The organism is Paraburkholderia sp. SG-MS1 (genome assembly GCF_012275575.1).
Lineage (GTDB): Bacteria > Pseudomonadota > Gammaproteobacteria > Burkholderiales > Burkholderiaceae > Paraburkholderia.
The window spans coordinates 1-56,477 of record NZ_NPIH01000203.1 but is presented as its reverse complement, the minus strand read 5'-3'; the positions used below and the strand labels follow the sequence as shown (position 1 = coordinate 56,477).

49 protein-coding genes, 1 tRNA gene and 4 pseudogenes are annotated in these 56,477 nt (G+C 64.1%); 28 read left to right on the top strand and 26 right to left on the bottom strand.

The genetic code is table 11. From position 1 onward, the window contains the following. Positions 1-27: 27 nt before the first annotated feature. The 4 genes from CIC12_RS16055 to CIC12_RS16040 form a co-directional block, all read right to left on the bottom strand. A complete protein-coding gene (locus CIC12_RS16055) occupies positions 28-807 on the bottom strand; it encodes an ABC transporter ATP-binding protein (RefSeq protein ID WP_168665076.1) in 780 nt (259 codons plus the stop codon). A gap of 48 nt (positions 808-855) precedes the next feature. After that, positions 856-1,569, bottom strand: a complete 714-nt coding sequence (locus tag CIC12_RS16050) for an ABC transporter permease (RefSeq protein WP_121316851.1) — start codon at positions 1,567-1,569, stop codon at positions 856-858. Beyond that, positions 1,566-2,255 (bottom strand): ABC transporter permease, encoded by a 690-nt coding sequence (locus tag CIC12_RS16045; RefSeq protein WP_168665075.1) that lies wholly within the window; start codon positions 2,253-2,255, stop codon positions 1,566-1,568. Before CIC12_RS16045 ends, CIC12_RS16050 begins: the two co-directional genes overlap by 4 nt. A gap of 347 nt (positions 2,256-2,602) precedes the next feature. Continuing rightward, on the bottom strand, positions 2,603-3,379 hold the full coding sequence (locus tag CIC12_RS16040) for an ABC transporter substrate-binding protein (RefSeq protein ID WP_168665073.1): 777 nt from the start codon (positions 3,377-3,379) through the stop codon (positions 2,603-2,605). 698 nt (positions 3,380-4,077) lie between these two features. On the opposite strand from CIC12_RS16040, the gene CIC12_RS16035 reads away from it, so the two are divergent. Continuing rightward, entirely contained in the window at positions 4,078-4,785 is a 708-nt protein-coding gene (locus CIC12_RS16035; RefSeq protein ID WP_168665072.1) for a pirin family protein, read from the top strand. Between the two features lie 195 nt (positions 4,786-4,980). On the opposite strand, the gene CIC12_RS16030 is transcribed toward CIC12_RS16035, so the two are convergent. Next, complete coding sequence (locus CIC12_RS16030; protein WP_168665070.1) at positions 4,981-5,517, bottom strand: periplasmic heavy metal sensor; 537 nt, start codon at positions 5,515-5,517, stop codon at positions 4,981-4,983. Positions 5,518-5,736: 219 nt separating this feature from the next. Between CIC12_RS16030 and CIC12_RS16025 the strand changes: the two genes are divergently transcribed. Together CIC12_RS16025 and CIC12_RS16020 are read left to right on the top strand one after the other, a co-directional pair. Further along, complete coding sequence (locus tag CIC12_RS16025; protein WP_012432166.1) at positions 5,737-6,462, top strand: response regulator; 726 nt, start codon at positions 5,737-5,739, stop codon at positions 6,460-6,462. Next, positions 6,446-7,762: an ATP-binding protein gene (locus CIC12_RS16020; protein ID WP_168665068.1), complete on the top strand. Its 1,317-nt coding sequence runs from the start codon at positions 6,446-6,448 to the stop codon at positions 7,760-7,762. The genes CIC12_RS16025 and CIC12_RS16020 overlap by 17 nt, the downstream gene beginning before the upstream one ends. A 109-nt stretch (positions 7,763-7,871) precedes the next feature. On the opposite strand, the gene CIC12_RS16015 is transcribed toward CIC12_RS16020, so the two are convergent. Both CIC12_RS16015 and CIC12_RS16010 read right to left on the bottom strand, forming a co-directional pair. Beyond that, positions 7,872-8,138 carry a hypothetical protein gene (locus CIC12_RS16015; protein WP_168665067.1) on the bottom strand — a complete coding sequence of 89 codons (267 nt, stop codon included), beginning with the start codon at positions 8,136-8,138 and terminating at the stop codon, positions 7,872-7,874. Positions 8,139-8,317: 179 nt separating this feature from the next. Then, positions 8,318-10,009 (bottom strand): sensor domain-containing diguanylate cyclase, encoded by a 1,692-nt coding sequence (locus CIC12_RS16010; RefSeq protein ID WP_168665065.1) that lies wholly within the window; start codon positions 10,007-10,009, stop codon positions 8,318-8,320. A 711-nt stretch (positions 10,010-10,720) separates the two neighbouring features. On the opposite strand from CIC12_RS16010, the gene CIC12_RS16005 reads away from it, so the two are divergent. Both CIC12_RS16005 and CIC12_RS16000 read left to right on the top strand, forming a co-directional pair. Next, on the top strand, positions 10,721-12,472 hold the full coding sequence (locus CIC12_RS16005; RefSeq protein ID WP_168665063.1) for an ABC transporter permease: 1,752 nt from the start codon (positions 10,721-10,723) through the stop codon (positions 12,470-12,472). Positions 12,473-12,491: 19 nt separating this feature from the next. After that, the gene (locus tag CIC12_RS16000) at positions 12,492-13,838 is read left to right on the top strand and encodes an ABC transporter ATP-binding protein (protein WP_168665061.1); all 1,347 of its coding nucleotides are present in this window, start codon (positions 12,492-12,494) and stop codon (positions 13,836-13,838) included. A 79-nt stretch (positions 13,839-13,917) separates the two neighbouring features. Here the strand turns inward: CIC12_RS16000 and CIC12_RS15995 are convergent, their stop codons facing one another. The 3 genes from CIC12_RS15995 to CIC12_RS15985 all read right to left on the bottom strand — a co-directional run bounded on the left by CIC12_RS15995 (position 13,918) and on the right by CIC12_RS15985 (position 16,472). Beyond that, positions 13,918-14,487, bottom strand: a complete 570-nt coding sequence (locus CIC12_RS15995; RefSeq protein WP_238812653.1) for a hypothetical protein — start codon at positions 14,485-14,487, stop codon at positions 13,918-13,920. Next, positions 14,484-15,062: a hypothetical protein gene (locus tag CIC12_RS15990; protein WP_168665059.1), complete on the bottom strand. Its 579-nt coding sequence runs from the start codon at positions 15,060-15,062 to the stop codon at positions 14,484-14,486. The genes CIC12_RS15995 and CIC12_RS15990 overlap by 4 nt, the downstream gene beginning before the upstream one ends. 351 nt (positions 15,063-15,413) lie before the next feature. Continuing rightward, on the bottom strand, positions 15,414-16,472 hold the full coding sequence (locus tag CIC12_RS15985; protein ID WP_168665057.1) for a sigma-54 interaction domain-containing protein: 1,059 nt from the start codon (positions 16,470-16,472) through the stop codon (positions 15,414-15,416). Between the two features lie 339 nt (positions 16,473-16,811). Here CIC12_RS15985 and CIC12_RS15980 point away from each other — a divergent pair, with 339 nt between their 5' ends. From CIC12_RS15980 to otsA, 6 genes are all read left to right on the top strand, one after another. Continuing rightward, positions 16,812-17,129 (top strand): DUF883 family protein, encoded by a 318-nt coding sequence (locus CIC12_RS15980; RefSeq protein ID WP_168665055.1) that lies wholly within the window; start codon positions 16,812-16,814, stop codon positions 17,127-17,129. Between the two features lie 52 nt (positions 17,130-17,181). Next, on the top strand, positions 17,182-17,445 hold the full coding sequence (locus CIC12_RS15975; RefSeq protein ID WP_168665054.1) for a hypothetical protein: 264 nt from the start codon (positions 17,182-17,184) through the stop codon (positions 17,443-17,445). Positions 17,446-17,746: 301 nt separating this feature from the next. Then, entirely contained in the window at positions 17,747-19,147 is a 1,401-nt protein-coding gene (locus tag CIC12_RS15970; protein WP_168665052.1) for a sigma-54-dependent transcriptional regulator, read from the top strand. A gap of 112 nt (positions 19,148-19,259) precedes the next feature. Continuing rightward, positions 19,260-19,496 carry a hypothetical protein gene (locus tag CIC12_RS33165; protein ID WP_168665050.1) on the top strand — a complete coding sequence of 79 codons (237 nt, stop codon included), beginning with the start codon at positions 19,260-19,262 and terminating at the stop codon, positions 19,494-19,496. 150 nt (positions 19,497-19,646) lie between these two features. Further along, a complete protein-coding gene (locus CIC12_RS15960; RefSeq protein ID WP_168665048.1) occupies positions 19,647-19,859 on the top strand; it encodes a hypothetical protein in 213 nt (70 codons plus the stop codon). A 231-nt stretch (positions 19,860-20,090) separates the two neighbouring features. Then, positions 20,091-21,521, top strand: coding sequence for an alpha,alpha-trehalose-phosphate synthase (UDP-forming) (gene otsA / locus CIC12_RS15955; RefSeq protein WP_168665046.1), 1,431 nt, complete (start codon positions 20,091-20,093; stop codon positions 21,519-21,521). A gap of 175 nt (positions 21,522-21,696) precedes the next feature. Here otsA and CIC12_RS15950 read toward each other — a convergent pair whose 3' ends face one another. The 5 genes from CIC12_RS15950 to CIC12_RS15930 form a co-directional block, all read right to left on the bottom strand. Next, on the bottom strand, positions 21,697-23,139 hold the full coding sequence (locus tag CIC12_RS15950; RefSeq protein ID WP_168665044.1) for an MFS transporter: 1,443 nt from the start codon (positions 23,137-23,139) through the stop codon (positions 21,697-21,699). Between the two features lie 122 nt (positions 23,140-23,261). Beyond that, a complete protein-coding gene (locus tag CIC12_RS15945) occupies positions 23,262-23,765 on the bottom strand; it encodes a YbhB/YbcL family Raf kinase inhibitor-like protein (protein ID WP_168665043.1) in 504 nt (167 codons plus the stop codon). A 182-nt stretch (positions 23,766-23,947) separates the two neighbouring features. Further along, a complete protein-coding gene (locus CIC12_RS15940; RefSeq protein ID WP_168665042.1) occupies positions 23,948-24,394 on the bottom strand; it encodes a very short patch repair endonuclease in 447 nt (148 codons plus the stop codon). Between the two features lie 74 nt (positions 24,395-24,468). After that, the gene (gene dcm, locus CIC12_RS15935; RefSeq protein WP_168665041.1) at positions 24,469-25,749 is read right to left on the bottom strand and encodes a DNA (cytosine-5-)-methyltransferase; all 1,281 of its coding nucleotides are present in this window, start codon (positions 25,747-25,749) and stop codon (positions 24,469-24,471) included. A 279-nt stretch (positions 25,750-26,028) separates the two neighbouring features. Further along, complete coding sequence (locus tag CIC12_RS15930) at positions 26,029-26,349, bottom strand: hypothetical protein (RefSeq protein ID WP_168665039.1); 321 nt, start codon at positions 26,347-26,349, stop codon at positions 26,029-26,031. 175 nt (positions 26,350-26,524) lie between these two features. Between CIC12_RS15930 and CIC12_RS15925 the strand changes: the two genes are divergently transcribed. From CIC12_RS15925 to CIC12_RS15910, 4 genes are all read left to right on the top strand, one after another. After that, the gene (locus tag CIC12_RS15925) at positions 26,525-26,716 is read left to right on the top strand and encodes a CsbD family protein (RefSeq protein WP_168665038.1); all 192 of its coding nucleotides are present in this window, start codon (positions 26,525-26,527) and stop codon (positions 26,714-26,716) included. Positions 26,717-26,963: 247 nt separating this feature from the next. After that, positions 26,964-27,185, top strand: coding sequence for a hypothetical protein (locus CIC12_RS15920; RefSeq protein ID WP_168665037.1), 222 nt, complete (start codon positions 26,964-26,966; stop codon positions 27,183-27,185). 298 nt (positions 27,186-27,483) lie between these two features. Next, positions 27,484-28,191, top strand: coding sequence for a glutathione binding-like protein (locus CIC12_RS15915; RefSeq protein ID WP_168665036.1), 708 nt, complete (start codon positions 27,484-27,486; stop codon positions 28,189-28,191). Positions 28,192-28,372: 181 nt separating this feature from the next. After that, entirely contained in the window at positions 28,373-29,452 is a 1,080-nt protein-coding gene (locus CIC12_RS15910) for an acyltransferase family protein (RefSeq protein ID WP_168665035.1), read from the top strand. A 223-nt stretch (positions 29,453-29,675) separates the two neighbouring features. Here CIC12_RS15910 and CIC12_RS15905 read toward each other — a convergent pair. Continuing rightward, positions 29,676-30,296 (bottom strand): annotated as a pseudogene (locus tag CIC12_RS15905) (MFS transporter); the annotation flags it as partial. Between the two features lie 424 nt (positions 30,297-30,720). On the opposite strand from CIC12_RS15905, the pseudogene CIC12_RS15900 reads away from it, so the two are divergent. The 3 pseudogenes from CIC12_RS15900 to CIC12_RS15890 all read left to right on the top strand — a co-directional run. Continuing rightward, positions 30,721-31,299, top strand: a pseudogene (locus CIC12_RS15900) (porin); the annotation flags it as partial. Further along, positions 31,293-31,566, top strand: a pseudogene (locus CIC12_RS15895) (glycerol-3-phosphate dehydrogenase); the annotation flags it as partial. The pseudogenes CIC12_RS15900 and CIC12_RS15895, both read left to right, overlap by 7 nt. Further along, positions 31,566-32,591 (top strand): annotated as a pseudogene (locus tag CIC12_RS15890) (3-hydroxybutyryl-CoA dehydrogenase). The pseudogenes CIC12_RS15895 and CIC12_RS15890, both read left to right, overlap by 1 nt. A 254-nt stretch (positions 32,592-32,845) precedes the next feature. On the opposite strand, the gene CIC12_RS15885 reads toward CIC12_RS15890, so the two are convergent. Beyond that, positions 32,846-32,920, bottom strand: a tRNA-Arg gene (locus tag CIC12_RS15885). Positions 32,921-33,161: 241 nt separating this feature from the next. After that, a complete protein-coding gene (locus CIC12_RS15880; protein WP_042327611.1) occupies positions 33,162-33,353 on the bottom strand; it encodes a rubredoxin in 192 nt (63 codons plus the stop codon). Between the two features lie 325 nt (positions 33,354-33,678). On the opposite strand from CIC12_RS15880, the gene CIC12_RS15875 reads away from it, so the two are divergent. The 5 genes from CIC12_RS15875 (at position 33,679) to CIC12_RS15855 (ending at position 41,901) form a co-directional block, all read left to right on the top strand. Then, positions 33,679-34,080 carry a DUF4399 domain-containing protein gene (locus tag CIC12_RS15875; RefSeq protein WP_168665033.1) on the top strand — a complete coding sequence of 134 codons (402 nt, stop codon included), beginning with the start codon at positions 33,679-33,681 and terminating at the stop codon, positions 34,078-34,080. Positions 34,081-34,336: 256 nt separating this feature from the next. Further along, positions 34,337-36,274: an ATP-binding cassette domain-containing protein gene (locus CIC12_RS15870; protein WP_168665032.1), complete on the top strand. Its 1,938-nt coding sequence runs from the start codon at positions 34,337-34,339 to the stop codon at positions 36,272-36,274. Positions 36,275-36,792: 518 nt separating this feature from the next. Then, positions 36,793-38,778: a DNA topoisomerase IV subunit B gene (locus CIC12_RS15865; RefSeq protein ID WP_121316887.1), complete on the top strand. Its 1,986-nt coding sequence runs from the start codon at positions 36,793-36,795 to the stop codon at positions 38,776-38,778. Between the two features lie 75 nt (positions 38,779-38,853). Continuing rightward, a complete protein-coding gene (gene parC, locus CIC12_RS15860; protein ID WP_168665031.1) occupies positions 38,854-41,175 on the top strand; it encodes a DNA topoisomerase IV subunit A in 2,322 nt (773 codons plus the stop codon). Between the two features lie 267 nt (positions 41,176-41,442). Then, complete coding sequence (locus CIC12_RS15855; protein ID WP_121316889.1) at positions 41,443-41,901, top strand: CopD family protein; 459 nt, start codon at positions 41,443-41,445, stop codon at positions 41,899-41,901. Positions 41,902-42,046: 145 nt separating this feature from the next. Here the strand turns inward: CIC12_RS15855 and CIC12_RS15850 are convergent, their stop codons facing one another. The 6 genes from CIC12_RS15850 to CIC12_RS15825 form a co-directional block, all read right to left on the bottom strand. Further along, positions 42,047-43,255: a chromate transporter gene (locus tag CIC12_RS15850; RefSeq protein ID WP_168665030.1), complete on the bottom strand. Its 1,209-nt coding sequence runs from the start codon at positions 43,253-43,255 to the stop codon at positions 42,047-42,049. Between the two features lie 141 nt (positions 43,256-43,396). Beyond that, on the bottom strand, positions 43,397-45,751 hold the full coding sequence (locus CIC12_RS15845; protein WP_168665029.1) for a bifunctional diguanylate cyclase/phosphodiesterase: 2,355 nt from the start codon (positions 45,749-45,751) through the stop codon (positions 43,397-43,399). Between the two features lie 450 nt (positions 45,752-46,201). Beyond that, entirely contained in the window at positions 46,202-47,104 is a 903-nt protein-coding gene (locus tag CIC12_RS15840) for a PhzF family phenazine biosynthesis protein (RefSeq protein WP_168665028.1), read from the bottom strand. 209 nt (positions 47,105-47,313) lie between these two features. Then, positions 47,314-47,778: a RidA family protein gene (locus CIC12_RS15835; protein WP_121316893.1), complete on the bottom strand. Its 465-nt coding sequence runs from the start codon at positions 47,776-47,778 to the stop codon at positions 47,314-47,316. 52 nt (positions 47,779-47,830) lie between these two features. Continuing rightward, a complete protein-coding gene (locus tag CIC12_RS15830) occupies positions 47,831-49,027 on the bottom strand; it encodes an aminotransferase-like domain-containing protein (RefSeq protein ID WP_168665027.1) in 1,197 nt (398 codons plus the stop codon). A 76-nt stretch (positions 49,028-49,103) separates the two neighbouring features. After that, positions 49,104-49,841: a VOC family protein gene (locus tag CIC12_RS15825; RefSeq protein ID WP_168665026.1), complete on the bottom strand. Its 738-nt coding sequence runs from the start codon at positions 49,839-49,841 to the stop codon at positions 49,104-49,106. Positions 49,842-50,116: 275 nt separating this feature from the next. On the opposite strand from CIC12_RS15825, the gene CIC12_RS15820 reads away from it, so the two are divergent. Next, positions 50,117-51,571: an aminotransferase-like domain-containing protein gene (locus CIC12_RS15820; protein ID WP_168665025.1), complete on the top strand. Its 1,455-nt coding sequence runs from the start codon at positions 50,117-50,119 to the stop codon at positions 51,569-51,571. 126 nt (positions 51,572-51,697) lie between these two features. Beyond that, on the top strand, positions 51,698-53,596 hold the full coding sequence (gene htpG / locus CIC12_RS15815; RefSeq protein ID WP_168665024.1) for a molecular chaperone HtpG: 1,899 nt from the start codon (positions 51,698-51,700) through the stop codon (positions 53,594-53,596). 129 nt (positions 53,597-53,725) lie between these two features. Here the strand turns inward: htpG and CIC12_RS15810 are convergent, their stop codons facing one another. Beyond that, positions 53,726-53,998 carry a hypothetical protein gene (locus tag CIC12_RS15810; RefSeq protein WP_168665023.1) on the bottom strand — a complete coding sequence of 91 codons (273 nt, stop codon included), beginning with the start codon at positions 53,996-53,998 and terminating at the stop codon, positions 53,726-53,728. Positions 53,999-54,203: 205 nt separating this feature from the next. Continuing rightward, positions 54,204-54,707, bottom strand: a complete 504-nt coding sequence (locus CIC12_RS15805; protein WP_168665022.1) for an OmpA family protein — start codon at positions 54,705-54,707, stop codon at positions 54,204-54,206. Between the two features lie 169 nt (positions 54,708-54,876). Between CIC12_RS15805 and CIC12_RS15800 the strand changes: the two genes are divergently transcribed. The 3 genes from CIC12_RS15800 to CIC12_RS15790 all read left to right on the top strand — a co-directional run. After that, on the top strand, positions 54,877-55,584 hold the full coding sequence (locus tag CIC12_RS15800) for a chorismate--pyruvate lyase family protein (RefSeq protein WP_168665021.1): 708 nt from the start codon (positions 54,877-54,879) through the stop codon (positions 55,582-55,584). After that, entirely contained in the window at positions 55,581-56,105 is a 525-nt protein-coding gene (locus tag CIC12_RS15795) for a DNA-deoxyinosine glycosylase (RefSeq protein ID WP_168665020.1), read from the top strand. Before CIC12_RS15800 ends, CIC12_RS15795 begins: the two co-directional genes overlap by 4 nt. Before the next feature lie 141 nt (positions 56,106-56,246). Next, positions 56,247-56,477, top strand: a 231-nt coding sequence (locus tag CIC12_RS15790; RefSeq protein ID WP_168665019.1) for a hypothetical protein, incomplete at its 3' end; no start/stop codon positions are given.

Here is a 56,477-nt window from a genome sequence, read left to right as displayed (position 1 = left end):
GCCCAACTATCGGGCTTTGAGCGGTCACTATTTGAGACTTCCCGAGAGGAACTGTTTGAGGCGTTCGCTTTTCGTGTTTTTGAATACCTCGTCCGGATGGCCTTCTTCTTCGACGCGGCCCTGATGCAGAAACACCACGTGATTCGACACGTTGCGCGCGAATGCCATTTCATGGGTCACGACGATCATCGTACGGCCTTCCTCGGCGAGCGTCTGCATGACCTTCAGTACTTCGCCGACCAGTTCCGGGTCGAGCGCCGAGGTCGGTTCGTCGAACAGCATCACGTCGGGATGCATCGCCAGTGCGCGCGCGATCGCGACACGCTGCTGCTGGCCGCCCGACAGATGCGACGGATACTGTTTTTCCAGACGCGGTGCGAGGCCGACCTTCTCCAGATACTCGCGGGCGCGCTCTTCGGCGTCCTTGCGCTTTAACCCGAGCACATTGACCGGCGCCTCGATGATGTTCTCGAGCACGTTCATGTGCGACCACAGGTTGAAGTGCTGGAACACCATAGACAGCTTGGTGCGCACGCGCTGCAGCTGCTTCGGGTCCGACACGCGCAGTGCGCCGGCCTTGCCGATCTGCGTGCGCACTTCCTCGCCGTCGACGAAGATGCGCCCCGAGTTCGGCTGTTCGAGAAAGTTGATGCAGCGGAGCATCGTGCTCTTGCCCGAGCCGGACGAGCCGATGACGCTGATCACGTCGCCGGCGTTGGCCTTGAGCGACACGCCTTTGAGAACTTCGTTATCGCCGTACTGCTTGTGAAGCTCGTCGACGAAGAGCTTTTGCTTCTTGGTGTTCATCAGGATCCTTGACGAGCTTACTTGCCAGGGGCACGGTGGTGCCCGGTTTTACTTGCCTTGCGGCCGCAGGTAAGCGAGCCAGCGGCGCTCGGCGCGGCGGAACAGCCACACGAGCGCGAAAGAAATACACAGATAGAGCAGTGCGGCGATGCCGAACGCGTTGAACGACTGATAAGTCGCGGAGTTCACGTCGCGGGCGATCTTGAGGATGTCCGGCACCGTCGCGGTGAAGGCGACCGTGGTGGCGTGCAGCATCAGAATCACTTCGTTGCTGTAGTAGGGCAGCGCGCGGCGCAGCGCCGACGGCAGAATCACGCGCCGGTACAGCGTGAACGACGACATCCCGTACGCGCGCGCCGCTTCGATCTCGCCATACGGCGTCGCCTTGATCGCGCCGGCGAAAATCTCGGTGGTGTACGCGCAGGTATTCAGCGTGAAGGCGAGCAGCGTGCAATGCATGCCATCGCGGAAGAACGCGTTGGTCAGCTCGTTATTGCGGATGATTTCGAGGCTGTACAGGCCGGTGTAGCAGAGCAGCAGCTGCACGTAGAGCGGCGTGCCGCGAAAGATATACGTGTACAGCCACACGAGGCCGGCGAGCCACTTCTTCTTCGACACCCGCGCGACCGCGAGCGGAATGGACAGACAGAAGCCCAAACCAATCGACACTACCAGCAGCCACAACGTGATCGCGAGGCCGGTGAAGCGGTAGCCGTCGGTGAAGAGATAGTTGCGCCAGTATTCCTGAATGATCGCGATCATAGATCCGCCTTTCGCACGCCGGTCGAGTAACGCTTTTCGAGGTACATCAGCACGAAGTTGGACACGGTGGTGATGGCGAGGTAGATCGCCCCTGCGAGCAAAGTGAAGAAGAAGAACCGCAGCGTGCCCTTGCCGGCATCCTGCGAAGCTTTGACGACGTCCGCGAGACCGATGATCGACACGAGCGCGGTGGCCTTGACCATTACCTGCCAGTTATTGCCGATGCCGGGCAGCGCGAAGCGCATCATCTGCGGGAACATCACGCGCCGGAAGACCTGCCAGCTCGTCATGCCGTAGGCCGAGCCCGCTTCCAGCTGGCCGCGCGGCACCGCCAGAAACGCGCCGCGGAAGGTCTCCGTGAAGTACGCGCCGTAGATGAAGCCGAGCACCGCGACGCCCGCCACGAACGGATCGATGTCGATCTGGTCCCAGCCGAGCACGTCGGTCAGGTCGTTCAGCCAGATCTGGATGCTATAGAACAGCAGCAGCATCAGCACGAGGTCGGGCACGCCGCGCACGAGCGTCGTGTACACCGTGCCGACGCCGTACGAGAGGCGGTTCTTCGACAGTTTCGCCGCCGCGCCGAGCAGGCCCAGCACGAAGGCGAACACGAGCGACAACACCGCCAGTTTGACGGTTTGCCATGTGCCGTTGAGAAGCAGCGGGCCGTAGCCTTGAAGGAACATATGGGGTCCTTGACAATGCGTTTGCGACGCACCGCGAAAGACGCGGCCAACTCTGCGCCGCGTTTGCCGCGAGCCGGATGCTCGCTGTGACCTGCGGCGCACAGCGCACCGCTGTGCAAATCATGACTGCATGGACGTTGCCGGCCTTGCAGCGCGCTTTTTGGGAAACTTGTCTCGAAACTGTTTGAATCTACTGCGGACCGACTGACTTTCCGACTCTAGTACGAAGCCCCAGGAAAGCCCATGCGGGCGCGCCCCGAGTCTCGCGGATGCCGCCTGCTGCTTCTATTGTGCTGCCTGCTACCCGCGGCGGGCCGCTTGCGCGGCAACCGGCCCGGCGACCCGGCTTAATGCCCCGGGTAGATGTCGAATTCGAAGTACTGCTTTTCGAGCTTCTTGAAGGTGCCGTCCTGGTGGATCTGCGCCAGCGCTTTGTTGAACATCGCCTTCAGATCGGCGTCGGTCTTGCGCAGCCCGATGGCCGTGCCGTCGCCGATCGTCTTCGGATCCTGCACCGCCGGACCGGCCCAGCCGAAGCCTTTGCCGCGCGGCGTCTTCAGGAAGCCGGCGTCGGCCTGGATTTCGTCCTGCAGCGCGGCGTCGAGACGGCCCGAGCCGAGATCGGCGTACACCTGATCCTGATTCTGGTAAGGCACCACGATCACGCCCTTGGGCTCCCACCAGACCTTGGCATAGGCTTCCTGGGTCGAACCCTGCTCGACGCCGACGCGTTTGCCCTTCAGCGACTCGACCGTGGGCAGGAGCGGCGAGCCAGCCTTGGCGATCATGCGGGCCGGGGCGTCGAACAGCTTGTCGGAGAAGTCGATCTGTTCGCGGCGCTTGTCCGTGACGGTCAACGACGACACGATCGCGTCGAACTTGCGGGCCTTCAGTGCGGGAATGATGCCGTCGAGATCCTGTTCGACCCAAACGCACTTCACGTTCATCTTCGCGCACAGCGCGCGGGTCAGATCGACGTCGAAGCCGACCACCTCACCGCTCGGCGCCTTCGATTCGAACGGCGGGTAGCTGGCGTCCGCGCCGATGCGCACGGTCTTCCACTCTTTCGCCATTGCGCCGGTGGCCATGAGCGCAAGCGCCACGCACAGTGCGAACTTCTTCATGTTTCTCCTGGATCAAACTGATCGTCGTGGGGTGACCCGGCGACCGCCGGCGCTGGGCCGGCCGTCGCTATTCTAGGCGGTCAAAATTGTTGCGCCGCGCGGGATGCTGCTGCGCTCTGGCGGGCGGCATTTTCGATGCGTCGAGGAAACCCGGCGCGAACCTGAAGCCTGCCGCGAGCGCCTCATGGCCAACCGTGCCGGGTCCGCTGGCGCACTGGGGCGCCCACGCATCTTGAAAAGCGCGGTATTTTACCCGAACCGAGGCGAGGCGTCAGGCCGGGACGCCGATGACGGCTAACTGGCCTTTGTTGCGTTGTGCACGCGCGACGTGGCGAGGCGGTTCGTCCAGTCGGAGCGAGCGTGGTGGTGGCGCGGTCCTTTTCGCGCAGGCAGGTTTTGTGCAGGTTTGGCCCCGCGTGGATGGAGTTCCTGTGCGGATGGCGTTTGCGCCGGTCGGGTGTCGGCTCGCGTATGGGATTTGCGCGAGGTTTGCCGGTCTGGCGTGGCTTCGCGGCTTCGTGGTTTCGCGGCGAGGGCGGTTCGCCAGCATCGCAGTCGTGGCCGGAACGTCCACCCACCAAGCCTGCGCCCGATTGCACGAATTTATGGAACGATCCGGTGCACTCGCGCCGGATTGTCCGGCGGCCGCGCTGCCCCTACATTCTCGTCATCGCTATTGACTAACCGGGAGTATTTCCATGATCGAGATTCGCCGTTCTGAAGAGCGCGGCCACGCCAACCACGGCTGGCTCGACTCGTATCACAGCTTCTCGTTTGCCGACTATCGCGACCCGCAGCACGTGCATTTCGGCCCGCTGCGCGTGATCAACGAAGACCGCATCGCTGGCGGCGAGGGTTTCGGCACGCACGGCCATCGCGACATGGAGATCGTCACGTATGTGCTCGAAGGCGCGCTCGCCCATCGCGACAGCATGGGCAATGGCTCGACCATTCGTCCCGGCGACGTGCAGCGCATGAGCGCGGGCACCGGCGTGCAGCACAGCGAGTTCAACGCATCGCAGGACGAGCCCGCGCATCTGTTGCAGATATGGGTGATTCCGAAGCGCGCGGGCGACCAGCCGGGCTATGAGGAAAAGCATTTCGACGCCGCCGACAAGCGCGGCCGTCTGCGTGTGGTCGCGTCGCCCGATGGCCGTGACGGCTCGGTGACGATTCACGCGGATGCATCGATCTATGCGGGTTTGATCGACGGTGCGGAAGCGGCCACGTTCGCGTTGCCGGAGGGACGTCTTGCGTACGTGCACGTGGCGCGCGGTGCGCTGACGGTGAACGGCCAGGCGCTTAAGGCAGGCGATGCCGCAAAGCTCAGCGAAACCGCTACGGTGACGCTCGACAACGGCGAGAACGCCGAAGTGCTGCTGTTTGATCTCGGTCAACTTAACTGAGTTGAGCGGCTGATCAACGGATCGTTCGGCGGGTCTTCGTGGCGCTAGTGAATGAAAGTGCAACGAGCTTGCCTTCGCAAAACAGGAGTCAGCAGCACCACGCAAAAACGCCACGGATATTTTCGTGGCGTCTCTATTTGCATCGACCGGAGCAAGACGGGCGCACAAGCCCGCCTTGCTGCTCCGTCGCGCCGCTTACTGATTCGCGGCCGGCGCAGACGCCGCGCCCTTGTGATGTTCCCAGCGATCGCGCATCTTCTCGTGACGCGATTCCATCTTCGCGAAGCGCTGCTTCAGCGCCGTGCTGACGGTGGTCTTCTGCTGATCGTTCAAGCCGTTATAGAACTTGAGCCATGCGTCGGTGGTTTGCTGACGCAGTTGCGCGTCCTTCTGCTCGACGTGCTGATGCGCGGCGGCCATCGCGTTCAGATCCAGGATCGGCTGTTGCTGCGCAGCCTTGAACTGGCTCTTGATCTGCTCGTGATTGGCGCGCATCGCTTCGTGGCCCTGCTTCATCGTGTCGAGCGCGGTTTGCCATTGTTTTTCCTGATCCGCGTTCAGTTTCAACTGGTCGTGCAGTTGCGTCAGCTGCTTCATGAAGTGGCCATGCCAGCCGCCGGGACCACCGCGGCCGTCCGGCGTGGCGGGTTGCGCGGCAAAGGCGGCACCCGTGCCGATAGCGAGGGCGGTGGCGGCAACGGCGAGAACGCGCGACATCTTTTTGATGGACATATAAGGCTCCTTGTAATGGAATAGCCGACGATGCAACCGGTCATGGGGACTGCCTGCATTCGGTAAGGCACAGCGTAGAGAAGCTCGCCGATCGCTGTGTTACGTGGCTTGATGCGCCTATTACCGACCATTACGTGCGCCTTTCACGGTAACACCCGGTAACCCTTGAGGGTCATCGGTTAACGAAAACCCTTCCTGCTGCGCGTTAAACTTCATTCCATGGCTACTCAAATACTTGTTGTCGACGACGACGTCGAATTGCGCGACCTGCTGCGCGACTATCTGGCCCGCCAGGGCATTGAAGTGTCGGTGCTGCACGACGCGGGCTCCCTCGAGCGCAGGCTCGAACGCGAACGTCCCGATCTCATCGTGCTGGACCTGATGATGCCCGGTGTCGACGGGCTCACGGCGCTGCGCAAGCTGCGCGCGTCGGGCGACGACATTCCCGTGATCATGCTCACGGCGCGCGCGGACGACGTGGACCGGATCGTCGGCCTCGAACTCGGCGCGGACGACTACCTCGGCAAGCCGTTCAATCCGCGCGAGTTGCTCGCGCGCGTGCAGGCGGTGCTGCGGCGGCGCCGTACGTTGCCGTCGGCGGCGGCGCCGGAACAGCGCGAGCCGTTCAACTTCGGGCGTTTCACGCTCGATTTCCAGTCGCGCACGCTGCATCTGGAAGACAAGCCGCTCACGCTGTCCGGCAGCGAGTTTGCGTTGCTCAAGATCTTCGTCAATCACCCAATGCGCACGCTCACGCGTGAGCGCCTGCTCGAGCTGCTGCATGGTCCCGAATACGACGGCACCGACCGCGGCATCGACGTGCAGGTGTGGCGCCTGCGCCGTATCCTCGAAACTGATCCGTCCACGCCGCGCTTCATTCAGACTGTGCGCGGGCGTGGTTACGTGTTCGTGCCCGACGGCGAGCAACATGCGCCGGCCCATTGATTCGCTGTTCGGACGACTCGCGCTGCTAGTCGTCGCGGTGCTGTTGCTGTCGCACTTCGCGTGGTACGCGCTGATGCGGCTCGAACGCTCGCAACTGCAAACGCGTTACGCGGTCGAGGAAGCGACCTTCCTCGTCGACGCGGTGCGCCAGCACGTCGCCCGTACGCCGGATCAGCCGTTGCCGTCGCGCGTTAAACTCGTTGACCCGGCGAGCCCGGACGTGCCGCCCGAGAGTACGGAGATGCCGCCGCCGCTCGAACGTTTCGTCGAGGACGTGCGTGAGCGCATGCCTTCCGATACCCAGGTGCGGGTCGGCATGCCGGGCCGTCCGCCCACGCTATGGGTGCGCGCGGCCAACGATCACAGCTGGATCGTCGTGCCCATGCAGCCGTTGCGCATGCCGCGCTCGCTCGACCGTACGGTCCTGTGGCTCGTCATCATCTTCTCGTTCGCAGTGATGGCGGCGCTGTTCGCCGCCTGGGCGTTGCAGCAGCCGCTGCGCTCGCTGGCCCAGGCGGTGGCGCGCTTCGGCCGCGGCCTGCCGGTGCCGCCGGTGCCGGAGCGCGGTCCGCGCGAATTGCGGCAGCTCACGCACGGCTTCAATCAGATGGTTCAGGAAGTGGCGCGCACAGAGAACGACCGCGCGGTGATGCTGGCGGGGGTCGCGCACGATCTGAAAACGCCGCTGGCGCGTTTGCGGTTGCGCGCCGAAATGATGGACGAGGTGAAGATGCGCGACGGCGTGGTGCGCGACGTCGATTCGATGACGCATATCGTGGAACAGTTTCTGGTGTTCGCGCATGACGGCGCCGATCGCAGCGAAGCCGTCGAAGTGGACGCGCAGTGCGAGCGGGTCGTGCGCAGCTATCGCGCGGTGGCCGCCGGTGCGCCCAGCGTGCTGACCGAACTGAACGCGGGGCCGGCGTTCCTGCTGCCCGCCGCCACACTCGATCGGATTCTGTCGAACCTGCTCGACAACGCGCACGCGTATGGCGCGCCGCCAGTCACCGTCGCCACCGCGCGCACGGCGCAAGGCTTCACGCTGTCGGTGAGCGACAACGGCAGCGGCATCGCCGCTCAGGATCTGATCAACGCGAGCCGGCCGTTCGTGCGGCTCGACCCGGCGCGCGGCGGCAACGGCCATAGCGGACTCGGGCTCGCGATCGTCGAGCGGCTGGTGCGGCGTGCGGGCGGGGAGTGGGAGATCGGCAACCACGGTGGCCGTGGCTTGCGGGTTTTAATGAGCTTTCCGTTCGAGGTGTTGCCGCGTGTGGCCGCGGCTTCGGAAAGCGCGTGGTAGTTGTCTGGTCAATGCCAGGCGGTGCGGACGCGATGCGTCTGCACCGTATTGATAGTCGGATTGATGAACTCCGGACGCAACGTTCGCAGGCGGGGCGGGTAAGCGGGTACTAGTCCGAGAACAGCGTGTTCAATGCATTCGCCGCGTCGCTGTCCACCGTGTTCCATGTCACCGTTTCGGCTTCGAAAATGTAGTGCGTCGTGTATTTGCCAAGACGCGCGAGGATCTCTTCCTGAATGAGCTCCGGCGCGACGGCCAGCTTCAGGTACCACGCGGTAGACGACAGACGCGTCTGGAACGCACCGTATTCAGCCAGCAGATGATCGAACGCGTCAGCATCCTGATCGCGACAGACGATGATCAAATTTCCCTTCATGCGAATCTCCCGTTAAAGCGGTAGCGTCAACCTCGATGTCAGGGTCGATCATACCTGCTTCGTTGCGGAAAGCCTCGCGCTGTGCGCGTGCGCTATGTCACCTGAAGCATCTATCGGCGCGCGGGAGCGGCAGGCGAGAAGGGCGCGGGGAGGGCACGAGAACGGCGCCAGCGGGCGCCTTACCAGACGTTCGCTACCGTGCGTGCGGGTGGTGCGGTGTCGTCGGGCGGCAGCGCTTCGGTGCGGTCGCGGCCGCCGGTTTTCGCGGCATAGAGCGCGGTGTCGGCACGGCTCATGAGGCGCTCGGGCAGATCGTCCGGCGAGAGTTCGGTGATGCCGATGCTCACGCTCAACCCCACCGAGGGCGGCAGCTTCGGCGAGGGCGCCGCTTTCAGACGCAGGCGCAAGCGTTCCACGACGTCGCGGCCGCTGGCGAGGCCGGTGGCCGGTAGCAGCAAGCCGAACTCTTCGCCGCCGAGCCGGCCGACCGCGTCGGCGCCGCGCAGTTCGGCACGGCAGGTGTCAACGAAATGTTCGAGCGCGCGGTCGCCGGCGGCATGGCCGAAGCGGTCGTTGATCTGCTTGAAGTGATCGAGGTCGGCGATCGCCATGCACAGCGGCTCGTTGTTCGCATGCGCGCGTTCGATCTCGTGGCGCAGCAGGTCGAGGAAGTAGCGCCGCGACAGCGCGCCGGTCAACACGTCGTGGCGCGCTTCGGCCGACAGCAGCGTATTGGCCGCCTGCAACTGCTCGGCGAGGTCGCGCGTGGCGCGATGGTGACGCCGCTCGCGCACATACGACACGGTGATTACCCACGCCAGCGCGACCGTGCCGGCCAGCGTCAGAAACACCAGCAGATGGTCGCGCTTGTGATTGCGCAGCAGTTCCGGCCACGCTGCGAGCGGGTCGACCAGATGCGCGGAGAGCCCCGAATTCAGACCGACACGATCCTGATACAGCGCCGGGATCCGCTGTTCGCTCATGCCGAACAACTGACCGGCGACCGCCGCGGGCACCCACGGCGCCTGTTCGCGCACCTGGGTGTCGACGCGAATCTGCATGCCGGGGAAAGTTTCACGGTGGTAGACGAGCCTGCGCTCGGCAGGGCTCATTTGCGTGACGCGCGAGTTCGGCAGCGTATGGCCTTCGAGTTCGCTGTTGTGCGCCATGATGATGACGCCGTTGTCGTCGGCGACGAAGGTGCCCGCGTGCGCAACCCAGTGGCGCAGCCGCGCGATCCCCACTTTGGCGACGACCACCCCGACCAGCAACCCCTCCGCATAAACCGGCGCGGCGATGAAGATGCCCGGCTCGCCGCTCGTGCGGCCGACGCCATAGGCTTCCGAGAACGCGCCGAGCAGCGCGCTCGTCAGATAGCCGCGCATGCGCATGTCGACGCCGACGAACGAGTGCTCCGCCGCGAGCGGGTTGTCAATCGAGTTGCTCGACGCCACGCAGATGCCGTTGGCGTTCACGAGCCAGATCTGGTCGAGCCCGGAGAAACCTTGTGCGTCGTGCAGGAAGCGGCTGACCGTGGTCATTTGCGCATCTTTTAGCAGCGCGGCGCGCAGGGCGGGTTCCGCCGCCTCGCTGTTCGCGGCATAATTCTGGGATTGCACCAGGGCGCGCTGGACCACGTCCATTTCGGCCATGGTTGCGGGGATGGCGCGGGACATGGCGAGGTCGCTGGCAATCACCTCGGCCATGTTGTCGACGATCGACGCGGACATTTGCCGCTGCGCGCGCAGCGCCGCGTCCAGCTCTTGCTGTACCATCCGGTCCGCGACCATGCCGGCCACAAACCAGCAAACCAGTACGATCAGCACGAAGCTGACCGGCCCGGTTACCTGGCGCAAGGTTGTCCTGTTCATCGACCCTCTGATCCGTCTGGCTGTGACATGCAACTAGCTCATTCGTGGCAGCGCGCAGGCGCTGTGTCGACCCTTAGGAAGCGGCTGCCGCGCCGCCGCTGCGGCCCGGGATAAACCGCGCGCAGACAAACATGCGCGTCGTTTCCTGATTTTAACCGGCATGGGGCCAGACGCCACCGTTATTGCGGGAATGCGAAGTGCATGAGCGAAGGCCGTCCGGCTCTTAACGGCACGCGAGCCGGATTCTTGATGGCTGCGTGGATCTTCTGGGCGATTCGCCGCGTAGCCGGCGTTGCCGCGATGAGCGGCGATGTGGCTCACGCACCACGATCGACGGTTCGCGCCAACGTGCCGCGGCGCCGGCGAAGGCCGGCGTGGCGGGGTCCGGTGGCGATTCATCGCGATTTGCCGTGAAAGGTTGTGCCTGAAACAAAGGATGGTGTAGTGTCGTGCCGTCCAAAACAAGGAAAGCTCGCCAGCCTTCGGGCGGCGCCTGCGGCGACAGGAGTCCGGCGTGATGGGGTGGTCCTGGACGGCTTGTCCATGACACGTCCGTTACCGGCCCACGTGTCTCCAACGCTAACGATTTACCGCGCACACGCGTTTTGCCATGCATGATTTCCGCTTTCCGGACCGATCTTCAGACCACCGCGCCGAAGCCGCGGCCTCCTTCGAGCGAACCAGTGCCTGCATCGAAGGGGAGGGCATCTGATGGATTTCAGTTTTAACCTGAAGCGCACCGCCAATGCGTCGGCATGGCGGGTGCTGCCCAATCGCTGGGACTTCGTCGCCTTCCCGCTGATCATCTGCATGATCGCGATGGCGGCGATCGGCTTTCACGAAACCCTTGCGCCGATGTCGACGCTCAAGACCCAGGCGATCACGCTCGATCCGGCGAACCTGCCCGAGTACGCGATGCGCACCACGCTGCGCATGCTCGCGGCGATGGTCGCCTCGCTGATCTTCACGCTGGTCTACGGCACGCTCGCGGCCAAGAGCCGCCGCGCCGGCCTCGTGCTGGTGCCGATTCTGGACATCCTGCAGTCCGTGCCGGTGCTCGGCTACATTTCGTTTACGGTCACGTTCTTCCTCGCGCTGTTTCCGGGCCGCGTGCTCGGCGCCGAACTCGCGGCGATCTTCGCGATCTTCACGAGCCAGGCGTGGAACATGACATTCAGCTTCTATCAGTCGCTGCGCACGGTGCCGCGCGATCTGGACGAAGTGTCGCGCGGTTTTCATCTGACTTCGTGGCAGCGCTTCTGGAAGCTCGAAGTGCCGTTCTCGATGCCGGGCCTCATCTGGAACATGATGATGTCGATGTCGGGCGGCTGGTTTTTCGTGGTCGCCTCCGAAGCGATCACGGTCGGCAACAACACGATCACGCTGCCGGGCATCGGCGCGTTTCTGGCGCAGGCGATCTCGGAGAAGAACCTGCATGCGATCGGCTGGGTGATCCTCGCAATGACGGTCGTGATCCTCGCGTACGACCAGTTCCTGTTCCGTCCGCTCGTCGCGTGGGCCGACAAGTTCCGCATGGAAACCACCAGCTCGGGCGACGCGCCGGAATCCTGGCTGCTCGACCTGATTCGCCGTACGCGCCTGATTCACCGCCTGCTGGTGCCGCTCGGCTGGATGTTCGCAAAGGCCGCGCGGGTGCGGTTCCAGTTGCCGGCGTTCAGCGCGCCGCGCTTCCAGATTCCGCAGCGCGAGAAGAGTTCGAAGCTCGGCGACACGCTGTGGGCGGCGTTCGTGCTGATCGCTACCGTCTACGTGGTGTACCGTGTGTTCCTCTACGTGCGCACCGGCGTGACGCTCGAAGAGGTCGGCCACGTGCTCGTGCTCGGGCTCATCACGCTGCTGCGCGTGGTGGTGCTGATCGCGATCGCCTCGGTGATCTGGGTGCCGGTCGGCGTGCTGATCGGCCTGCGCCCGGCGCTGGCGGAAAAGATCCAGCCGCTCGCGCAGTTCCTCGCGGCGTTCCCGGCGAACCTGCTGTTCCCGGTGTTCGTGATCGTGATCGTGCGCTTCCATCTGAACCCGGACATCTGGCTGTCGCCGTTGATCGTGCTCGGCACGCAGTGGTATATCCTTTTCAACGTGATCGCTGGCGCGAGTTCCTATCCGAACGACTACCGCGAGGCGGCCAAGAATTTCCACATCCGCGGCTGGCAGTGGTGGCGTCAGGCGATGCTGCCGGGCATCTTCCCTTATTACGTGACCGGTGCGATCACTGCGTCGGGCGGCGCGTGGAACGCGAGCATCGTGGCCGAATTCGTCCAGTGGGGCGATACGAAGGTGGCCGCTCACGGGCTGGGTGCGTACATCGCGCAGACCACCGCGGCGGGCGACTATCCGAAGATCATCGTGGGCATCGCCGTGATGTCCCTGTTCGTGACGCTGTTCAACCGCCTGCTGTGGCGTCCGATGTACGCCTACGCCGAAGCCAAGCTCCGGCTCGATTGAGATATGAAGGCATAACGCGATGCAAAATCCCAAAGCTGCTATGACCGCCGCGCCGATCCAGACGCCGCCGAAGCCGCCGCGCCTCGGCGAAGAGATCCTGCGTGTCAAGGACGTGTGCCGCGGTTTCAACAAGACGCAGGGCGAGCTGCTCGTGCTCGACGACGCGAACCTGTCGTTGCGCGAAGGCGAGATCGTCGGATTGCTGGGCCGTTCGGGCTCGGGCAAGTCGACGCTGCTGCGTATCATCGCCGGTCTGATCGAACCGACCGACGGCGAAGTCACGTATATGGGCAAGCCGCTCGACGGCCCGGCGAAGGGCGTCGCGATGGTGTTTCAGACCTTCGCGCTATTCCCGTGGCTGACCGTGCTGCAGAACGTGGAAGCGGGTCTCGAAGCGCAAGGCGTCGGCGCCGCCGAGCGGCGCACGCGCGCATTGGCCGCGATCGACCTGATCGGTCTGGACGGTTTCGAAAACGCGTATCCGCGCGAGTTGTCGGGCGGCATGCGGCAGCGCGTCGGCTTTGCGCGCGCGCTGGTGGTCGACCCCACGCTGCTGCTGATGGACGAGCCGTTCTCCGCGCTCGACGTGCTGACCGCCGAAACGTTGCGTACTGACCTGCTCGATCTGTGGACGCAAGGCCGCATGCCGATCAAGGCGGTGCTGATCGTCACGCACAACATCGAGGAAGCGGTGTTCATGTGCGACCGGATTCTGGTGCTGTCGTCGAATCCGGGGCGCGTGATCGCCGAGATCAAGGTGCCGTTCAAGCATCCGCGCAACCGGCTGGACCCGGCGTTCCGCCGGCTGGTCGACGAGATCTACGCGAAGATGACCGCGCGTCAGACCGACGAAAAGACCAAGAAGGGGCTGGAGCTGCACAGCTGGTTGCCGCATGTGTCGACCAACCTGATGGCCGGTCTGATCGAGACGCTGGCCGCAGCTCCCTATCACGGCCGCGCGGACATGCCGGAAATCGCGCGCTCGCTGCATCTGGAGGTGGACGATCTGTTCCCGGTGGCCGAAGTGCTGCAGCACCTCGGTTTTGCCGACGTGCGCGAGGGCGATATTTTCCTGACGCCGCCCGCGCGCGTATTCTCCGAATTCGGCACCCAGGAACGCAAGATGATGTTCGCCGAGCATTTGCTGCGGCACGTGCCGCTTGCCGCCCGGATCAAGAAGGTGTTGAACGAGCGCCCGGGGCATCGCGCGCCGCGCGTGCGCTTCGAGCAGGAGCTGGAAGATTTTCTGTCGGACAGCGCGGCGGAAGAGACGCTCGACGCGGTGATCAACTGGGGCCGTTATGGCGAGATCTTCTCGTACAACGACCAGACCGAAATCTTCAGTCTGGAAGATGTGGAGTCTTGAGGCGTAGCAGGTCTGGCTGATTCAGACAGACAGGGAAGGCGGTTCATGCGAAAGCGGCAGGGGAGACCCCGCCGCTTTTTTATTGCAGATTGCCCCAGCGTTCGACCGCCGGCTCCGCCGAAGCCCACTTCCAGCCTTTGTCCTGCTGGCAAGCGCTCGCCGTGAACCAGGCTTCCGGCGCGTTCGGCGCGTCGCCGTCCTTCACCGAGAACACGAACTCCTTGCACAGCGCGAGCGCCGAACCGAACGCACGCGTCACGCGCACCTCGCCGTGCCCGTTCTCGATGGGCAGCATGTGCTTGACCGACCAGGGCCGCGTCTCGCCGACCGGCATCGCGCCCGCCAACGCGGCGATCAGGTCCTGCTGGTCCTTGTGCATGCTGCGCATGTAGCGGCCGACGACTTCGTCCGTCGCGGCCTGCACGGCGATACCGACGCCGATCGCGACGGCCGGGTTCGAGGTCACGAGACCCGACGCGACGCCGGCCGCCGCACCGCTCGCGGCGCCGACGGACGAACAGCCGCTCGTCAGCAGGCTTGCGCCGACGCAGAGCGCGCCGGCCGCGATCAGCCGCAGACGGTTGCCGGACAATCGCGCGACACGTGCGCGAGCCGCCGCGCGCGAGACGCGAAGCGAGAGCGTCTTCATTGCAGCGCGCCCCAGCGTTCGGTGGCGGGTTCGGCCGACGCCCACTTCCAGTTCTCGCCGTCACGGCAGACCGACGCGACAAAAAACGCGCTGCTCGCGGGGACGTTTTTGGTGGCGGTCTCGTCGACGGAGAAGACGATTTCCTTGCAATCGAGCGCGCCCGTGCTGATCGCGCGGCTGACGGTGACGCGCCCGTGCTGATCGTCTTCGATCGGGAACGAGTGGGTCACGCTCCATGGCGCGACGGCGCCGACCTCGAGCGGGCCGGCCACTCTGGCGATGCTGTCCTGCGTATTCCGATGGACCACGCGCTCCGAGTACTGCACGCCGGCGCGGGCCGCGGCGACTGCGCCGAGGCCGATGCCGGTGGCGACCGCCGCGTTGCTGGTGACTTTGGTCGCGACCGCCGCGCCCGCGATACCGGCGCCTGCCACCGCACCTTCGGAGTAAAGCGAGCTACAGCCGCTCAATGCCGACGACGCAACGAGCGCGAATGCGACGAGCGCCGTTGCACGCTGACGTGCGCATCTGGCCGTCGTTTTTGCCCTGCCGGCCCACACCCTGTTTTTTTGCATTTCCCTGTCCCTGCTCGTGCAAGTGCCTTTCATTCGCGCAAGAAGCGAGCGCGCGAATGAAAGGCACGTCGTTCCAATACGCTGCCGCATTTTGCAGGATGCGTTTTGTAATTGGCAGTGGCAAAGTGCAAGAAATTGCAAAACATGGTGCAGACCAAACCGGTTTCTGGTGAAGGAAACCAACATTTGCCTGGTAATGCGAAGCAATGCAAGAAGCAATGCGAAGCGGCGGTTTCGCCAGGTGAATCCACCTCATCGGGATAGCGGAGAGATGCTCACGCGAGGGGTCGCGTGAACACCAGGGCAAGGCAGTTGGTTCAGTTTTGCGCGGGGGCTCGTCTTGCAAAACGCTTACTGTTCGGCTTCTTCTTCCGCGCCTTCGTCGCCGTATGCGCTCAGGCGGTTGTACAGCGTTTTCAGACTCACGCCGAGCGCTTTGGCCGCGCGCCGCTTGTCGCCGCCGCAATACTTGAGCGTACCGAGGATGATCTGCTTTTGCGCATCGGCGAGCGGCGTGCCGATCCACACGTTCATCGCGTCGCCCTGCGTGACGGCTTTTTTAACCCGTGACGCGAGATGCGGATGCGGCAACTCGACCGTCTTCTCTGCCAGAATGAACGCGCGGTACACCGCGTTCTTCAATTCGCGCACGTTGCCCGGCCACGACCAGGTACGCAGCGTTTCGATCGACCGTTTGCTGAAGCTCTTGCTCGTACCTTCCTGCTGATTCAATTGCACGAGAAAGTGTTGCGCGAGCAGTTCGCGGTCGCCGTCGCGCTCGCGCAGTGGGGGCGCGCGCAAAGGGAACACCGCGAGCCGGTACATGAGGTCTTCGCGCAAGCCGTTTTCCTTCACAGCCACCGCGGGGTCGCGATTGGTGGCGGCGATCACGCGTACGTTGCCGCTGATCAGGTCGGTGCCGCCGACCCGGTAGAAGGTGCCCGTTTCGAGCGCGCGCAGCAGTTTGACCTGGCGCACCGGCGCCATTTCGGTAATTTCGTCGAGGAACAGCGTGCCGCCGTTCGCGTGTTCGAAGTAGCCGACGCGGCCCTGGACCGCGCCGGTGAAGCTGCCTTTTTCGTGGCCGAACAGCTCGGCTTCGATGAGTTCGTCGGGAATTGCGCCGCAGTTCACGGCGACGAACGCGGCGTCCTTGCGGCTGCTTTGATCGTGAATCGTGCGGGCGATCAGTTCCTTGCCGGTACCGGATTCACCGATGATCAGCGCGGTCGCGTCGGTGCTGGCGACGCGCTCGATCTGCTCGTACAGATCCAGCATGATCGGTGACGAGCCGTACAGCAGCCCGTACGATTTCAGTCCCGCGACGCCGTCCGCGACGCGCTGCTTCGCCTGTGCCGAAGCATTGCCGCCGGCGGAGACGGTGGGCGAGTCCAGATCGATTGACGCCATAGACGGTCCTGTGCAAATGAGTGTGTTGTTACGGCGCGCAGGCCTTGGACGCGAGACAGACCGGTCCAGCCGATAGCTCGCAGAAGTCGATTTAACCACTTCGACGCGGTTTCCGGCAATCTAACTGACGCTGTGTGATGGACATTCGCGCGCGATCGGTCGAATGTGCGTGATGCGACTAGCAGGGCGCCATGGAAAGCCGGATTTACCGGGCACACCATTTGCGTCGTTCGCCCGACACGCGTGTGCTTTTCCGCGACGAAGCTCGACTGAGGCTGCGACGCCCCTCGATGCCCCCGGAAGCTCACGTGAACGCCGAATCTAGACGAGGAGTGAATGATGACTGACACCACGCAACAACTTGCACTCGGTGGCCAGAAGATTGTCGAGGATCTGCGGGTGCTGCTGAAGGACTCGGAGGAAATGTTGCGGCTCGCCGCGAACGTCCCTGGCGAGGGCGTGGGCGCGCTGCGCGACAGGCTGGGCACGCATGTGGAGACGTTGCAATCCGCGCTGGGCGATGCGCAGCAGAACGCGCAGCGGCGTTACCGGGTGGCCACCGTCAGCACGGAGCGCTACGTGCGGCACAACCCGTGGCGCGCGATCGGTATTGCGGCGGGCGTAGGTTTTCTGCTGGGCGTCCTGACCGCGCGCTGAGTGGCGAGCGCGGTCCGGCCCTTATCCGCTTCACGACCACAAGGAGTTCACGATGGCACGACCAATTGGCATCTTCGGTGCATTGATGGCGCTGGGCGGCTTTCTGGCGGTCCGTTACGTGCAGAGCAAGCGCGCGGCCAACGTTCCGTCCGCGCGGGAATTGAGCCGCTGGGAAGGCGAGGGCGGCGCCGTCGCGACGCCGGCAACCCCGGCAGGCAGCCCGACGACGACAGGCGCGAGCCCGGATACGCATGCAGCGAACGGCTCGGCGCATACGAATGGCGATGGCCGGGCGTGGCCGTTTCCGCGCAGTTGAGGGGGTGGCCGCCGCGTGCCGCCGCCATCTCACGGTGACCAGCGGCGCGCGCCGGCAACTTGTTAATTTGTTTGAATAAAGCCGTATAATAGGCAAATACACAACAATACTCGGAAACTAATCGGGAATTTCCCGGTTATTGTTGCAGTATTGTATGAAGTAGCCGGCGGGTGCGCGTGCGGAAGGTCAGTGCGTTCGTCATGTCCGGGGCGCGCTGCGTACGGTGCGCCGCCGCCGGCCCGCTTTTCAGCATGAGCATTGCCATGCTCCCCTACCCACGCTTCCAGGTTTTCGAAACGCGATGCCACATGTACTGATTGTCGATGACGATGCCGGTACCCGCGAGGCGCTTTCCGCCATCATCGGGGAAGACGGTCTGACCACCGCCACCGCGGGCGATTTGCGCGAAGCGCGCATTCAACTGGTCCGGCAGATGCCGGACGTCGTCTTTACGGACCTGAAGCTGCCCGATGGCAGCGGGGTCGATCTGTTCGAAGATCTGGATCCACGCTCCGGCGTGGAGGTGATCGTCATTACCGGGCACGCCACGGTGGAGTCGGCGGTCAACGCGCTGAAAATGGGTGCCACCGACTACCTGGTGAAGCCGATCAACATGCAGCGCGTGAAGGCGATCCTGTCGCGTTTGCCGCGGGCCGGCGACCTGAAGGCGGAAATCGGCACGTTGCGTGGCGAGTTGCGTCGCATGGGACGCTTCGGGCTGATGCTGGGCAACTCGCCGGCGATGCAGGAGGTCTACGACCAGATCGGCCGCGTCGCCCCGACCGCGGCCTCTGTGATGCTGGTGGGCGAGTCGGGCACGGGTAAGGAAGTCGCCGCGCAGACGCTGCATGAACTGAGCTTGCGCCGCAAGCACGCGTTTCTCGCCGTGAACTGCGGGGCGATCTCGCCGAATCTGATCGAATCGGAAATGTTCGGTCACGAGCGCGGTTCGTTCACCGGCGCGGACCGGCAGCACAAGGGCTATTTCGAGCGCGCGAACGGCGGCACGCTGTTTCTTGACGAGATCACCGAGATGCCGATCGAGCTGCAGGTGAAACTGCTGCGCGTGCTGGAAACCGGCATGTTCATGCGGGTCGGCACGACCAAAGAAATCGAAACCGATGTGCGCCTGATCGCGGCCACCAACCGCGATCCGGAGCAGGCGGTGCTGGAAGGCAAGCTGCGGCTCGACCTGTATCACCGGTTGAACGTGTTTCCGATCAGCCTGCCGCCGCTGCGCGACCGCGGCAAGGACGTCGAACTGCTCGCGCAGGCTTTCCTCGACGAACTCAACGAGCGCCACGGCACGAAGAAGCACTTCCCTGCCGCCGTCAAGGAAATGCTGATGTCGTATCCGTGGCCGGGCAACGTGCGCGAGCTGAAGAACTACGTGCAGCGCGCGCACATCATGTCGGGCACGGATTCGGACAGCACGGCGACGGTGCCGTTGCAGATCACGCTGTCGAAGCCCGCCGCCGGCACGGCCATCACGATTCCGTTTGGCACGTCGCTCGCCGAGGCGGACCGTCAGCTGATTCTGGCCACGCTCGAGCAATGCGGCGGGGTGAAGACGCGCGCCGCGGAGATTCTCGGCATCAGTCTGAAGACGCTGTACAACCGGCTGGTCGAGTACGGCAACGACGCCCGTGAAGAAGGCGATGCCGCCGACGAATCGCGCGCCCTAGGCGGCGCGGACGCCTGACGGGCGCGACCCCGCGCCCGCTCGCACCCGCATCGCCCAGCCCGCCGGGAGGGCGTCGTAACGGCACAGGCCTTGCTGCGATCCGAAGGAACGCAAAACGAGGATAACCGACATGCCCGACCACGCCGCCGCTTCCGCGCTTCCCTCTTCGAAGCACGCTCACCGTCCCGAGCCGATCGAACCGCCGTCGCCACCGCCCAACCCGGCCGAGCCTGACACTATCCCCAGTCCGGCTCCGCAGCCGATTGAACCGGTCGAGCCCGTCGCTCCGCCGATCGGTGATCCGCCGCCGCAGCCCACGCAGACGCCGCAAGCCGTCGGCCCCTTCGCGCAGCGAATGCAACTCTGACTCGTCCGCTACACCGCGTACCCGTCCGACGTATCAATTTTGTGTATTTGTTACAAACCGGGCGCATCTTTTACCGGCAATTTACTTTCGCGCCCTCTAGACTGTATGGATGCCGTTAGATAGCGGCGCGCTTCTCCGGAGGCAACGATCATGAGACATCCCGCATTGCGACGCTCGGCGCGCCATTCGAAGCGCGACGCCCGGCCAGGCGGTAGCCAGACCGAGCCGGCGGCGTCCCCGGACCCGGCCGCGCAGAACCGTGTGGCGCCCGACGCGCCGCCCGACGGCGAGCACAACCAGGGCGGCGCGCGCAAAGAAGGGCTGGATTACCAACGCGATCTGGGCTCGGAACAGGATGCGTGAGCTCGTTCGGACCCCTTTCGAACGATTTTGACGGCTGGAAAGTTGTTCCAGTTTTGTCGGGCAAGGCAGAAAAAACTCCTTCATAGTGCGAATTTGTCGCGGGTTTGGTCTTGCCTGTCACATTTGCATACATCTTTATTTCCCGTATATCAAAAAACGGCACGCGACTTGCATGCACCTTTTCGGCACATGTCCGCATGCAACGAAACAACTGAACTGGGTGGAGAACCAATGAGCAGACTGATCGTGGTATCGAATCGTGTCGCACCGATCCAGGAAGGACGTCCCGCAGCAGGCGGGCTGGCGATCGGCGTGCTGGACGCGCTGAAGGAAACCGGCGGGGTCTGGTTCGGCTGGAGCGGCGAAACGGTGAGCGAATCGGCCGCCCCGGTCATCGAGAAGCAGGGCAACGTGACCTATGCGACCGTGGGCCTCACCAAGCGTGACTATGACCAGTATTACCGCGGTTTTTCCAACGCGACGCTGTGGCCGACCTTCCACTATCGCAACGATCTCTCGCGCTATGACCGCCAGGAATACGCGGGCTATCAGCGCGTCAATGCGACGCTCGCGAAGCAGCTCAAGGAGTTGCTCAAGCCCGACGACATCATCTGGGTTCACGACTATCACATGCTGCCGTTCGCGCGCTGCCTGCGCGAACTCGGTGTGAAGAATCCGATCGGCTTTTTCCTGCATATCCCGTTTCCGGTGCCGGAAGTGCTGCGCACGATTCCGCCGCACGAAGAACTGGTCAAGGCGATGTGCAGCTACGACGTGATCGGTTTTCAGACCGAGGCGGATCGCCAGTCGTTCGTCGACTATATCGAGCGCGGGCAGCACGGCACCTCCAGCGAAGACGGCATGGTGCACGCGTATAACCGCTTCCTCAAAGTCGGCGCGTATCCGATCGGCATTTATCCGGACGCCATTGCGAAAGCCGCGGAGCAGTTCACGGACCGCAAACCGGTACGCAGCCTGCGCGACGGCATGCGCGGGCGCAAGCTGATCATGAGCGTCGACCGCCTCGATTATTCGAAGGGGCTGGTGGAGCGCTTCCAGGCGTTCGAACGATTGCTGCTGAATGCGCCGGGCTGGCACGGACGTGTCTCGCTCGTGCAGATCGCTCCGCCGACGCGCGCGGACGTGCAGACCTATCAGCGCATCCGTCAGACGCTGGAGGGCGAAGCGGGCCGCATCAACGGACGTTTCGCGCAGCTCGACTGGACGCCGATCCAGTACCTGAATCGCAAGTACGAGCGCAATCTGCTGATGGCGCTGTTCCGTCAGTCGCAGGTGGGCTATGTGACTCCGTTGCGCGACGGCATGAATCTCGTGGCGAAAGAGTATGTCGCCTCACAGGACCCGGCCGATCCGGGCGTGCTGGTGCTATCGCAATTCGCCGGCGCCGCCGAGCAGTTGCCCGGCGCGCTGGTCGTCAATCCGTTCGATCTGTCGCAGATGGCCGAAGCGCTGGAGCGCGCACTGTCGATGCCGCTCGCCGAGCGCCAGGCGCGTCACGCCGACATGATGGCGCCGATGCGCGAGAACAATCTGTCGGTATGGCGCGACACCTTCCTCGCGGATCTGCGCAACGTCGCGACCGCCTCTTCGGTGACGGCCAAAGCGGTAAAGCTCGCTGACGTGACGGCGTCTTCATCGTAGCCGGATCGGCGCCTCTTTCGGTCTTGAGGGAGGCCCAGGCTGTCACGTCCACAAGGGATTAAAATCAGGATCGGAGAACGAACGAAATAGAAGAGCGCGGATCATCTGATCCGCGCTCTTTCTGTTTGTGCGTGCGATGTGTGCGATGTGCGCGATGCGTGAGGGAAAAGCTGCGTCAAACGGCTGGCGTGCTGCCCGGCTGCATGACGCGCAGCGTGCTGACCACCGAAGCGACCGCCGCGAAGCCCGCCGCCACGTACAGCGCCACGATCGGCCCGGTTTGCGGCGAAATGCCGAAGATCAGCGCGACTAGTGCCGCACCGAGCGTCTGCCCGGTCAGACGCGCGGTGCCGAGCATGCCGCTCGCGCCGCCGCTGCGCTCACGCGGCGCGGCCGAGAGGATGGTGCGGTTATTTGGCGACTGGAAGATGCCGAAGCCAGCGCCGCACAATGCCATGCGCCAGGAGATCTGCCATGCGTCTGGATGCGGGCCGAGCGTGGCGAGCAGCAGCAGTCCAAGCGCCAGCGCGGCGAGACCGATGCCGCCCAGCCAGCCCGCCGACACCTTCTCCGACAGCACGCCGGAAAGCGGCGCCGCGAGAATGATGATCGCGGGCCACGGCGTCATCAGCAGACCGGTTTCGACTTGCGATAACCCCAAGGTGTCCTGCAGCAGAAACGGCAGTGACACGAAGGCCAGCATCTGCGCGCAGAACGAGCAGACCGAGGTGCCGATCGACAGCGCGAACACCGGAATCTTCAGCAGATCGATCGGCAGCAGCGGCGCCGACTGAGTCAACTGACGGCGCACGAAGAAATAACCAATCACGAGCGCGCCGATTGCTTCGACCGTGACATAGCCGTACCGCTCGCCGTGGCCGAGTCCGTCGACCGCGAAAATCAGCAGGCCGAACACGAACGCGTTCATCACGGCGCTCAGGTAGTCGTACGGCGAGTCGTGGCCAGGGTTCATCGGCAGCGCCTTGAGGCCGCCCACGATCGCCGCGATCCCGATCGGCACATTGATCGCGAACAGCCACGGCCACGACGCGACCGCGAGCACGCCGGAGGCCACCGTCGGCCCGACCGCCGACGACACCGCGACCACCATCGCGTTGATCGCGACGCCGCGGCCGAGCTGCGCGGGCGGATAGATCATGCGCACCAGCGCGGTGTTCACGCTCATGATGCCCGCCGCGCCGAAGCCCTGGATTACGCGGGCGAACGCGAGGGTCGGCAGCGAGGTGGACAGCGCGCAGCCGAACGAGGACACCGTGAACAGAACGAGGCCGCTCAGATAGACGCGCCGGTAGCCGATGCGGTCGCCGAGCGAGGCGAGTGGCAGCAGCGAAATGGTGATCGCCAGCTGATAGGCGTTGACGACCCAGATCGAGCCGGCCGCGCTTGCGTGCAGGTTGCGCGCGATCGTCGGCAGCGCGACGTTGGCGATCGCGCTGTCGAGCACCGCGAGCGTGAGCCCGAGCGCGATGACTAGCATCGCCCAGTAGCGTTGTGGAAGCGGCAGGCCGAGTTCGGCGCCGGTCTCGGGCGCCGCGGCGGGGGCGTCGGCTGCAGCGCTCGGCGAGGAGGTGCCGTTGCGCGAGGATTGTGCGTGCATCGATTGTTCGATTTGTAGTGGGATGGCCCGGCGCTCCGCCGGCGAACCGCGCGCGGCTCGCCGTGCCCGGTAAAACGCACCGGCCGGCGCCGCGAACGCTAGCCGGCTGCGCGTGCCGTGTGCTACTTGAGTTCGTACAGGCCCGTGTGGGTGGTGGAGTCGAGTTCGTTCAGATGGGTCATGAAGCGCGCCACGGCGTTGGTGGTGTCGGCGTTGATCGGCAGATGCGGCACCTTCAGCGCATGCAGACGGAAGATATAGCGATGCGCCCGGTCGCCGCGCGGCGGCGCGGCGCCGCCGAAACCGACCGTGCCGTAGTCGTTGCGCATCTGCAGCGCGCCTTGCGGCAGCAGCGAGCCGTCCGCTTTGCCGGCGTTGCGCGGCAGCGAGCGGGCGTCGCCCGGAATGTTCACCACGACCCAGTGCCAGAAGCCGCTGCCGGTCGGGGTGTCGGGGTCGTGCACGGTGAGCGCGAAGCTTTGTGTGTCCGGCGGCGGCGCGTCCCACTGCAACGCGGGCGAGATGTTCTCGCCGTCCACGCCGAACGCCTTATCGTGATATTCGTGCGACTTCGGCATGAAGCCGTTGGTGGGAAAGTCGTCGGACCAGAGACGGAAATCAGCCATGATGTGTCTCCCTTGTTGATTGGTTCTGGGATAGTCGGAGCGTGCAGGTGCGTGCCGGACGAAGTGCGGCGCACGGTCCGCAACGGCGCATGAAAGGCTCCGAGGTAGCCTGTCGAGTGTATCACCAGCGGCTGCGGGATTAGCCCTGGCCAGGCAGGCGACAGGCCGACGACAGGCGGCTTTCAGCCGCGTTCCTCGAAGCTCGGCGCGTCGCTCTTCAACCAGTCGACGAGCCGTTGCAACACACCCGCGATGTCGCGATCCGCGCCACGCAACGCGCATTCCCACACCACCGCCACGCGCCAGCCGTCGTTGAGCAACGCATGGCGTACCTTGTCGTCATTGCTGCGATTGCGGCCGATCTTCTCGCGCCAGAACTCCGCCCGCGTTTGCGGCCATTTGAACAGACGGCAGTCGTGGCCGTGCCAGAAACAGCCGTGCACCAGCACGACTGCGCGACAGCGCGGCAACACGATATCGGGGCGGCCCGGCAGATCACGCGCATCCAGACGAAAGCGAAAGCCCTGACGATGCAGCAGGCTGCGGATCAGGATTTCCGGTTTGGTATTGCGGCCGCGAATGCCGGACATCATCCGGCTGCGTGTCGCGCTGTCGACGATATCGACCATCGCGTCAGTGCCCGGACGTGGACGCGCCGTGGCCGCGGCGCCAGCGGGCCGTTGCCGTCACGGCGACGCGCGGTTCACGCGTACAGCGAAAGGGCTTGCTTCGCGCCATGCGGGTCGTCCTCGGCGAGCAGGGTTTGCACATGCGGCAGCATGATCCGCGCCACTTCGCGCATCACCGGCATGACGACGCTGTTGCCGAATTGCCGGTACGCCTGAGTGTCGCTGACTGGAATCCTGAAGGTGTCGGGAAAGCCCATCAGGCGCGCGCATTCGCGTGGTGTCAGGCGGCGCGGGCGTAGCGATTCGCCCTGGTACACGAGGATCTCGGAGCCGTCCTTGTGGTAGCGCGCCGACAGCGTGCGCGTCACGCTGTCCGGATACGCCATGCCGAAGCCGAAGCCGTTGCCCGCCGCGCGGTGTTTGGCCGCGTAGTTCTGCAGGTAGGTCCAGAGGTTCGGTGTGAGCGTGTACTTCGGCTGCGCGCGTTGCGCGGTGTGGTCGAAGAAGCGGTCGTGGTCCCACGGCAGCACCGGTTCGCTGCCATCCGTGCGATGCAGGATCGAGCCGAGCCGCGGGCCCTCTTCCGGCAGATGCAGGTCGTCCCACGAAAAGCCGGTCTTGCCGCGAAAGCCGACGATGATGATCCGCTCCCGATGCTGCGGCGTGAAATGTTGGCCGTCGATCACACGGTAGTGCACCTCGTAGCCAAGTTCGTCGCGCAGGGTTTGCAGGATCACGTCGAAGGTGCGGCCCTTGTCGTGCGACAGCAGGTTCTTCACGTTTTCCAGCAGGAACGCGGCGGGGCGCTTCGCCGCGATGATCCGGGCGACGTCGAAAAAGAGCGTGCCTTGCGTCGTGCATTCGAAACCGTGCGGCCGGCCGAGCGCGTTCTTCTTGCTGACGCCGGCGATCGAAAACGGCTGGCAGGGGAAGCCGCCCAGCAGCACGTCGTGACCCGGCACCTCTTCGGCGGGGAAGGCGACGATGTCGCCGATCAGCGCGTGCTCGCCGCTGCCGGGATAATTCTCGCGGTACGTTCGCGTCGAAAAGTCGTTCCACTCGCTCGTGAACACGCAATCGCCGCCGTGCGCCTCGAAGCCCATGCGAATTCCGCCGATACCGGCGAACAGATCGATGAAACGGAATTGCGCGTCGCCGGCCGTGCCGCCGCTGGTTCGCGCGCTTTGCTGCAAGAGATCACGCAGGGCCGGCTCGAGCATCGCCGGGCACGGTGTTTCGCCTTTTTCCCAGCGGCGCACTGTCTTGATGTCCTTGCCGACGTGCGCGGCGATTTCTCGTTGAGTGAAGCGGGCGCGCGCCTGCCGGAGCAGGTTGAGCGGTGCGGCGAGGGTCACAGGCGTCCTTGCTGGGAATTTTTGCGGACATTATGACCTAAGGTCGTCCCATTTTCGCTAATTTCCGGATCCACGGGCTGAATTTTCGCGGAGGCGGGGAGCCTCGGGCTAAAGCGGTCGCCGCGTCGCCCGGGCAGACTGGGTGGCGGATGCGGAGCCCAGCATTGCGGCGTGTGTCGACGCTGCGACCCGGTTCGCGCTTGCTCGCGCGTTTGGATCGCGCGGGGGCAGTTGGCCGGGGCCGCGTGTCATGAGCAGGCGTGCTGGTTGAACGGGAGGTCAGTGATGACCGCTGGCGCTGTCGGGATAGGGCGGCGCGTATAGCGCGGCGGTGGCGGGAGCCAGCGTATCCCATGCCGGTTGAGCTTCGAACTGGTCGAGTTGCAGCAGGAGGCTGTCGACCGTGCACAGTTGCGCGTGGGACAAATGGCCGGTGTCCAGCAATTCGTGCAGACGCTTGCGCCAATAGGTGGGCGGCAGGATCGGACCGGCCAGGTCGCCGTGTAAAGACGTCCGCATCACGCGTGCAATGTGCGCGATGTCTCCATCGATCAGCGTGGACTGGGATGATCCTGAAAGCGTATTGGGTGTGCGATCCATAGCTCCTCCATGGCCCCTTTACGGCACGCCACGGCGAAACTTTAGGCGTTTTTTTAAATATTTTTTCGACCGTGCTGGCGGGCCCATCGGGCCGGCGCCCAGCGTGGGCACACCCGTTGCTCCATCTCGGTACTGGCGTAACGTCGCGCCGGCATTCCAGACAGCGGAGCCAAACATGAACAAGGACCAGGTGAAGGGCGTTGGAGAACAGGTCAAGGGCAAGGTCAACGAAGCCGTCGGCAAGGTCACGAACGATCCGGGCAAGGAACTGAAGGGCGACCTGCAACAAGGGGCGGGCAAGGTGCAGAAAGCCTATGGCGATGCGAAGGAAGACGCCAAGGACGATGCGAAGCGCAACATGCCGTAATGCGGCTTGCGGGTGATTCCGAATGACCGCCGGCATCACGCCGGCGGGGAAGAGGCGCTTCGGCGCCTCTTCCCGTTTGCTTTCGCGTGGCTGCGTTCGCGCACCTCGTGGACGGACTGTCTGTCCATTCCGCTTTCCCAGATGTTCGAACGCACTGCCTGGGAGTAACCCGCAATCGGTGGCGCGGAGCATTCCGTACGCGGGGTCGCGCCTTTAGACTTGGCGCATCCCACACGGAGGCAGCGCCATGACACCCGAAAAAGTACTTTCGATGTTCGAACGGCAGTACCTGGAAGGCAAGGCGCCCGTTGACCTCGAACCCACCTGCGCGAGTTTCGCCACGTGGTTGTCGACGGCGTGGGCGTTGCTCGATGGCGAGCAGAAGACGCTGCTTCTGACGGTTGGCGCAGCGTTGTGGCGTGAAGGGTTCAACCTTCGCGCGGGCACGGCGACGAAGGATTTGTGGTGAAGGGACGGCGGCCTGCGAACTGGCTTGCTGCGCTCGGGCTTATTCGTGAGCCACGGCGGCGATGGCGGGTTGCGCGTCCGCGTCGTGAGTTTGGGAAAGGCGTAGCGCGTTCAGATTCACGCTTTCGGCGACGCGGCGCTCTCGCACGCGTGGCGTCGAGTCAGTTTATATTTGGCGGTCCCGCGATCGCGGCTTGCGCGTGAGCGTCATCGAAGCAGGCCATTTATCGATGCCGCTTGCCGCGCGCCCAATCCGGCCTCCCAATTGCACGACTTTCGTACGAGGTTGACACCGTCCCATGACCGATTTATCCGCTTTCCCGATCACGAAGAAATGGCCCGCCGGGCACCCGGACCGGATTCAGCTCTATTCGCTGCCCACGCCGAACGGTGTGAAAATTTCGATCATGCTCGAAGAGACTGGCTTGCCGTATGAACCGCATCTGGTGCGTTTCGACACGGACGATCAAATGACGCCGGAGTTTTTGTCGCTCAATCCGAACAACAAGATTCCGGCGATCCTCGATCCCAACGGACCCGACGGCAAGCCGCTGCCGCTGTTCGAGTCCGGCGCAATTCTGCTTTATCTCGCGGACAAGAGCGGCCAGCTGATTCCGCAAGACGCCCCCGGCCGTTATGAAGCGATGCAGTGGGTGATGTTCCAGATGGGCGGCATCGGACCGATGTTCGGGCAGGTCGGCTTCTTCCACAAGTTCGCTGGCAAGGAGTACGAGGACAAGCGTCCGCGCGACCGGTACGTCGGCGAATCGAGGCGCTTGCTCGGCGTGCTGAACCAGCGGCTCGAAGGACGCGACTGGATTCTGGGCGACCAGTACTCGATCGCGGATATCGCCACTTTTCCGTGGGTGCGCAACCTGGCCGGTTTTTACGAAGCGGGCGAACTCGTCGGCATTCAGGACTTTCCGAATGTGACGCGTGTGTTGGCGGCGTTCGTTGCGCGGCCGGCCGTGGAGAGGGGATTGAACATTCCGAAGCGGCCGTCGTAGTGAGGTGAGGCCGCAGGCGGCGCTCGAGCGGGCCGCCATCGGCTCGCTTTCGATCGGCCGGGTGGCCTTCTTGCGCGAATGTGGAACGCGCCAGGCTGAACCATCTGAGCCGCTCGTCGACACACGCTGAGATTGGCCAGGCTACGATGACGCCCTTACTCAATATGTCGAGCGCAAGGGAATGGCAAGTTTCAGGAAGTATCGATCGATCCAGGCTTTGCGCGCGCTCGCCGCGCTCGGCGTCGTCGCTTTTCATACCAACGGCATCGTGGTCTCGCACGGCTGGCCGGCGCATGTGTTCCCACATGTGTCGCGCTACGGCGAAATCGGCGTCGACGTCTTTTTCGTGATCTCCGGATTCGTGATGGCGCTCGTGACGCACGGCGTGCCGTGCGGCCTCGCGTCGGCCAGGTCATTCATGTTTGCCCGCATTGCGCGGGTCGTTCCGCTTTATTGGATTCTCACGGCGTTTTTCATTGCGCTTGTCGCCATTGTGCCAGGCGCTTCCGATGCATTCGATCACGCGCATGTCACGGCGTGGCACGCGCTCTCCTCGTTTTTGTTTTTGCCGTCGATGAGCTGGACGGGCATCGCCGCGCCTGTGCTCGGCGTCGGCTGGACCCTGAACTACGAGATGTGGTTTTACGTCGTGTTCGCCGTGGCGATGTGCGCGACGCGTCACCGCCTGCTCGCTGTCGGCGCGTTGCTGATGCTCACGTCGGCTTTGCATCTGCTGCCCGGCGAAGGTGTCGCGTTTGCGTTCTACACGAACCCGCTGGTGCTGGAATTTGTGTTCGGCTGTTGCGTCGGCACGCTGTACGCGTCGGGGCGCACAGTGCCGGTCGCCGCAGCCGCTGTCCTGCTGCTCGCGACCGCTGCCGCTGGCGCCGCCTTCGCGCCGACCCTCACGGACGCGAACCGCTTTCTGGTTTTCGGTTTGCCGGCGCTGGCCGTGGTGGTGGCCGGGCTTGCCTTCGAGAACAAGCTGCGCTGGAACACGTGGCTTGAACGGATCGGCGATTCGTCTTATTCGCTGTACCTGACGCATCTTTTCTCGATGCCGGTCGTCGTGAGGGTTTTGCAGGCGGTGGATGCGCAGCATCGCGTGCCGGGGGATCTGATGTGTGGGATTGTTGTAATGCTGTCGGTCGTGATCGGTCTCGCTTCGTATCGATGGATCGAGCGGCCTGCGAGTCGCGCCGTCGCGAGATGGATGGCCATGCCGGGGGCCCGGCGTGGCGTGGTGGGGGTGAAGCGGTGAGGTGGGAGGGCCCCGCTGAGCGCGAAGCAGGTGAGGCGTCGGCCCTCTGACGGAATACACATCATCGGCCACGATCGCAGGCCAGAGCGAACGGGTCCTCACATGGCAAGAGGTTGGGAACCGCCCCTTGAGTCTCGGGACATGCGCGAGAAAGCGCGCGCATGTCCACTTCTGTGCGTCCTACAGTCAGGTCGTTTCGAATGCTGCGCTCGCACCGGTCCGATATAAATCGCAGCGAATCGATCACCGACACGCGCTTCGCCTGGCCCGAGCTGTCTTGCACGAGGCCTTTGCGTTGCGGATCCCGTACCGTCAGAATGAAAAGCAGCGCCGCGAGAAAGCCGGGCAGGCCGACGATCAGCAACGCCATTCCCCCGCCGATAAAAGAGCCGAGCGAATAGATGCCCACCGCGCGTCCGAGTTTCTCCCTGGGAAAGTAGTCGCTCAGCATCGAATAGGTGCCGGGAGACAACGCCGCTTCGCCGACCTCGACGCTCAACCGCGCCAGAAACATCTGCACGAAGTTCTGGCTGATGCCGCACGCGGCCGTCGCGAGACTCCATAGTGCAATCCCCGTCGCAATGATGCGCGGCCGTGCGAAGCGGTCCGCGAGATACGCGAGCGGCATGCCCATCACCGCATAGAAGAGTGAAAACGCGAAGCCTTGCAGAAGACTGAACTGCGTGTCGCTCAGATGCAGGTCCTTCTTGATCGGCTCGATCATCAGCGCGAGCACCTGGCGGTCGACAAAGGAAAATACATACGCAAGCATGCAAATCAACACCACGTACCATTCATACGTGTAGCGCCTGCTCGCGGGCGTGCTGCTCGTTGATGCAGCCATTCGGTTTCTCCAGTAATCGGGGTTCAGCGCGCGGGACGGCGACGTGCGCTGTCACGCATCGTGCAGGGCCACCATCGGGCGGTCCGAAAATGCGGCGTACGTAAACAAATTTCCGGAACATATGCGCAATGCCTTCAGCAAAATTGCCGCTTTTTTTCCTAACCGGCTAAAGCTTTTCCCAGGAGACCGCGCTTCGGCCCGCGCCCCACAAGGCTCGAACGCACAGAGCGCGGTGCGCGCGACGAGTTATGCGCGCTATCTATAAGTGTTATATCGGCGAATTGATCGACGGTCGAAATTGGTCTTTCTAGACTTGCCTCCGTTTTTCTGATTCATCGAAACACACGATGAATCACGCGGAGCAGTCGCGCGTGTCCACAGGATCCACGGCACAAGAAAGCAATTTCTCGCCGGGATCACAGGAATGACCAACTGGAAGTGGAGCGCGTCGCTGCTTTGCGTTGCGGCGGCACCCGTGCTAGCGCAATCGAGCGTGACCTTGTACGGACGGGTCGATACGTCGATCGAATTGATGAACTTCGGTCCTTCGCATGCGGTGCGGATGGGTAGCGGCGATATCTTCGCCATGCAGTTCGGCCTGAAGGGTGCGGAAGATCTCGGGGGCGGCTATCGCGCGATCTTCAAGCTCGAAAACGGCTTTAATTCGGCCACCGGCGCACTCGGCAACAACGGCGCCCTGTTCGGCCGGGAAGCGTGGGTCGGTTTGACGGGGCCGTTTGGCATAATGCAGGCCGGCGTGAATTACACGGTGCTGCCGGCGTTTATCTACGTGCGGCATCGCGGCGGCCCGGATGTCGCGACGGCGGTCACCACGGCGTATTCGAATCCGCACAATGGCCTGTTCGAACTCGACGCGACGGTGCCGGTCGGACGCGCGCTCGTGTTGCCGAGCTACGGCCATTATCGCAAGGTCGCGCACAGCGAAGGCAATGCCGATTCGTTCGGTGTGCGAGTCGATTACCCGCTGTCCCAACGCGCGGTGCGCACGGCAAGCTGACCGACAGCGGCGACTGGCGCGAGGATATCGATCTGAAGACGCATCGGTACATGCGCGAAGATACGCGGCTCGGCTTGTCGTTACTCGTGTCGGCCGGCCGTGGCGACGCCGGTTGCCGAGGGCCTGCTGAATATCGCGTCCGCGGTCTCGGAGCGCGATCTTTATGGCGAGGGACGCACGTTCGAGCAATTGGGCATCGCGTCCCTGTCGCGCAATGCGCTGACCACGCTCCTGAAGCGAGGCATCGCGTGATGAGCGGCGCCGATCCGATTCGGGAAGTGCAGATTCTCGGGGCCGGGCGCATGGGACAAGGCATGGCGCTGGCTTTCGCCTATGCGGGCCTGGGCATCACGCTGATCGACTTCAAGACGCGCGATGCCGACGCGCGTGCGGCATTTGCCGCCGCGGCATGCGGCGAGATCGCGCGGCAAATGCGCACGTTGGTGAGCCTCGCGCGTATCACCGATGCGCAAGCAGAAGAAGCGCTGGCGCGCATCGTCGTGGTGGATCGCGAGGGCGCGCGGGCGGCGCTTGGCGGTAGCGCGATCGTATTCGAAGCGGTGCCGGAAGTCATCGAAGCGAAACAGGCAGCCTTCGACTGGCTTTGCGAACATGTCGACGCCATGACTTTGATCGCATCGACTACCTCGACGTTTCTGGTGACGGAGTTGCAACGTATCGTTGCGCATCCGGAGCGCGTACTCAATGCACACTAGTTGAATCCTGCACATCTGACGCCGCTGGTGGAGATCAGCCGTAGCGCGCAGACCGCGGAAAGCGCCGTGCACAGTGTGGTCGCACGGCTCAAGCGGGTTGGCAAGGTGCCGGTGGTGTGTGGGCCGTCACGAGGGTACATCCTGCCGCGTATTCAGGCGCTGGCGATGAACGAGGCCGCGCGGATGGTCGAAGAAGGTGTGGCGAGCGCGGAAGATATCGACACTGCGATTCGCACCGGCTTCGGCCTGCGATTCTCGGTTCTGGGCCTGCTCGAATTCATCGACTGGGGTGGTTGCGACATTCTGTATTACGCATCGCATTATCTGGCCCGGCAAATCGACCCGCGCTTTTTGCCAGCGCAGCGGGTGGTCGATAACATGCGCGACGGCCGCGATGGATTGCGCGACTCACGTGGATTTTACGAGTACGGAAATGTCGACGTGCAGGCGTATTTGCACCAGCGGATCGCCGAGTTCATGCGCGGGCTGGACAGTACGGGATTGGCACCCGTCTTCAACGCTGCGCTTGCGCGTACGCCGGATCCGGCGCCTGCGTCCTGAATGCCTGCCTCCGGGGGGCGTCAATGACTTGGGCGGCAGGAACTCGTGCAGCAGCGCGCAATGAGACTTCCTCGGTTCTGCTCCGTCCGCAGGCCCGGACGTACGCAGCGGCGTCTTCGGCCTGCCGGGCTTTGAGCCGGCTCTGCTGGAACTGGAGCGGCGGGTGTGGGCGGGTAATAACGGCAGCAAAAAACCCCGCAGCGCAACGCATACGGGGCTTTTCGAGGCAAACTTGGAAACGCTGGAAAGCGAGTTGGTCCCCCTGACAGGAATCGAACCTGTATCTAGCGCTTAGGAGGCACTTGTTCTATCCGTTGAACTACAGGGAGAGGACCGAACCGGAATGATCGCTGCAATCGCGCCGTCGAACAAGCCGGCGCGACCGGGCGAGTCCAAATTCGCCAGCGAGCGCAGAGTATATCAAACCCGTTCAGGCGCGAGGAGAGCCGCGCGGCCTGGCCAGAAAAGGAAACGGCCCAGCGGCATTTGCCTGCTGGGCCGTACGGGTCGTCCCGGATGTTTCACCGCAAGGGCGCGTTCATTTCGCCCCGCCGAATAAATTGAGCCGGCTCAGAACTCCACCACCGCGAATTCCGCCTTGCTCACATCGCACAGCGGGCAGCGCCAGTCTTCCGGGATTGCGGCGAAGCGCGTGCCCGGCGCGATGCCTTCTTCGGGCAGACCCTCTTCCTCGTTGTAGATCCACCCGCAAATCAGGCAGACCCAACTCTTGTATTCAATCACTTCAATGACTTCGCTCACGACGTACTCTTCTCTAGTTCAATGCAAAGGCCCGCGGAGTCTGCCCCTTTTTTGGGCAGCGCGGCGACCCGCAATATTACCGGAATTTGTCAATCCGACCGCGAACCACCGATGCGGCGCCGCCGCAACGCGCCCAGGACATCTCCGGCCCCACTGAACGGACCACACGAGCCACAGCGTGTATGCTCTGATCCGCAGCTATTCGATTGGACATGCGCGCGAGGCGTCTCGCACGGAATGCGACGATCGGTCCCATGCGATGGGGCATCGCCGTCGTCGGCAGCGTCCATGCAGGACTTTCGTTTCCCTGGTAAGGAGAACAACGATGTTGAAAAACAAATGGTTGGCCGGTGCCGCACTGGCCGGATTGCTCGCGGTATCGGGCGCAGCGCAGGCCGCCGGCGTGTCCTTCGTGCAGCCGAAGGACGGGGCGACCGTCAGTAATCCCGTGCATGTCGTATTCGGCGTGGAAGGCATGAAGATCGCGCCGGCCGGCACGGTGGCGGATGGCACGGGCCACCACCATCTGCTGATCGACGGCAAGCCGCTGCCCAAGGGCGAAGTCATTCCGGCCAACGACAAGTCGCTTCACTTCGGCAAGGGCCAGACCGAAACCGATCTGACGCTGCCGCCGGGCGACCATACGCTGACGCTGCAATTCGGCGACGGCGCGCATCGCTCGTATGGGCCGGAAATGAGCAAAACCATCACAGTGCACGTGAAGTAAGCCGCGCCGTCCCGGCCGGCTGGACGCATGCAGCGGTAACCGGCTGGCCGGCCGCGCCAGCCGGCCGGCACGCGGCTCGCACCCCGCCGCGCCACGGCTCGCTGCGATTGAGCCGCTGAATCGCCAGGAGCTTGCCCCGGCTCGCTTGTTTCCCGCGGGCCGCCCAATCGGCCTATCTCTTCCGGCATACAGGCACCCGGCCGCGCGCCCGGTACAATGAGCAGTTCCGACTCATCGCTGTCTTCTCCAATTCTCCATGTCGCTTTATTCCATTACCGGCGCCCAATTGGCGTTCGGTCACGTCGCGTTGCTCGATCACGCGGATTTCTCTCTCGAAGCGGGTGAACGCGTTGGGCTGATCGGACGCAATGGCGCGGGCAAGTCGTCGTTGCTGAAGATCGTCGCCGACCTCGCGAAGCCCGACGACGGCCTCGTTTCGCGTCAACAGAATCTGACCACGGTCTACGTGCCGCAGGAGCCCGAGTTCGACACCGACGACACCGTATTCGACGCGGTCGCCGCCGGTCTCACGCACGCCCGCGCGCTGCTCGACGAATACGACGTGGTTGCGAACCAACTCGCCGACGAGCCGGAAGGCGCCGGGCACGACGCGCTAATGGCGCGCATGAACACGCTGCAGTCGTCGCTGGACGCGGCGGACGCCTGGAATTGGAGCACCCGCGTGGCCACCACGCTGCAGCAGATCGGCCTGAACGGCGAGGCGCGAGTCGGCTCGCTGTCGGGCGGCATGCAAAAGCGTGTCGCGCTCGCGCGCGCGCTGGTCGTGCAGCCCGACGTGCTGCTGCTCGACGAGCCGACCAACCACCTCGACTTCGACGGCATCCGCTGGCTCGAAGAACTGCTGGTCTCGCTGCGCGCGGGTCTGCTCTTCATCACCCACGACCGCGCCTTTCTCGACCGGGTCGCCACGCGCATCGTCGAACTGGATCGCGGGCGTCTGCTGTCGTATCCCGGTAATTTCTCGGCATACCAGACGCGCAAGGCGCAGCAACTCGAAATCGAGCGTGTCGAAAACGACAAGGCCGACAAGCTCCTCGCGCAGGAAGAAGTGTGGATCCGCAAAGGCGTCGAAGCGCGCCGCACGCGCAGCGTCGGCCGGATCGCGCGCCTCGTGGAGATGCGCGAGCAGCGCGCCGAGCGCCGCAACGTGCAGGGCAACGTCAAGCTCGACGTCGGCCAGGGCGAGAAGTCCGGCAAGATCGTCGCCGAGCTGACCGACGTGACCAAGCGCTATGGCTCGCGCACGGTGGTCGACAATTTCACGGCCACGGTGATGCGCGGCGACAAGATCGGCTTCGTCGGTCCGAACGGCGCGGGCAAGACCACGCTGCTGAAGATGATCCTCGGCGAGCTGCAGCCGGACGAAGGCACGGTGCGCGTCGGCACCAACCTGCAGGTCGCGTATTTCGACCAGATGCGCGCGCAGCTCGATCTGGACAAGAGCCTCGCCGACACCATCAGCCCGGGCAGTGAGTGGGTCGAAGTCAACGGCCAGAAGAAGCACGTGATGAGCTATCTCGGCGACTTCCTGTTCGCGCCGGAGCGGGCGCGTTCGCCGGTCAAGTCGCTCTCGGGCGGCGAGCGCAACCGGCTGTTGCTCGCGCGTCTGTTCGCGCGGCCGGCCAACGTGCTGGTGCTCGACGAACCGACCAACGACCTCGACATCCCCACGCTCGAACTGCTCGAAGAACTGCTTACTGAATACGACGGCACGGTGCTGCTGGTCAGCCACGACCGCGCGTTTCTCGATAACGTGGCGACCTCGGTGATCGCCTCGGAAGGCGCGGGCAAGTGGCGCGAGTATGTCGGCGGCTTCACGGACTGGCAGATCCAGCGCGACCGCTCGCAGCAGATGGCGTTGGATGCGCAGAAAGAGGCCGGCAAGGACGCGGCCAAAGACGCGGCGCCGGGCAAAGACAATGCCGCGGGGCGCCATGCGCAGCGCGCGGCGAAGCTGTCGTTCAAGGAGCAGCGCGAGCTGGACGCGTTGCCGGAGAAGATCGCCGCGCTCGAAGCCGAGCAGAAGACCATCGGCGCGCAACTCGAAGATGGCTCGATCTTCGCGACGGACGCGCAGGAAGGCACGCGTCTGACCGAGCGCTACGCGGCGATCGACGAAGAACTCCTGATTGCGCTCGAACGCTGGGACGAGTTGGAAAAGCGGCGCAAGTGAAGCAAAGGCCGCGCGGGCTCGGGGGCTGCGCGGCGCAACGCGGCGGAGGGCGGCGGCATAACGCTATGCGCTCCAGCGGGCGGCGCAACGAGGCAGCGGGCGCAACAGAAAGAAAGCGCGGCATATGGGCCGCAAAAAATGCAGCTTGCGCGAGGCTCCGATAACCGTCACGCTTTGGCCACGGAACCGCCGAGCCGTGTGCTTCGGGTTGGTCCGTCGCGCGTGCCGCGCCTTATCCTGACGGCCAATCCCGCGCATCGTGAATTGCCGGCGTTATCGAAATCAGTAAAATACCCCGCGAACAGGCTTCCCCCGTGCTCGCACCGCCGTGGTCATGCGCGATGAACGGCGTCGAGCGCGCCAACGGGAAGCCGCGCGACAAAACAGCTTGCCCGCACCGCGGGCACCCCACCTAACCCCGTTGTTTCGTTTTGCTTTTTTTGAAAACTCAACGCATTGTCCGCGGACCTGTCCACAGGACCTGTGGACAACGATGAACCGACGCACCCGAGTCAACCATGTCTACGAAAAAGCCAAACGCCGCGTATAGCGAAGCGTCGATCAAGGTGTTGAAGGGCCTGGAGCCGGTCAAGCAACGGCCCGGGATGTATACCCGCACCGAAAATCCGCTGCACATCATTCAGGAAGTCATCGACAACGCGTCGGACGAGGCCCTCGGCGGCCACGGCCGGCAAATCACGGTCACGCTGCACGCGGACCATTCGGTGTCGGTCGAAGACGACGGCCGCGGCATTCCGTTCGGGCTGCATCCGGAAGAAGGCGTGCCGGTCGTTGAAATCGTTTTCACGCGCCTGCACGCGGGCGGCAAGTTCGACAAGGCCGCCGGCGGCGCGTACACGTTCTCGGGCGGCCTGCACGGCGTCGGCGTGTCGGTCACCAACGCGCTGTCCACGCGTCTGGACGTTACCGTATGGCGTGACGGCAAAGTCGCCGAACTGAGCTTTGCCCACGGCGACGTCGCAAAGCAGCTCGAAGTGCGGCCCGCCACGAAGGGCGACAAGAAATCCGGCACGCGCGTCACCGCATGGGCCGATCCGAAATACTTCGACTCGCCGAACCTGCCGCTCGGCGAACTGCAACGCCTGCTGCGCTCGAAGGCGGTGCTGCTGCCGGGCGTCGAAGTCACGCTGATCAACGAGAAGACCGGCGAGCAGCAAAGCTGGAAATACGAAGACGGTCTGCGTGGCTATCTGCTCGAAGGCATGAACGGCAGCGACCTGCTGATCCCGCTGTTCGAAGGCGAGCGCTACGTCGAAAACTCGCGCGCGAGCGAAGAAACGTTCGCCGAGGGCGAGGGCGCCGCATGGGTCGTCGCGTGGAGCGAGGAAGGCACGCTGATGCGCGAGTCGTACGTCAACCTGATTCCGACGCCCGCGGGCGGCACGCATGAATCCGGTTTGCGCGACGGTCTCTACCAGGCGGTCAAGAGCTTCGTCGAATTGCACAACCTGCAGCCGAAGGGCGTGAAGCTGCTCGCGGAAGACGTGTTCGCGCGGGTGTCGTTCGTGTTGTCGGCGAAGGTGCTCGATCCGCAGTTTCAAGGGCAGATCAAGGAACGCCTGAATAGCCGCGATGCGGTCAAGCTCGTGTCGTCGTTCGCCCGGCCGGCGCTCGAGTTGTGGCTCAATCAGCACGTCGAGCACGGCAAGAAACTCGCGGACCTCGTCATCAAGCAGGCGCAGGCGCGTACGCGCGCGGGCCAGAAGGTCGAGAAGCGCAAGAGCTCGGGCGTAGCCGTGTTGCCGGGCAAGCTGACCGATTGCGAGTCGACGGAAATCGGCCGCAATGAACTGTTCCTCGTCGAGGGCGACTCGGCGGGCGGCTCGGCGAAGATGGGCCGCGACAAGGAATATCAGGCGATCCTGCCGCTGCGCGGCAAGGTGCTGAACACGTGGGAAACCGAGCGTGACCGCCTGTTCGCGAACAACGAGGTGCACGACATCTCGGTGGCGATCGGCGTCGATCCGCATAGCCCGGATGACAAGGTCGATCTGTCGAATCTGCGCTACGGCAAGATCTGCATTCTGTCGGATGCTGACGTCGACGGCTCCCACATCCAGGTGCTGCTGCTCACGTTGTTCTTCAAGCATTTCCCCCAATTGATCGAGCGCGGCCATGTGTGCGTCGCGCGGCCGCCGCTGTTCCGCGTGGACGCTCCCGCGCGCGGCAAAAAGCCGGCTCAGAAGCTCTACGCGCTCGACGAAGGCGAACTCGAAGCGATCCTCGACAAGCTGACCAAGGACGGCGTGCGCGAATCGCAATGGTCGATCAGCCGCTTCAAGGGCCTCGGCGAAATGAGCGCGGAACAACTGTGGGACACGACGATGAACCCCGACACGCGGCGCCTCCAGCCGGTCGCGTTGGGCGATCTCGACTACGACGCCACGGTCGCGCGCATGACGATGCTGATGGGCAAGGGCGAAGCGGCATCGCGGCGCAGCTGGCTCGAAGAAAAGGGCAACGAAGTGGAAGCGGACATCTGAGCGCAGGTTCCTTGATCTGCCCAGCGCTCTGGGTTCGCAGGACAACTTCAAGCCAAACACGGATACGGAATCTAGATGGACGACGATAACACTCTCGACCTTTTCAACGAGCCGGCGCCCCCCGAAGGCGACTTTCTGACGCTCGGCAATTATGCGGAGCGCGCCTACCTCGAATATGCGGTGAGCGTGGTCAAGGGCCGCGCGCTGCCGGACGTGTGCGACGGCCAGAAGCCGGTGCAGCGCCGCATCCTGTTCGCGATGAACGAGATGGGTCTCGCCGACAATGCGAAGCCCGTCAAGTCGGCGCGCGTGGTCGGCGACGTGCTCGGCAAGTATCACCCGCACGGCGACCAGTCCGCCTATGACGCACTGGTGCGCCTCGCGCAGGACTTTTCGATGCGTTATCCGCTGATCGACGGCCAGGGCAACTTCGGCTCGCGCGACGGCGACGGCGCGGCGGCGATGCGTTACACCGAAGCGCGTCTCACGCCGATCGCGAAACTGCTGCTTGGCGAAATCGACCAGGGTACGGTCGATTTCATGCCGAACTACGACGGCTCGTTCCAGGAGCCGAAGACGCTGCCGGCGCGTTTGCCGTTCGTATTGCTGAACGGCGCGTCGGGTATCGCGGTGGGTCTGGCGACGGAAATTCCGTCGCACAATCTGCGCGAAGTCGCAGGCGCGGCAGTGGCGCTCATTCGCAATCCAAAGCTGTCGCATGCCGAGCTGATGCAGCACATTCCGGGTCCGGACTTCCCGGGCGGCGGCCAGATCATTTCGAGCGAAGCGGAAATCTCCGCCGCGTACGAAGCCGGTCGCGGCAGCCTGAAAGTGCGCGCGCGCTGGAAGATCGAAGAGCTCGCGCGCGGCCAGTGGCAACTGGTGATCACCGAACTGCCGCCGAACACGGCCGCGCAGAAGGTGCTCGAAGAAATCGAAGAGCAGACCAACCCGAAGATCAAGCTCGGCAAGAAAACGCTCACGCCCGAACAGCTTCAGACCAGGCAGACCATGCTCGGCCTGCTGGACGCGGTGCGCGACGAGTCCGGCAAGGACGCGCCCGTGCGTCTCGTGTTCGAGCCGAAGTCGAGCCGCATCGACCAGACCGAGTTCGTCAATTCGCTGCTCGCGCATACGAGCCTCGAATCGAATGCGTCGCTGAACATGGTGATGGTCGGCGGCGATGGCCGTCCGCGTCAGAAGGGTTTGAGCGAAATCCTGCACGAGTGGATCGCGTTCCGCTTCGCGACGGTCACGCGCCGCACGCGGTATCGCCTGTCGAAGGTCGACGACCGGATTCACATCCTCGAAGGCCGGATGATCGTCTTTTTGAATATCGACGAAGTCATCCGCATCATTCGCGAATCGGACGAACCGAAGGTCGCGCTGATGGCCGCATTCGGTTTGTCGGATCGCCAGGCCGAGGACATTCTTGAAATCCGTTTGCGTCAGCTGGCGCGGCTCGAGAAGATCAAGATCGAGAAGGAGCTGTCTGAACTGCGCGACGAGAAGGCCAAGCTCGAAGAGCTGCTCGGCAGCGAGTCGGCGATGAAGCGTCTGCTCATCAAGGAAATCGAAGCCGACGCGAAACAGTATGGCGACGAACGCCGCACGCTGATCCAGCAGGAAAAGCGCGCGACTTTCGAAGCGCGCGTGGTCGACGAACCGGTCACGGTGGTGGTGTCGCAGAAGGGCTGGGTGCGTGCGCTGAAGGGCCACGGCCTGGACACGGCAGGCTTCACATTCAAGGCAGGCGACGGCCTCTATGCCGCCTTCCAGTGCCGCACACCGGACACGCTGGTCGCGTGGGGCAGCAACGGACGGGTCTATTCGGTGGCGGTGGCGCTGCTGCCGGGCGGGCGCGGCGACGGTGTGCCGGTCACGTCGCTGATCGAACTGGAGTCGGGTAGCCACCTGATGCACTACTACGCGGCGTCTGCGGACCAGGCGTTGCTGCTCGCATCGAGCAACGGCTTCGGCTTTGTCGCGAAGGTCGGCGACATGGTGAGCCGCGTAAAGGCGGGCAAGTCGTTCATGACGATCGACGCCGGCGCCGCGCCGCTCGCGCCGATGCCGATGCTGCCGGATGCGACGCACATCGCGTGTCTGTCGTCGGGCGGGCGTCTGCTGGTGTTCGCGCTCGACGAGATGAAGACCCTGTCGGGCGGCGGCCGCGGCGTCACGCTAATGGCGCTCGACGACAACGAAACGCTGCTGCAGGCGCTGGCGATCAACCATGCGGGTCTGGTGCTGATCGGTACGCGCCGTGGCGGCCGCGTGGACGAAGAGAAGCTCGGCCCTGCCGCGCTCGCGCCGCATGTCGGCAAGCGCGCGCGCAAGGGGCGTGCGCCGGACAGCAAGATGAAGCTCGACGGTATGCGTCCGGTGCCGGCTTGATGAAGCTTGACGTTCAAACACGGCGGGCGTCTGCTAGCATGCAGGCGCCCGCCGTACGCGGTAAAAAGGTGCGTGCGAAGTAGCAAAATCGGGGAGTGGCGTCGTCGCGGCGTCGGGCGCGCTGCAATAACAACACGACAAAATCGACGGCAAAGCCTCGGGCGTCCGGAACTGCGTGCATGACGCGCGGTCGAATGCGCTCAGTGGCCGCTGCCGGTATCAATCGTCCTAAACGGTGCGGTGTCGTCGTCGGGAGAGGAAAACAACATGAACAAAGCTATCGAACTCGCACTCTTTCTGCATCTGCTCGCGGTCGCGGTGTGGGTAGGCGGGATGATCTTCGCGCATTTCTGTCTGCGTCCGGCCATTGCCGATCTGTCGCCGCAATTGCGCTTGCCGTTGTGGGAGTCGGTGTTCGGCCGCTTCTTCAATTGGGTCGCCGCCGCCGTGCTGGTGATTCTCCTCACCGGCGGCTTTCTGCTCATGCAGTTCGGCGGTGGTCACGCCACGTGGCCGTTGCATGCGATGGCGGGCCTTGGCATCGTGATGATGCTGATCTTCGGCCACATCCGCTTTGCCGTTTTCCCGCGCATTCGCCGCGCCGTGCAGGCGCAGAAATGGCCGGACGGCGCGCAGGCGGTGGGCACGGTGCGACGTCTGGTGTTGATCAATATCGTGCTCGGCGTCGTGACGATCGGGGTCGCCGTGTTGTCGCGCGGGTTCTGAGGGCAGGGCTTGCCGGGGCCGAAGCGATGGCGGCTTCGGCTGTCGCTTCAGTTATCGCTTCAGTTATCGCGTCGCGGATTACTTCGTTGGTCGCCTCGTCGATCACCTTGACCGCCGCCCTCTTTATCCCTGCCGCTGCTGCCGCTCAAGGCAGCGCGCCATAAGCCAGCCACAACCCGCAAACCACCGCCACCGTTGCATACACCACGTACACCGGCACCTTGAGCTTCGCGAAGCACATGCCGGAGAATAGCGCGGTCAGCAGATAGACCGGTTTGAACGGCACATGCGCGGCAATGCGCAGCACGGCGACGGCGAGAAACGCAGTTGTGGCCGCGCGCAGAATCCGCATGCCATGCTCGAAGCGCAGATTTGTCTTCAATTGATGCAGATGCCGCTGCGCGAGCACGACGAGGCAGCCCGACGGCACGAATAGCGCGAGCGTCGCAATCAGCGCACCCACCCAGCCGTCCACCAGATAGCCGAAGAACGGCACCACGTTCAACAGCGGTCCCGGCGACAACGGCGACAGCGAAAACGCCAGCATGAAGTCGTTATCCGATACGCCGATCGCCGGCGTGACGAACAGCGTCTTGAGCACCGGCAGCGCCGAGAAGCCGCCGCCGAACAGCGTCATGCCGGCGCCGGCGAGACGCGGCCACAACAGCGCCAGTTCGTAGCGATGCGGAAGCGGCAGCGCGAACAGCGCGAGCAATACGCACAAGGCGGCCAGCATTTGCCAGTCGCCGCGCCTGAGCGACACGACGAGGCGCGCATTGCGCACCGGACTCACGACCCAGCCCGCGCCGAAAGCCGCCGCGAGCATCACCACATAAGCAGCGGGACTGCGTGCATAGACGAGCGCCACGCAGCCGAGTACCGCCGCGATCCATTCGAGCCTGCCGCGCACCAGCGCGCGCGTCTGTTTGTACCAGGTGAGCGCGATCAGCGTGGCGAGCACGACGCTGAAGTGATTGAGCAAGGTTTGCGAAGCCGCCGCGCGCACGAGCGGCGTGCGGTAGAAGATCGCGAACAGCGTCATCAGCATGAAGAAGGGCAGCACGCTGGCGATGCCCGCGACCCACGCGCCGGCGCGCCCGCGCAGCGCATGCCCCAGTTGCACGGCGACATGGCAGCCCACGGGCCCCGGCACCATCCATGCGAGCGCGATCAGATCGGAGAAGGCGACGCGCGAGAGCCGTCCCTCGCGTTCGACGTAGTGGTGTTCGAGTTGCGCCATCAGCGCGAGGCCACCCCACGACAACGCCGACAGGGCGAACACGACCCTGAACAGCGTCCATAGCGGTTCCCTTTCCCCTCGTCTGACTGCATCCTGGCTCATGATCGTCTGCATGGCGCCGCGGGCGTCCGGCTCGCGGGCGCCCGTCCTTCGGGATCATCGTTGTATGAGGCGACGCGCTGCGGCGTCGTGGTTCACGGTGAATGTAGCCCGTTTTCAACGCCGCGGTGCGCCGTGGCCGTGCGGCCAGCGTGCTCATTCGTTGGTGCTGGACACGCTGCTTGCGTTGTCGGTTTCGTGCGCGTCGCGGCGTCCAGGTATTCCACATACGCCGAAGCGTTCGAGCAGCGCGGGGATTGCCTCGACCGGCACCGGGCGCGAGAACAGGAAGCCTTGCGCCTCGATATGACCGAGCGCGGCGAGCCAGGCGATCTGCTCTTCGGTCTCGGTGCCTTCGACCACCACCGTGAGCCCGAGCGAGCGCGCCAGATTGACGATCGCGGTGACCATCACGCAAACGCTGCGGTCGCCGGGAATGGCCTGGATGAACGAACGGTCCACCTTCAGCGTGTCCACCGAGAAGCGGTTCAGATAGGAGAGCGACGAATAGCCGGTGCCGAAGTCGTCGAGCGCGATGCGCACGCCGAGGCGTTTCAACGCGAAAATTTTCTCCGACACGAGTTCGGGATATTCCATCATCGCCGTCTCGGTGATTTCGAGTTCGAGGCGGCGCGCGGAAATGCCGGTTTCCTCGATCGCCTGCGCGACGGTTTCGTACAGATCGCCGCGCCAGAACTGCACCGCCGAGATGTTCACCGCGAGCGACAGCGTGTCGTAGCCCTGCTGCTGCCAGAGCGCCAGTTGCCGGCACGCGGTCTCGATCACGAAGTCGCCGATCGGCACGATCAGGCCGGTCGATTCGGCGACCGGAATGAAATCGTTGGCCGGAATCAAACCGTGCTGCGGATGGTTCCAGCGCACCAGTGCTTCGAAACCGGTGATGCAGCGGCGCGTCAGATCGATCTTCGGCTGATACGCCAGAAACAGTTGCCCCTCGGCGAGCGCCACACGCAACTGCTGCTCCCACTTCATCAAATGATCCGCGCGATGCGACAGGTGCGGCGAATAGAACTGATAGCAGTTCTTGCCCGCGTCCTTCGCGCTGTACATCGCGAGGTCGGCCTTCTTCAGCAGGTCGATTTCGCTCTCGTTGGCCACCGAATACAGCGCGATGCCGATGCTCGCATGCAGCACGAACGAACTGCCGCGTACTTCGAACGGTTTCGCGAACGCGTCGGCGGCGGCTTCGGCCAGCGCGACCGCGCGCTTCTCGACGTCGTCGCCCTTGATCACGACGACGAACTCGTCGCCGCCAATGCGGCTCAACGCGCCGTCCTCGCCGACTGCGGACGCGAGCCGCGAGGCCGTCATCTGCAGCACGATGTCGCCGGCGTTGTGGCCGAGCGTGTCGTTGACGGTCTTGAAGTTGTCGAGGTCGATGAAGAGAATCGCGAGGCGCCCAAGGTTGGCCGGCTGCGCCACGTCGTGTCGCAGTAATTGCAGCGTCGCATAGCGGTTGCGCAGGCCAGTGAGCAGATCGTATTCGACCAGATGCGTCATCTCGCGCTCGCGGCCGAGCAGCTTGCCAATCAGACCGGTCGCGACGGCGAAGAAACTCAGCATCGCGAGTGAGATGAAGCCCGCCATCATCAGATAGACGTTGCGGGTGTGGTTGTAGTCCGCGAACTCTTCGGCTTGCGAAAGACCCACCAGCACGCCAAGCGGATAACCGTCGATGTGCCGGTACGACACGATACGCGTGACGTTGTCGATCGAATCGACATAGGTGCCCGACACATGCTCCGACGTCGGATAAGCGCCGCTCGCCGAGAACGCGCCGTTGGTGCTGTTGGCGCTGCCCGTGCGCCGCGCGAGCACGGCGCCGTTGTCCGAGATCACGGCGATCACGCCTTCATGACCGATCGCCGCGTTGTTGTAAAAATCGCTGGTGAAATAGCTGGGGTCTTCGGAGACCACCACGACGCCCGCGAACGAACCATCCGGATGATTCAGACGGCGCGTCATCTGCAAGGTCCAGTGACCGGAGACGCGGCCGAGCACGGGCTTGCTGATAAACAACTGGTCGTCGTTCTCGTGCTCGTGGACCTTGAAGTGCTCGCGATCGGACAGATCGATGCGTTTGGGATTGAGTTCGGCCGTGTTGGCGATCAGCTTGCCGTGTTCGTCGATCAACGACACCTGCACCAAAGTCTCGCTCTGCACGACACCTTTCTCGACCGTGCTGGCGAGATCGAAATGATCCGGCGTTTTCTCGAATTCGTATTTGACGAAGCGGGTGATCTGATCGACCTGGTGAATCGCCTTGATCGTATGCTGCTCCAACGCCGCGGAGAGAATCGCAGCGGAGGCCATGGTCTCGCGATACGTCGCTTCCTTCTCGACCGACAGACGCGCGAAGATCACGGTCCAAAGCAGGACCAGGACCAGCACGCCGAGCGCGGGGATGACGAGCAGAGCCCGCCGGCGCGAGACGGCGGGATCACGACGAGGTTTGGCTTCGCGCGGCTCTGAGAAGCGGGATTGGCTCATCGCGCGGCCCGTGCCTCAGTGCCGACCGACTGCAAACACGCGAGCATCGACTGCGCTGATTTCATGGATGGCTGCATGGTGACCAAGGTGCCGGAACTGCTGCGCAGGAGGAGGCGTAGTGCCGTGCCTGACCTGACCGACCACAGGTCAGCGGGTACGTTTCGATATTACTTAATGCCACTGGATTACGGAAGCGTCCGGGCATCGGGTATACGCGGCTGCGGCGCGCGGTCCGGTTCGGCTGATTTTGCAAGGGGAGCGGTCGGCCTTGCGGCTGCGGCTTCGCGGTGGTTTGGACAATTTCATCGGAATCGGTGTTCAGGTGTGCCAGGTCTTTGACGGGCAGCTCGTCGCAATGCACTGCGCATCCAATTGTTAAAACCATGCCGCTCTTGTGGTCAAGCACGCCATCTGGGGGCGCCGCGTTCGAGCGGGTTCAGCGCGTGCCGCTCACGGCAAGCGGAACGTGCCGTCGACGATCGTCACCGACGAGCCGCCGATCCACGTCTTGCCGCGCGCATCGTCGTAATTCACCGAAACCTGACCGGCGCGGCCAAGCGCGGTGCCTTGGCGCGCCGAATAGCGCGTGCCCGGACGACGTTGCTGCGCGCTCAAGAGGCCGGCCAGCGCGGCGTTGGCGCTGCCGGTCACCGGGTCTTCGCCGATGCCGAAACCGCCGCCGGCCATCAGGCAGCGCACCTCGAAAGTGGCCGGGCCGTCGGCGTCATGCGGGCCGTACGCCGCGAGTCCGTGCGTGTCGACCGAATGCACGAGTTCAGCGAGTGCGGCGGCGTCCGGGTCGAGCGCGAGACAATCGCGCGCCGAATTCAAACGCACTACGAGCCATGGTGCGCCGTTGTCGACCGCGCAGGGCGTCGCGCTGAAATCGATCGCATCGCTACGTAAAGCCGTAGCGAGTTCGGCATGGCGATTCGCGGCGAGCGGTGTGAGCCGCGCGGGCGGCGCGGCGAATGCCCATGCGCTTTGGGTGGTTTCGTCCGGCGCGCTCAATGCTTCGAGTTCGACGAGTCCCACGCCGCATTGCTGAACCAGCTTGCCGACCTGCTTCGGCTGATAGCCGCTTTCGAGTAGCGCGTGCGCGGTGCCAAGCGTCGGATGGCCCGCGAACGGCAATTCGCCATGCGTCGTGAAGATTCGCACGCGATAGTCGGCGGCCGCGTCGGTCGGTTGTAACAGGAAGGTGGTTTCGGACAGATTGGTCCAATGGGCGATGGCCTGCATCTGATCCGCATCGAGCCCATCGGCGTCGAATATGACTGCGAGCGGATTGCCTTTGAACGGCACCGACGTGAACACGTCGACCTGTTTGAAACGGACGGTATGGGCGGGCATGGCACGGTCCAGCGAATCAAACGATTGAGTATGGTTCGCGGATTCTATCCGCTGGCGCGGCAACGATCCACCTTTGCACAAATGCAAAACGCGCCGCAGGTAGCAGGCACCTCGCGACGCGTTCTGAACGGACTGTCCGGCGAACCGCCGGCTTATGCCCGCTGGGTTGCCACGGCGGCTTTCGCCGTGCGGCTGCTCATGCGTATTCGTTACTCGACTTCAGCGATCATCTCGATCTCGACGCACGCGCCGAGCGGAATCTGCGCGACGCCGAATGCCGAGCGCGCATGCTTGCCGCGCTCGCCGAACACGTCGGCGACCAGTTCGGACGCGCCGTTGGTGACCAGATGCTGTTCGGTGAACTCGGGCGTCGAGTTGACGAGACTCATCAGCTTGACGATGCGCGTCACGCGGTTCAGATCGCCCACATGCGCATGCAGCGTGGCGAGCAGGTCGATGGCGATCGAGCGCGCGGCGGCCTTGCCTTCGTCGGTGCCGAGCGTGGCGCCGAGCTTGCCCGTCCACACCTTGCCGTCTTTCTTCGCGATGTGGCCGGACAGGTACACCGTGTTGCCGCTTTGCGCGCTCATCACATACGCGGCTGCCGGTGCGCCGGCGACCGGCAACTCGATGCCCAGTTCCTTCAGCTTGTCGTACACATTCGTTTGAGCCATGGTGTCCTCGATCAGTAGTGGAATTCGCTCACGCGGGTCGGGCCGCGCGTGCTCAGAGCTTCGCGCGGATCAGCGCGCCGAGACGCCCGATGCCTTCGTCGATCTTCGCAGGCGGCACCGTGACGAACGACAGACGCAGCGTGTTGTGTTGCGCTTCGTTCGCGAAGAACGGACCGCCCGGCACGAACGCCACGTTCTGCGCGACGGCTTCTTCGAGCAGCCTCATGCTGTCGATCTGCGCGGGCAGATTCACCCAGATGAACATGCCGCCTTCCGGACGATTCCAGCTCACGCCTGCGGGCATGTTGCGCTCGAGCGTGGACAGCATCGCGTGGCACTGGTTGCGATACAGCTCGCGGATGGTCGGCACGTGCGTATCGAGGAAACCGTCCTTGATCACTTCGTGCACGATGCGCTGCGTGAAGCTCGGCGTGTGCAGATCGGTGGCCTGCTTCGCCTGCACGAGTTTGAAGATCAGTTCCTCGGGCGCGATGATGAAGCCGACCCGCAGGCCCGGCGCGAGCACCTTCGAGAACGAGCCGAGATAGACGATGTGCTCCGGCGCCATCGACAGCATGGTGGGCAGCGGTTCGCCCGCGTAGTCGAGCGCGCCGTACGGATCGTCTTCGATCACCGGGAACGGCGCGGTCTTCGCGAACTCGGCGAGCGCGCGGCGGCGTTCGATCGGCAGGCGGCGGCCGGTTGGATTCTGGAAGTTCGGCTGCGCGTACAGCAGGCGCGCGCCCTTTGTCAGTTCCGCCGTGAGCGCTTCGGGGATCAGGCCTTGTTCGTCGGTGGCCACCTGCACGTAGCTCGGCTCGTACATCGAGAACGATTGCAGCGCGCCGAGGTAGGTCGGCGTTTCGACCAGCACCGGGCTGTCCGGGCACACCAGCACCTTGCCGAGCAGGTCGAGCGCCTGCTGCGAGCCGGTGGTGATCAGCACCTGGCTCGCACGAATCTGCGCGCCGTTGACCGAATAGCGCTGCGCAATCCACTCACGCAGCGGCGCGTAGCCTTCGGTCGCGCTGTATTGCAGCGCCGCGGCAGGCGTGTCGCGCAGAATGCGGTCGGAGGCTTCGCGCATGCGCTCGGCCGGGAAGGTGGCCGGCGAGGGCAGGCCGCCGGCGAACGAAATGACTTCGGGCCGTTCCGTGACCTTCAGGATCTCGCGAATCGCGGAGCTCGTAAGCTTGCGCGCGCGTTCGGACAATTGCCACGTCGGGGCTTTCAGGTCGCTTTGGTCCATGATCTCCTCTGCTTGGTATTTCTGGAACCGGTCAAAACTTCAATTATCGCGCGAGTCGGCGACCCGCGCGCGCTGCTTATTTGAGGGTCCGGAGACCATCGGGTGTTTCAAATTCGGCGACGAGCGCCGCGGCGCCGTCGGTGGGCCGCAGTTCGAGCAGATGGGCGGCGCCGAGCCACTGCAATTGCGCACGCACCGGATCCGCTTGCGGATGAACGGCTTTTAGCGCTTTCAGGGCGATGCCCGTGGGCGGCAGTGCATCTGACGGATGGCGCAGCGAGTCCCACTGGATCAGCGAGGGCAGCACGCCGTCGCCCGCGCCATGCCAGGCCGGGAAAGCACCGTCGTCGGGCACCGACAGGCCCCAGGTGAAAGCGCCGCGCGTCATCGGCACGATGGGCGGGATGCGCTGCGGATACTGCGCTTGCCACGTCGTCAGCTGCTTCGGCCGCTCGACCCGGGCAACCCAGTGCGATAGGTATGGGCCGTTTTCGAGCCGTGTGTGCGTCGCCGGGTCGTCGAGGGCGAACAGGCGAGGGCGCGGCTCCGTGCCAGCGGCCGAAGAGCCGGCGGAACCGGCGGAAGGGGCCGAAGAGGCCGAAGCGGCCACCGGCGCGGCGTGCGGATCGATCGCGATCACTTCCAGATAGACCCCGCCCCACAGATTCAGCAGCCGGTTGCGGGTGCGCATCAGCGGATGTGCACCGCCGCCGGCCGGCGCGACGCCGACCGTATCGGCGACGTATTGCGCACCCTCGTCGAGGGTGCGCGCTGAAATCACGAGGTGATCGAGACGGAGCGGATGAGCTGTCATGACGGAGCGAGGAACACGGTTTTCTGCGGTAAACCGGTGCGCGCCAGATGTGACGGCGCTGCTGCCGGGGCCGTAAGCATAACCGCTTGCCGGATCGGCGGGCCATGCGGATAGTGTCGGACCGGGGTTGCCGGATCGTTTGTGAGCGGTGCAGCTGTTGTCCGCGCGCGCTGGCGCTGCCTTACCATCCTTGGTTGAACTCAAATGTAACGGCGGCGACCGGCACAGTAACGGTACAATCGATTCGATACTGTTCGGTACAGTTGGAGTTCGCCATGTCCGTCTCGCTTGCCCAGATTCCCGCCCCGCACGACACCTCAGCGCTGACGCTGGTCGAGCAGCTCGTGCAGTGGGCACGCCGCCGTATCGAGGAACGCGTGTTCCGCCCCGGCATGCGCATGCCGTCGATCCGCAAGCTCGCGCTCGACAAGGGCGTGTCGCGCTTCACGGTGGTCGAGGCGTATGAGCGGCTGGTGGCGCAAGGGTATCTGGAGTCGCGGCGCGGCTCCGGGTTCTACGTGCGTGAGCGGCTCGCCGGCGCCCCGCTCGCGGAAATTCGCCCGTCTGCCGGGGGCGCGCCCGCGCCGGCCAAGATCGACGTGGTCTGGCTGTTGCGCAACATGCTATACACCGGCACGCGCCCCGAGCGCAGCCCGGGTCTCGGTTATCTGCCCACGCGCTGGCTCGACGGCGACCTGATTACCAACGCACTGCGCACGCTCGGGCGGCAGAGCGGCGCGCAGATGCTCGGCATCGGCACGCCGCAGGGTTTCCTGCCGCTGCGCCAGCAATTGCAGACGCGGCTCGAAGAGCTGGAGATCGGCGCGTCGCCGGAGCAGATCGTGATGGTGTCGGGGGTCACACAAGCGATCGATCTGATCTCGCGCATCTACGTGAAGCCGGGCGAAGCGGTGATCGTCGGCGATCCGGCCTGGTTCCAGATGTTCGGCTGCTTCGCGTCGCAAGGCGCGCGGCTGGTCGGCATGCCGTACACGCCGGACGGCCCCGATCTCGACGCGCTCGAAACGCTCGTTCAGACCTGGCGGCCGAAAATGCTGGTGATCAACTCGGTGCTGCAGAACCCGACGGGCACGTCACTGACGGCGGCCCAGGCGTTCCGCATCCTGCGCCTCGCCGAAGCGTACGATTTCATCGTCGTCGAAGACGATATTTACGGCGATCTGTGCCCGCCGAGCCATCCGGGCACGCGCCTCGCGAGCCTCGACCAGCTAAAGCGCGTGATCTACCTCGGCAGCTTTTCGAAGACGCTCGCGCCGAATCTGCGCGTGGGCTTCATCGCGTGCGCGCCGGAGGTGGCGACGGCGGTCAGCAACCAGAAGATGCTGGTCGGCATGACGAGCCCCGAGCTCAACGAGCGGGTGCTGTACAAGATTCTGACCGAGGGCCACTATCGGCGGCATGTCGAGCGGGTGCGCGCGCGGCTCGACGGCGTGCGCGAAAAGTCCGTGCGGATGCTGGAAAAGACCGGCATGAAGCTGTTTCTGACGCCCGCGGCCGGCATGTTCCTGTGGGTCGATACGGGCGTCGACGCGGGTGCGCTGGCGGCCGCCGGTCACGAAGGCGGCTTCCTGCTGACGCCCGGCAGCCTGTTCTCGCCGCAGCAGTCGCCGACGACGTGGATGCGCTTCAATATCGCCAATTGCGGCGACCCGGAACTGGCGACGTTTCTGTGCCGCTATCTCGACAGCGTCGCGCGGCGCGCCTCTTGAAACCGTGCCGGATCGTCCCCAGTTAGGCGGACGATCTGGTGGCGCGGCAGGCCGCACCGCACGGCGCGGGCGTCCGAGTACCCCACCTGACCTGAACCCCATTCGCAACAGAGAGGAAGTCCGACCATGGCACAAGAAACCATGAGCTTTCAGGCAGAAGTGAAGCAGCTTCTGCAACTGATGATCCATTCGCTGTACAGCAACAAGGAAATCTTTCTGCGCGAGCTGATTTCCAACGCTTCCGACGCGGCCGACAAGCTGCGTTTCGAAGCGATCGAAAACAGCGCGCTGTACGAGAACGATCCGAACCTGCGAATTCGCGTGTCGTTCGACAAAGACGCGCGCACCGTCACGCTCGACGACAACGGCATCGGCATGAGCCGCGACGAAGCCATCGCGAACCTCGGCACGATCGCGCGCTCGGGCACCAAGGAATTCTTCGGCAAGCTCTCCGGCGACCAGCAGAAAGATGCGGCGCTGATCGGCCAGTTCGGCGTGGGCTTCTATTCGGGATTCATCGTCGCGGACAAGATCACGGTCGAAACGCGCCGCGCCGGTTTGCCGGCCTCGGAAGGCGTGCGCTGGGTCAGCGCAGGCGAGGGAGACTTCGCGGTCGAGCAGATCGAGCGCGCCGCGCGCGGCACCACCATCACGCTGCATCTGCGTGCGGATGAAGACGAGCTGCTGTCGGCGCATCGTCTCAAATCGATCATCCAGAAGTACTCGGACCACGTCGCGCTGCCGATTTTGATGCAGAAGGAAGAGTGGGACGCGGAAAAGAGCGCGATGGTCACGAAGGACGAGGACGAGACCGTCAACCAGGCGAGCGCGCTGTGGACCCGCGCGAAGAACGACATCACCGAGGAGCAGTACAAGCAGTTCTACCAGCACCTCGCGCACGATCATCAGGACCCGCTCGCGTGGACGCATAACCGCGTGGAAGGCCGCAGCGAATACACGCAACTGCTGTACGTGCCGAGCCACGCACCCTTCGACCTGTGGAACCGCGAGCAGCGCGGCGGCCTGAAGCTGTATGTGAAGCGCGTGTTCATCATGGACGACGCCGAGCAACTGCTGCCCGCGTATCTGCGCTTCGTGAAGGGTGTGGTCGATTCGAGCGATCTGCCGCTGAACGTGTCGCGCGAAATCCTGCAGGAAAGCCGTGACGTGAAGGCGATCCGCGAAGGCGTGACGAAGCGCTCGCTGTCGATGCTCGAAGAACTGGCCAACTCGGAAAACGAAGCCGATCGCGAAAAGTACGCCGGCTTCTGGAAGGAGTTTGGCCAGGTGCTGAAGGAAGGCATCGGCGAAGATTTTGCGAATCGCGAGCGCGTCGCGAAGCTCGTGCGCTTTGCGTCCACGCATACGGAAACGCCGGAGCAGACGGTGTCGCTGGCCGACTACGTCGCGCGCATGAAGCCCGAGCAAACGAAGATCTACTACGTCACCGCCGATACCTGGCAGGCCGCGACCCACAGCCCGCACCTCGAAGTGTTCCGCAAGAAGGGCGTGGAAGTGCTGCTGCTGACCGATCGCGTCGATGAATGGATTCTCTCGTACCTGACCGAATTCGACGGCAAGCCGCTGCAAAGCGTGGCGCGCGGCGATCTCGATCTGGGTGCATTGAACGACGAAGAAAAGCAGGCGCAGGAGAAGGCAGGCGAAGCGTTCAAGCCGCTCGTCGAGAAGATGAAGGACGTGCTGAAGGACAAAGCGAAGGACGTGCGCTTGACATTCCGTCTGACCGACTCGCCGTCATGCCTGATCGCCGACGATGGCGAAATGAGCGGCTACCTGCAACGCATGCTGAAGGCGGCGGGCCAGCAAGCCCCGTCGTTCCATCCGATTCTCGAAGTGAATCCGGAACACGCGCTGGTGAAGGGCTTGCACGCGGACAGCGCGAACTTCGACGACTGGTGCCACCTGTTGTTCGATCAGGCTTTGCTCGCCGAAGGTGGCGCGCTGGAAGATCCGGCGAGCTTTGTGAAGCGCACTAATGCGCTTCTGCTGGCTCGCGCGAATTGAGCTTGAGCCGACGGCGTTGCACTGACGCTCGTTGTTGAGAAATGCGCTGCTTCGGCAGCGCATTTTTTTTGCCCTACGCGGCGGTACGATGGCGGCTCGGCGGTATCAGCCCGAACGGTCAGCGACGATTCATTGAGCGGTGGAAGCCGTTGCCACCAGATGACGCACTTGCGCTAGCACGCAGCCGGCCAGTTCTTTCGCCTCGTGGCTGGCCGTGTTGTCGGCGAGTACTTTGGCTGCGAGACTGCCGATGGCGTGGCTGGTTTGCTTCGATGTGTGGTGCTGCGCGAGTGCCGAGCCGGCCAGTTCTTTCTCGTGAAGCGGAGCATCGATGCGGCGCAGAACGAGCGCCGCAAGATGAGCGATACGCGCAGAAGTTTCTGCATGATTTCTGACGTTCAATGTGCCTCCTGGTGTTTTTTATCGAAGTGGCCGACGGGCCGAAGTTTCAGTCGGCGTCGGCGTGAATTAATTATGGTTAGCTAAGCATCATTAATCAACGACCTTAAATTGAGATCGGGATGTTGAATATGAGAGTCCTGGTTTGTCTTATGTCGATGCTCATGAACTAGGAAGCTTGGAAATTCATTCGCTATTTCCAGGCTCTTTACTTGCCCATCAATGTATCGAGGCTCTCGCCGCGCACGATGATCTCCGTACGGCGATTCAATGCACGGCCTTCGGGCGTGTCGTTACTCGCCACCGGGTCGTGATACGCGTTGCCCTTCGTGCGGATGCGATCCTGCGCCACGCCGCGTGCGACGAGTGCATAGCCCACCGAGGTCGCGCGCGCTTCGGATAACTGCTGGTTGTATTCGAGCGTGCCGACATTGTCGGTGTAGCCCTCGACGATGACCGGCTTCCGGCTGCGCTTGAGCAGCACGGCGGAGCGATCGACCACCGCGCCCGAATCGGCGCGCACGTTGGATTGGTTGAAATCGAACAACGCCGTTTCGGGCAGCTTCACCGCGACGCCGTCGGCAGTGCGCGTCACTTCGATGCCGACCGCCTTGTTCAGCGAGGTTTCCTTGTCGCGATCGAGCGGGGCATGGCAGCCTGCCATCAGCAACACCGACATTGCGCATGCGGTTGTGCCCAGGAATGTCTTCATCTTTTCTTTCTCCTTGATGTTTTGGTTGAAGCACGGAGGTTTTATCGCGCGCCGCAAAGTGGAGAAATCAGATACTTCCGAAAGCGATGCGTGGGTTGGTGCGCACCACGCTGCCACACTCATTTGCGTGAGAAATGTCCTGATGGCCAGGTCGTTATAATCCGACACCATGTCTATCCGTTTCGATGCCGCCGACGCCCACTGGCGTGTCGCGCCCTCAGCCGGCTTTAGCGCCGCCCAGAAAGACTGGTTGACCCGAGGTGGTTCGCTGACCGCGCATCTGCGCGCGCTCGGCCCCGTCGCGGTGCGCGTCACGCGCGAAGGCGTCGCGCTCCCCTGGGCCGACGAGGCCGCCGCGCTCGGTCTCGCGCCGCGTGCGCCCGTGTGGGTGCGCGAGGTGGTGCTCGCGGTCGCTGGCGTGCCGTTCGTCGCGGCGCATAGCGTGACGCCGCGCGCGGCGAGCGTCGGCGTGTGGCAGGCGACGCGGCGCTTGCGCACGCGCCCGCTCGCGGAGCTGCTGTATAGCGACAGCAGCGTTGCGCGCTCGTCGCTGGTGAGCCGCAGGGTGGGAGCGCGTCATCCGTTGTATTGGCTCGCGGCGCGGGAAGTGGGCGCTGGGGTTGCGCGTGCGCCGCACGCGTTCGTCGCGCGGCGCTCGGTGTTCGAGCGGCATGGCGCGCCGTTGATGGTGACGGAATGCCTGTTGCCGGCGTTGTGGGAATGTGTGGCGGCTGCCGTGGCTTCCGTGGCTTCGCGCGAAGAACGCGGTCTCGCTTCACGCGAGGACGTCGGACACGCCACGCATATCGCCTTTGGACGCCAGCGCGAACACGGCCGGCCACTCGCGCGATGCCGTGACGAGGGCCAGCGCTCATGACGTTCAAACGTTGCTTTGCGCCGGTCGTCGACGCTCGTACACGTGTGTTGATTCTGGGGAGCCTGCCGGGTGAGATGTCGTTGGCGCATGGGCAGTACTATGCGCACAAGCAGAACCGGTTCTGGCATCTGGTCGGCGATGTCATCGGCGCGAAGCTCAGCGCGATGGAATACGACGACCGTTTGCGCACGCTTCTCGAACACCGCATCGGACTATGGGACGTGGTCGCTGAGGCGCGCCGCTCCGGCAGTCTCGACAGCAACATTCGCGATCATGCGAGCAACGATCTGATCGGCCTTATCGCGACGCTGCCCGAGCTTGCCTGCGTCGCGTTCAATGGCGGCACGGCAGCGAAGATCGGCGAGCGTGCTCTTGGCGAGCGCGTGAGCGGCTATCGCATGCTCAGGCTTCCATCGAGCAGCCCCGCGCACGCGACGCTACCGTATGCGGCCAAGCTCGAAATCTGGCGAAAAATCCACGATTGCCTGCACGAGGACGGCAAGTCTGCGCAGCTGCGGTAGTCGAGCGAACACAAGAAAGTTCTGACCGACGGCTCGTCGGGCACCGGCTCGCGCTTTCGCACATCGCCCGCCGAATAGCCGAAGTGACGCCAGAACGCGGCCGCGAACCGGCCAGGCCGGTCATATCCGCATTCGAGCGCGATGCTCGTCACTTTCCCGACGCCCTCGGTGATGGCGCACGGCAAGGTCGCCGCGACGCTCGGCATATCTTTCGTGACCGCAGTCGGTAGCCTCGGGTGTGTGGGTCCGTCCACGCTGCCGGACTGGGCCGCCGCCGCGTTTGTCGCCCTGGCGGGCCGCGTCGCGAAGCCGCGGCTGTCGGCCAGATCCACGCATAAGCTCGGCCTCGGTCCGATGCGCGGCGAAGCGGGC

Bases quoted from the DNA above. Each gene is read 5' to 3' on its own strand.
- CIC12_RS16055 (WP_168665076.1), bottom strand. From the start codon at position 807: ATGAACACCAAGAAGCAAAAGCTCTTCGTCGACGAGCTTCACAAGCAG.
- CIC12_RS16050 (WP_121316851.1), bottom strand. From the start codon at position 1,569: ATGATCGCGATCATTCAGGAATACTGGCGCAACTATCTCTTCACCGAC.
- CIC12_RS16045 (WP_168665075.1), bottom strand. From the start codon at position 2,255: ATGTTCCTTCAAGGCTACGGCCCGCTGCTTCTCAACGGCACATGGCAA.
- CIC12_RS16040 (WP_168665073.1), bottom strand. From the start codon at position 3,379: ATGAAGAAGTTCGCACTGTGCGTGGCGCTTGCGCTCATGGCCACCGGC.
- CIC12_RS16035 (WP_168665072.1), top strand. From the start codon at position 4,078: ATGATCGAGATTCGCCGTTCTGAAGAGCGCGGCCACGCCAACCACGGC.
- CIC12_RS16030 (WP_168665070.1), bottom strand. From the start codon at position 5,517: ATGTCCATCAAAAAGATGTCGCGCGTTCTCGCCGTTGCCGCCACCGCC.
- CIC12_RS16025 (WP_012432166.1), top strand. From the start codon at position 5,737: ATGGCTACTCAAATACTTGTTGTCGACGACGACGTCGAATTGCGCGAC.
- CIC12_RS16020 (WP_168665068.1), top strand. From the start codon at position 6,446: ATGCGCCGGCCCATTGATTCGCTGTTCGGACGACTCGCGCTGCTAGTC.
- CIC12_RS16015 (WP_168665067.1), bottom strand. From the start codon at position 8,138: ATGAAGGGAAATTTGATCATCGTCTGTCGCGATCAGGATGCTGACGCG.
- CIC12_RS16010 (WP_168665065.1), bottom strand. From the start codon at position 10,009: ATGAACAGGACAACCTTGCGCCAGGTAACCGGGCCGGTCAGCTTCGTG.
- CIC12_RS16005 (WP_168665063.1), top strand. From the start codon at position 10,721: ATGGATTTCAGTTTTAACCTGAAGCGCACCGCCAATGCGTCGGCATGG.
- CIC12_RS16000 (WP_168665061.1), top strand. From the start codon at position 12,492: ATGCAAAATCCCAAAGCTGCTATGACCGCCGCGCCGATCCAGACGCCG.
- CIC12_RS15995 (WP_238812653.1), bottom strand. From the start codon at position 14,487: ATGAAGACGCTCTCGCTTCGCGTCTCGCGCGCGGCGGCTCGCGCACGT.
- CIC12_RS15990 (WP_168665059.1), bottom strand. From the start codon at position 15,062: ATGCAAAAAAACAGGGTGTGGGCCGGCAGGGCAAAAACGACGGCCAGA.
- CIC12_RS15985 (WP_168665057.1), bottom strand. From the start codon at position 16,472: ATGGCGTCAATCGATCTGGACTCGCCCACCGTCTCCGCCGGCGGCAAT.
- CIC12_RS15980 (WP_168665055.1), top strand. From the start codon at position 16,812: ATGACTGACACCACGCAACAACTTGCACTCGGTGGCCAGAAGATTGTC.
- CIC12_RS15975 (WP_168665054.1), top strand. From the start codon at position 17,182: ATGGCACGACCAATTGGCATCTTCGGTGCATTGATGGCGCTGGGCGGC.
- CIC12_RS15970 (WP_168665052.1), top strand. From the start codon at position 17,747: ATGCCACATGTACTGATTGTCGATGACGATGCCGGTACCCGCGAGGCG.
- CIC12_RS33165 (WP_168665050.1), top strand. From the start codon at position 19,260: ATGCCCGACCACGCCGCCGCTTCCGCGCTTCCCTCTTCGAAGCACGCT.
- CIC12_RS15960 (WP_168665048.1), top strand. From the start codon at position 19,647: ATGAGACATCCCGCATTGCGACGCTCGGCGCGCCATTCGAAGCGCGAC.
- otsA (WP_168665046.1), top strand. From the start codon at position 20,091: ATGAGCAGACTGATCGTGGTATCGAATCGTGTCGCACCGATCCAGGAA.
- CIC12_RS15950 (WP_168665044.1), bottom strand. From the start codon at position 23,139: ATGCACGCACAATCCTCGCGCAACGGCACCTCCTCGCCGAGCGCTGCA.
- CIC12_RS15945 (WP_168665043.1), bottom strand. From the start codon at position 23,765: ATGGCTGATTTCCGTCTCTGGTCCGACGACTTTCCCACCAACGGCTTC.
- CIC12_RS15940 (WP_168665042.1), bottom strand. From the start codon at position 24,394: ATGGTCGATATCGTCGACAGCGCGACACGCAGCCGGATGATGTCCGGC.
- CIC12_RS15930 (WP_168665039.1), bottom strand. From the start codon at position 26,349: ATGGATCGCACACCCAATACGCTTTCAGGATCATCCCAGTCCACGCTG.
- CIC12_RS15925 (WP_168665038.1), top strand. From the start codon at position 26,525: ATGAACAAGGACCAGGTGAAGGGCGTTGGAGAACAGGTCAAGGGCAAG.
- CIC12_RS15920 (WP_168665037.1), top strand. From the start codon at position 26,964: ATGACACCCGAAAAAGTACTTTCGATGTTCGAACGGCAGTACCTGGAA.
- CIC12_RS15915 (WP_168665036.1), top strand. From the start codon at position 27,484: ATGACCGATTTATCCGCTTTCCCGATCACGAAGAAATGGCCCGCCGGG.
- CIC12_RS15910 (WP_168665035.1), top strand. From the start codon at position 28,373: ATGGCAAGTTTCAGGAAGTATCGATCGATCCAGGCTTTGCGCGCGCTC.
- CIC12_RS15875 (WP_168665033.1), top strand. From the start codon at position 33,679: ATGTTGAAAAACAAATGGTTGGCCGGTGCCGCACTGGCCGGATTGCTC.
- CIC12_RS15870 (WP_168665032.1), top strand. From the start codon at position 34,337: ATGTCGCTTTATTCCATTACCGGCGCCCAATTGGCGTTCGGTCACGTC.
- CIC12_RS15865 (WP_121316887.1), top strand. From the start codon at position 36,793: ATGTCTACGAAAAAGCCAAACGCCGCGTATAGCGAAGCGTCGATCAAG.
- parC (WP_168665031.1), top strand. From the start codon at position 38,854: ATGGACGACGATAACACTCTCGACCTTTTCAACGAGCCGGCGCCCCCC.
- CIC12_RS15855 (WP_121316889.1), top strand. From the start codon at position 41,443: ATGAACAAAGCTATCGAACTCGCACTCTTTCTGCATCTGCTCGCGGTC.
- CIC12_RS15850 (WP_168665030.1), bottom strand. From the start codon at position 43,255: ATGCAGACGATCATGAGCCAGGATGCAGTCAGACGAGGGGAAAGGGAA.
- CIC12_RS15845 (WP_168665029.1), bottom strand. From the start codon at position 45,751: ATGAGCCAATCCCGCTTCTCAGAGCCGCGCGAAGCCAAACCTCGTCGT.
- CIC12_RS15840 (WP_168665028.1), bottom strand. From the start codon at position 47,104: ATGCCCGCCCATACCGTCCGTTTCAAACAGGTCGACGTGTTCACGTCG.
- CIC12_RS15835 (WP_121316893.1), bottom strand. From the start codon at position 47,778: ATGGCTCAAACGAATGTGTACGACAAGCTGAAGGAACTGGGCATCGAG.
- CIC12_RS15830 (WP_168665027.1), bottom strand. From the start codon at position 49,027: ATGGACCAAAGCGACCTGAAAGCCCCGACGTGGCAATTGTCCGAACGC.
- CIC12_RS15825 (WP_168665026.1), bottom strand. From the start codon at position 49,841: ATGACAGCTCATCCGCTCCGTCTCGATCACCTCGTGATTTCAGCGCGC.
- CIC12_RS15820 (WP_168665025.1), top strand. From the start codon at position 50,117: ATGTCCGTCTCGCTTGCCCAGATTCCCGCCCCGCACGACACCTCAGCG.
- htpG (WP_168665024.1), top strand. From the start codon at position 51,698: ATGGCACAAGAAACCATGAGCTTTCAGGCAGAAGTGAAGCAGCTTCTG.
- CIC12_RS15805 (WP_168665022.1), bottom strand. From the start codon at position 54,707: ATGAAGACATTCCTGGGCACAACCGCATGCGCAATGTCGGTGTTGCTG.
- CIC12_RS15800 (WP_168665021.1), top strand. From the start codon at position 54,877: ATGTCTATCCGTTTCGATGCCGCCGACGCCCACTGGCGTGTCGCGCCC.
- CIC12_RS15795 (WP_168665020.1), top strand. From the start codon at position 55,581: ATGACGTTCAAACGTTGCTTTGCGCCGGTCGTCGACGCTCGTACACGT.